This is a genomic window from Thermoanaerobacter sp. YS13 (genome assembly GCF_000806225.2).
Taxonomy (GTDB): Bacteria; Bacillota; Thermoanaerobacteria; order Thermoanaerobacterales; family Thermoanaerobacteraceae; genus Thermoanaerobacter; species Thermoanaerobacter uzonensis.
This window is the reverse complement of sequence record NZ_JOOI01000001.1, coordinates 1,349,559-1,407,229: the sequence shown is the minus strand read 5'-3', so window position 1 is coordinate 1,407,229 and position 57,671 is coordinate 1,349,559. Positions and strand designations below refer to the sequence as shown.

Below are 57,671 nucleotides of genomic sequence, written 5' to 3'. Positions count from 1 at the left end.
GAAGATAGGGATAGACTCGTTTTATCAAAAGGTCATGCAGCTCCTGCCTTGTATGCTGTATTAGCTGAAAAAGGGTTTTTCCCAAAAGAAGAGTTAAAAACTTTAAGAAAGCTTGGCTCAATACTTCAAGGGCATCCCGATATGAAATCCACACCGGGACTTGATATGACCACAGGGTCATTAGGGCAAGGGCTCTCTGCTGCGAATGGTATGGCATTAGCAGGGAAGCTAGATAAAAAGGATTATAGAGTTTATGTAATATTAGGAGATGGAGAATTGCAGGAAGGGCAAATATGGGAAGCAGCTATGACAGCAGCCCATTACAAATTAGACAACTTAACAGCAATACTTGACTTTAACGGCTTACAAATAGATGGTCCAAACAGAGAAGTAAAAAACATAGAACCAGTAAATGAAAAATTTAAAGCTTTTGGATGGCACGTAATAGAAATAGACGGCCACGACTTTGACCAAATAGACAGGGCCATAGAAGAAGCAAAAGCTACAAAAAGAAGACCTACATTGATAATAGCTCATACAATAAAAGGGAAAGGTGTATCCTTCATGGAAAATCAAGTAGGATGGCATGGCAATGCGCCTAACGAAGAACAAAGACAAAAAGCTATACAAGAACTTGAAGGGAGTGAAGTATAAATGGCGATGGCGACAAGAGAAGCCTATGGGAAAGCCTTAGTAGAATTAGGCGCAAAAAACAAAAATATAGTAGTATTAGATGCAGACTTATCAAAATCTACAAAAACAGCAGATTTTCAAAAAGTATATCCAGATAGATTCTTTAACATGGGAATATCAGAGCAAGACATGATGGTAACAGCAGCAGGACTTGCTACCTGTGGGAAAATTCCTTTTGCCAGCACCTTTGCCATATTTGCAACAGGAAGAGCATACGAACAAGTAAGAAACTCCATAGGTTATCCGCACTTGAATGTAAAAATAGCAGCTACCCATGCTGGGATAACAGTAGGAGAAGACGGAGCGACCCACCAATCAATAGAGGATATATCCCTTATGAGAGGAATACCTGGGATGGTGGTAATAAACCCGGCGGATGCGGAAGAGACGAGACAGGCCATATTTGCGGCGGCATATTACTATGGGCCAGTATACATAAGGCTAGGGAGGATGGCAGTACCAGATATACACGATCAAAACTACAAATTTGAATTAGGGAAAGGTGAAGTAATAAGAGAAGGGAAAGACGTAGCGATAATAGCGACAGGGATAATGGTAGCCATAGCGATTGAAGCAGCAGATAAACTAAAGGAAGAGGGAATAGATGCGACAGTGGTGAACATCCACACCATAAAGCCGATAGACAAAGATTTAATAGTAGAAGTAGCTAAAAAGACGGGCAAAGTTATAACAGCAGAAGAGCACAGCATAATAGGCGGGCTTGGTTCGGCAGTAGCAGAGGTTCTTTCAGAGGAATATCCAGTGAAAATAAAGAGAATTGGGATAAGAGATGAGTTTGGACAATCCGGTTCACCTAAAGAGCTTTTAAGACATTATGGTTTGACAGCGGAGGACATTGTAAAAACGGCTAAGTCATTTTAAAAAACGCCAGGTTAGTCCTGGCATTTTTATCTGTCAAAGTATATGTTTTTACCTGTCGCAGAAAGAGGAATGCCTATAACAATTTCTCCTTCAATTAATTTTAGCCTTCTTGCACTTACACCTATTCTATACATAACTCGGTTATCCACATTCAAAAGACTGGCGGTTTTAACTGCAGATCCCACTGCTATTCCTAAATCGATGAGTCTCCATGCACATATAGGACCTGCGAATTCTGTACCTTCTCTAAAATCCCTTAGACTAGTGCAAAGATTATAACCGCAGGCGCCACAATTTAGTCCAACTTTTTCTGGTTTATTTAATGAAATTAAAAGTACTGCACTGGAGTTAGCGACGTTTTTAGCATCCCTGTCAAAATTTTTCTTTCCGGATTCTTCACCATATTTTATCATATCCTCTTTTAACCTTATGAGGTCTTCACCTGTAATTACTTTTGTTTCTATAAAGTCTTTTCCAGTTGCTTTAGGTGCTGTTCTCGCTGATAATGCCATCAAATGAGCAGCTAATTCAATTACATCCATAATGTCTCCCTCCGCGTTTTTAAGATGAATGCGTTATCTATTATAATATTGATATATTTTTTTACTTTTTGCAATAAGAATTGATAAAGTTTTGTCATATTGCTTCTTTTAACATAAAAAGCAGGATTTTATTCCTTTTTTTACAAATAGAATCGGAATGAAAAAGTCTTAGCTTTAACACTCTTCAAAATTCTTCTGTTGTAGCATTGCTATATTGCTTATTACTTTCTATTAACACGGTAAGTATTGATAATATAGGGAATAATAGATTTAAATAAGCATAGGGAAGGTAATCAATTACTTTTACTCCTAAAACTGCAGAAGGAAGCATTGCTGCTAAGTTCCAAGGTATTATTCCGGCAAGTATCATGCCTGAATCTGCTATTGCTCTTACCATCATATCATTTTTTACGTTAAGACTTTTAAAGACTTCCAGCATTATGCGAGAAGGTAAAATTACAGAAAGAGCTTGATTACAAGTTATTACTGCCATTAAAGTGCTTAATAACATTGTGACCAAATAGGCAATTTTAGGGTTTTTTATTTTTTGGGCTTTTCTAAAAACTGCTTTTATAATTCCTGTTCCTTCTAATATTCCAGAAAGAGCGGTAGCAAAGGTTACTACTCCTATCATTGGGAAGATGGAAATCATACCTCCTCCTGAAAAGATTGATTTAAATTCTGGAATATTAGATATATTTCCGAACATAATGACTTTTAAAGAATCTATAGGGTTATAACCATTTAGTAAAGAGACAAAGTAGGAGAGAAGGACAGCAATTGAAAGATTTATCTTTGTAGAAATCCTGAAAAAAGCCAAAGTTATAATCATTATAGGAGCTAAAAACAAGAAAAAGTTTATTTTATAATTTTTCAAAATTATAGCTGCAAGATTGCCAAAAGTGTACGGCGAAGAAATATTAATGTGAAGACTTAAAAGATAGTATAATAAACTAGTTAATACAAAAGTAGGAATCGCAGTTTTAAAGAGAGATTTAAGTACATTGTATTGTTCAATTTCTGCCATATCTGACAGAAGAATAACATTTCCTGCAAGGGGAGAAGTCCTATCTCCTATAAAAGAACCGGATATTACTGCACCAGCAACTATTGGAAGAGAATAGCCAAAGCCATGGGCTAGTCCCATTATTACTATTCCAATAGTACTAGCGGTTCCTACAGCTGTACCTAAAATCATTGAGATAATAGAGGTTGTGATAAAAGAGACCAACAAAAAAGCTTGTGGTTTTAAAAAGTGGGAGGCGTAGTAAATAAGAGCAGGAAGGGTTCCATTTTGTTTCCACAAGGCAACGAGGGCTCCTATCAAAAGGAGTATAATCATCACATTTATACCTTTTTTAATTCCTTTAATTGACATATTGATAAGTTCTTGAGGCAAAAAACCGTTTATCAAAACAATAGCAAAGGTTATTATATAGCTTATAAAAAGCGGTATATAGGGAGGTTGGTTAAACACTAATACCATTGTCATAGTTATGGCTAAAATTAACAAAAAAGTTATGAGTGAGATTCTAAATTTGTTTTCCATTTTTCATTGCTCCTTTTAGTAATGAAGAAGTTATTTATAAGGTATTACGTGAATTTCTATATTTTTTGCTTTTTTAATTAACTTTATAACCGTAGAACCTCTAAAAAAGGTTTGTAGTCTTGACCTTTGAGAATGCCCTATTATTATTTGTGTAATGTGCATTTGCTTTGCAAATTTTAAAAGTTCATCAGACACGCTTTTTCCTGTCAATGTGTAGACTTCTGCCCCTAATTGTTTTGCTAACATGAAATGGCTTTCTAAAACTTCTTTATCTTTTTCAGTAAGTTTAGGTGCAAGAAAATGTGTACAGTTTACATATACTACTACCCAATCACATTTGAATCTTCTTGCTCTCCTTGCACCCCTTCTTATAAGCTTTTTAGATAGTGGGTTTGGTGTTATGCACACCATTATTTTTTCATTTGTTTCCCATGTATCAGTTATTCCATGCTCTTTCATATATTCTTCTAATTCTATATCTACTTCTTCGGCGGTAAGTCTTAGCATTAACTCCCTTAAAGCATTTAAATTTCCTTTTCTAAAAAAGTTAGAGAGACATTCATCGACTTTACTTACTGGATAAATATCTCCTCTTTTTAATCGATTAAGCAAAGCATCAGGAGTCAAATCTACAGCAACAATTTCATCTGCGTTATCGACTATGCTGTCAGGGATTGTTTCTCTTACAGCAACACCTGTGATTTGTTGAATAACGTCATTTAAACTTTCTAAATGTTGGATGTTAAGTGTTGTAATTACATTTATCCCATGACTTAAAATTTCTTCTACATCTTCATATCTTTTTTTGTGTTTAGAGCCAGGTGCATTTGTATGTGCTAATTCATCTATCAAAACTACTTCTGGTTTACGAGCAATTATGGCGTCGGTATCCATTTCTTCTAATATCATGCCGTGGTATTCAATTTTTTTCCGAGGGATTATTTCTAAATTTCCTATTTGGGCTTCTGTCTCTTTTCTTCCATGAGTTTCCACATAACCTATTACTACATCTTGACCTCTTTTAAGACGCCTGTTGCCTTCATTGAGCATTGCATAAGTTTTTCCAACACCAGGAGCATATCCTAAAAATATTTTTAATTTTCCTCGCTGTTGTTTTTTTATAATTTCTAAAGCTTCTTCAGGAGTTAACCTCCTAAAACCTTCACTCATTAAATTTACGCGCCCTCCACAGTTTAATTATATTTTTGTTTGAGTATAGTGATTTCATACAACTATAATAATATGAATCTTATTAAAAATCAATAAAAAAGAGAGCAATCGCTCTCTCATATTTTTTCAAACATATCTTTTCCTACCCCGCAGTCAGGACAAACCCAATCGTCAGGCAATTCTTCAAAAGGAGTTCCTGGTTCAATTCCTTGTGATGGGTCTCCTTCTTCTGGATCATAGATGTACCCACATACTGTGCATTGCCACTTTTCCATAAAAAATACCCCCTTGATATTTTCCTTTATTATAACAGAAATTAGTAAAGAAAATCAAGGGGAAGGCAAAAGGATATTAACAGGTCATAGCCGAAGTTCCAAGATACTCACTGACAATTTTCATAGCGCAGAATTTTCCACACATACTGCAAGTTTTGACTGTAGATATGTTTTTATTGACGCGATATTTAAAAGCTTTATCAGGGTCTATAGAAAGCTTTATTTGCTCATCCCAGTTTAAGGCTTTTCTGGCTTTAGCCATAGTTAAATCTTTTTCTTTAGCACCTTTTACGCCTTTTGCGATATCTGCGGCATGGGCAGCTATTTTTGCTGCAATAACGCCTTCTTTGACATCTTCTTTGTCTGGAAGTCCGAGATGTTCAGCGGGTGTAACATAGCAAAGGAAATCAGCACCAGAAGCTGCTGCAATTGCTCCTCCGATTGCAGAAGTTATGTGGTCATAGCCAGGAGCTATATCAGTCACAATAGGGCCAAGCACATAAAAAGGAGCGTTGTGACAAAGTTGTTTTTGAAGTTTTACATTTGCTTCAATTTGGTCAATTGGCACATGCCCGGGTCCTTCTACCATAACTTGAACTCCTGCCTCTCGAGATTTCTTTACCAATTCGCCAAGGATTATAAGTTCTTGAATTTGTGCTGCGTCTGTAGCATCTTCCAGACAACCTGGACGCAGTCCATCTCCTAAGCTTAGAGTTATGTCATATCTTTTAGCAATATCAAGGAGCCTATCAAAATGTTTATACAAAGGATTTTCTTTGTCGTTATGGAGCATCCAAGCAATTGTAAAGGAGCCACCGCGGCTTACTATATCCATTACTCGGCCGTTGTCTTTAAGCTTTTTCAATGATTCAGATGTTAGACCACAGTGGACTGTAATAAAATCAACTCCGTCTTTTGCTTGTTCTTCTATAACTTCAAAAATGAATTCTTCAGGCATAGCTACGATGCTACCGTATTTGGATATAGATTCTACAGCTGCTTGATACATGGGGACAGTGCCTACAGGGACAGAGGAATTTTCAAGTATTTTTCTACGAGATTGCTTAATGTCGCCCCCTGTGCTTAAATCCATTACCGCATCTGCTCCAGCTTTTACAGCAACATTTAATTTTTCAATTTCTTTGTCAACTTCAGGGTATGCATCAGATGTTCCAATGTTAGCATTTACTTTTGTCATTAAACCCCTTCCTATGCCTTTGGGAATGAGGTTTTTGTGGTTGATGTTTGATGGTATTACTATTTCTCCTTTTTTAACTCCTTCTAAAATAAATTCTTCGTCTACTCCTTCATACTCTGCGACTATTTTCATTTCTTTTGTAACAATGCCTGAAAGGGCGTATTCCAATTGTGTCATAATAAAAACCTCCTTAAAAAATAAATAAACCATGGGGATTATAGCCATGGTGGATGACCACATCCCTACGCAGGTACTAACCTAACAGGTTCAATGGGTTAAAAGGCAACACCTTTTTCTCAGCCGGTTACGCCGGCACCCCATGTGGCAAATATTAAATTTTTATAATCGATAATGTATAATATTTTACAATATTATTATACCACTAAAAAAATTTGGTGTATATTAAAATTTAGAAAAAATTTAAGAAAGAGTACAAAAAAAGTTCTTGACTTTACAGTTTCAAAGTGATAACATAGATTACAACATGTAAAATTGAATATAAATATTACACACAAACCTCTTATCAAGAGTGGTGGAGGGACTGGCCCGATGAAACCCGGCAACCGGCATTTATATGCGTCTGGTGCCAAATCCTGCAGGTTAGGGTGTCTAACCTGAGAGATGAGAGGAGTGGCGGATTATTAGGCCCTCTTCTCATTGAGAAGAGGGCCTAAAAATTTATTTGGAGGTGTGACATGAAAATAAAAATCGGATTATTAGGACTTGGTACAGTAGGAACAGGAGTATATAAATTGATAACTTCAAGAGGAGGTCATATAAGGGAGAGCACAGGGGTTTATCCTGAGATAAAGAAGATACTGGTGAAAAATCTCAATAAGCCAAGGAAAGTGAAAGTAGAGGGACTACTTACCCAAAATGCTGAAGAAATTTTGAAAGATAAAGAGATAAAAATAATCATTGAAGCAATAGGAGGCATTTCTCCAGCTTACGAATATGTGAAGGAAGCTTTGTCTTCAGGGAAGCATGTAATCACTGCAAATAAAGAATTGATAGCTAAGCATGGAGAAGAATTAAATGAAATAGCAGAAAAGAATAAAGTATTTCTAAAATGTGAGGCAAGTGTAGGTGGAGCTATACCTATACTGCATCAAATTGATAGATTAAAAATCACAGATGAAATAGATTTTGTAGGCGGTATAATAAATGGCACTACTAATTATATTCTCACCAAAATGACTACTGAAGGCAGAAGTTATAAAGAAGCACTTAAAGAAGCCCAGCAATTAGGATATGCAGAAGCAAATCCCGATTATGACGTAAAAGGCTTTGATGCCCTTTATAAACTTGCTATATTAATGAGGAAAGTGTTCAATATAAACGTGCCAGTAAATTCTATAACCAGAAAAGGAATAGACGAAATCACGACTCAAGATTTAAATTACATCAATAAGTGGGGATATAAAATAAAATTATTTGCCTGGGGCAAAAAAGTCAAAGATGGCATCTTTGCAGGAGTGGAACCAGTTTTAGTCGAAGAAAATAATATTTTGTCAAGGATAAACGACGTAAATAATGCTATCATACTTAGAGGGGATAGTTTTGGTGAATATGTTTTTGTAGGAAAAGGTGCTGGAGAACTTCCTACAGGGGATGCTGTAGTGGCAGATTTAATTGATATATTGTTAAACTATAATATCAAAGATAATAAGAGGATAAACTTTCTTCCAATTCGTCAGGGAAGTTTTACAGATACTTTTTATATAAGGCTTGAAACTCATAAAGAAAATATTTTAGGTTTGAAAAAAGTTTTAAAGTTTTTAAAAGAACAAAAAGTATCAATTGTGGAATCTTCCTATGAAAACGGCACATTTACAGCTATTGTTAAAATGAAGAAAAGTGTTGAGACATTTACAGAAAAATTAGAAAAAATAACCGAGATAAAAGCTATTTTTAAAGTTTTGCAAGAGGATATAACAGAAGAAGTAAGTAAATTTGAGGATTTTGTAGAAGTGATTTAAAAAAATTTTGTGAAAGGAGTTAAAAGTATGTCTAAAAAATATGGTTTTTCAACTTTGGCAATTCATGAAGGGTGGGAGCCTGACCCAACTACGGGAGCTGTAGCCATTCCTATATATCAAACCTCTTCCTTTGCTTTTAAAAGTACTGAGCACGCTGCAGACCTCTTTGCCTTAAAAGAAGAAGGGTATATATATACTCGAATGATGAACCCCACAGTTGACGTTTTTGAAAAGAGAATAGCTGCATTAGAAGGTGGGGTAGGTGCCCTTGCTGTATCTTCAGGTCAAGCAGCTATAACGCTGGCAGTTACTAATATCGCAGGAGTAGGAGACGAGATTGTATCTTCTACCAATCTTTATGGAGGGACTTATAATCTTTTTGCGACTACTTTGAAAAAGTTTGGTATAAATTTCAAGTTTGTGGACCCCAGCAATCCTGAAAACTTTAAAAGTCAAATAACAGATAAGACAAAAGCTTTGTACATTGAGACTATTGGCAATCCAAAGATTGACGTGGCTGACATTGAAAAAATAGCAGAAATTGCCCACACTGCAGGAATTCCTCTCATTGTAGATAATACTTTTGCAACTCCTTACCTTGCACAGCCTATCGAGTTTGGGGCTGATATAGTGGTACATTCGGCGACTAAATTTATAGGGGGTCATGGGACTTCTATAGGCGGAGTTATAGTAGATTCTGGAAAATTTAATTGGGACAATGGAAAGTTTCCAGAACTTACAGAACCAGATCCAAGTTATCATGGTATAAGGTATGTAAAAGATGTAGGCGAAGCAGCTTATATTGTAAAAGCGAGGGTGCAACTTTTAAGGGATTTGGGTACTGCTTTGAGTCCATTTAATGCATTTTTATTCGCACAAGGATTAGAGACTCTATCTCTTAGGATGGGAAGGCACAGTCAAAATGCTTTAAAAGTTGCAGAGTTTTTAGCTTCTCATCCCTACGTTTCGTGGGTGAATTATCCAGGACTTAAATCAAGTCCCTATTATGCTTTGGCACAAAAGTATTTGCCAAGAGGGCAAGGAGGAGTTTTGACTTTTGGCATAAAAGGTGGATTAAAAGCAGGCATTAAGTTTATAGAGAGTTTAAAATTATTTACTCATCTTGCTAATATAGGGGATGCAAAGTCTTTGGTTATACATCCAGCCAGCACGACTCATCAGCAGTTATCAAAAGAAGAACAGTTAGCTTCTGGTGTTACGGAGGATATGATAAGACTTTCTGTAGGGCTGGAAGACATAGAAGATATATTAGAAGACCTTGATAATGCCCTTTATGTATCGCAAGAATAGATAAGGAAAGGTTGATGTAAATGATAGTTGAGGAAAAAAAGGTTACACTAAAAGGGAAAAATATATTCACTACAGAAAGTGGATATAGCTTTGATGAACTTACTATTGTTTATGAAACTTATGGAAAATTAAATAAAGAAAAAAATAATGTGATACTTGTGGAACACGCTTTAAGTGGCAGTGCACATGCAGCAGGTGTACATCCTGGGAAAAGTAACATTGGCTGGTGGGACCCTTTAATTGGTCCGGGCAAGTATATTGATACGGATAAGTATTTTGTCATATGCTCTAACTTTCTTGGCAGTTGTTACGGAACGACAGGTCCTTCTTCTATAAACCCTAAAACAGGAAAACCTTACGGTTTAAGGTTTCCAAAAATTAATATAAGAGACATGGTGAGAGTGCAGAAACTTCTTCTAGATTATCTTGGCATAGACCGGATAAAAGTTGCTATTGGAGGGTCTATGGGAGGAATGCAGGCTTTAGAATGGGCAGTGACATATCCAGATTTAGTGGATAAATCTATTGTCATAGCTGCTGATTATAAGCTTACTCCTCTTAATATTGCGTATAATCATGTAGGAATACAATGCATATTAAATGACCCACATTTTTACGGCGGTGATTACTATGATAAGCCCCATAAACCTGATAAAGGATTGAGTACTGCCAGAATGCTGGGAATGATAACCTACAAAAGTGGTGATTTATTTGACTATAGATTTGACAGGTTAAGAGATGAAAACAATTTTGAAGTGGAAAATTACCTCAACTATCATGGTTTGTCTTTTATAAACAGGTTTGATGCAAATTCATATTTATATATTTTATGGGCTATGAATGAACATGACATTACGAAGCCTTATGGTTCTTTGAAGATGGCACTTAAAAGGATTAAAGCGGAAATACTCATGATAGGGATAGATACAGATATGATTTTTCCTTCTAAGTACATGAGGGATTTCATTAAAAAACTTAATGCTTCAGGAGGGTGTGGCAAATTTGAAGAAATATCTTCAATGCAAGGTCATGACTCGTTTTTGGTAGATATAGCTAAGATTGGACCTATTATTTCGGATTTTATAGAAGAAACATACAATAAAGAAATGGTTTGTGTATAATTGTAAAAGAACAGTCCCTTTTAAAAGGGGGGTTGTTCTTTTTTATGCTTTATTAATGTTATAATTAATATATCGGAATTTTAAAAAGAGGTGATTTTGATGTCAAAAAAAGAAATAAAACTTGGTTTTGTAGGGCTTGGCTTTATTGGGACAATCCATTCTATAGCTTGTTTTTCAATGCCTTTAATATTTAAAAACCTTCCTTTTGAAGTGAAACTTGGACCTGTGTACAAGAATAACATAGAAGATATACCCCACTTTTTTGAAAAAGGTGTAAAAAGTATTGAAGAAATGCTGGAAGAGGGTGACCTTGATGCTGTCGACATATGTACCCCTAATTACCTTCATTATGAACAGGCGATGAAAGTGATAGAAAAAGGCATTCCATTATATCTTGAGAAGCCAATAGGAATTAACAGCAAAGAAGCCTATGAAATAATGGAAAAGGCAAAAGAAAAAAGGATAATACATCAAACAGCTTTAATGTATAGGTTTATGCCTGCTGTGAACCAGGCAAGAGACATGATAAAAAATGGAGAAATAGGTGAAATTTTAAATTTTAAGGCGTTGATGCTTCATTCAGGATATATGGACCCTAAAAGGCCTATGTCCTGGAAAATGAAAAAAGCTACTTCTGGCGGTGGAGCAATAGTTGACATGGGGATACACCTTGTGGATGCAGTAAGATTTATGATGGGAGAAATAAAGTCTTTAAGAGCAAATTCTAAGACATATTTTATAAAAAGGCCTGTATCCAAAAATTCTGAAATTTATGAGGAAGTAGATGTAGATGACTGGACAAATGTAGAAGTGGAAATGCAAAATGGCGGATGGGGAAGCATTGAAGCCTCAAGGATATCTCCTGACCTTGAGGAGGAGACTCGATTTGAAATATACGGTACAAAGGGCTCAATAAAAATATCTACAAAACATCCTCGTTATGTTGTATTATATAAAAAGCAAGATAATATCCAAATGATTGGCGGTTACGATAAAAAAAGCAAATTTAGCGAGTATGTGGAGTCAATATATCCTACAGAAAAGTATTCTCTTGGATGGATGGTAGATTTACACATGGCAAGCCTTATAAATTTTTTTACAAATATAGTAGAGGATAAAATTGTATTTAGTGAGACACCCACTTTTGAGGAAGCCTACAAAGACCAGGTTACTTTGGATAAAATATTATTATCAGCTGAAAATAATGGGAAAGTTATTAGTAATTTAAAAGATTAGTTGTCAATATATTATTCAATCAATAAGATAGGGGTAATAGTAAGATGAAAATTACAGTAAAGAAAGAGTTTTTGAAGAGAATGGAGCAATTACTTAAAGAAGAGTATGAAGATTTTTTAAAGGAATACGGCAAAAAGCCTCAAAAAGGCTTAAGAGTGAATACATTAAAAATCGATGTAGAAGAGTTTAAAAAAATTGTTCCTTTTGAGATAACCCCAATTCCTTGGTGCCCAACTGGGTTTTATTATGATAAAGAAGAAAAGGCGGGCAACCATCTGTACCATATTTTAGGACTTTACTATATTCAAGAGCCTACAGCGATGGCAGTTGTGGAGGTGTTAGACCTTAAACCAGGGGAAAAGATTCTCGATGTAAGTGCAGCGCCTGGTGGTAAGACTACACACATAGCTACAAAAATTGGCGATGAAGGAATAATTGTTGCTAATGAAGTAGACAAAAAAAGAATAAAAGCATTGGTAGAAAATGTAGAGAGAATGGGGATAAGAAATATTGTCATAACAAATGAAACTCCTGAAAGGTTGGTTACCGCATTTGAAGGATATTTTGACAAAATTTTGGTAGATGCTCCTTGTTCGGGAGAGGGAATGTTTAGAAAAGACCCTACAGCAAGGAAAATTTGGTCTTTAAATAATGTCATAAGTTGTTCTATTACACAGAGAAATATTTTGCGAAGTGTAGCTCCTTTATTAAAAAAGGGAGGCATTTTGGTTTATTCTACCTGTACTTTTGCTCCTGAGGAGGATGAAGGAGTTATAAAAAAATTTTTAAAAGAACATCCTGAATTTGAAATTGAAGAAAGTGAGATTAACAAATTCTTTGACATAGGGCATCCCGAATGGGTTGAAGGTCCTGAAGATTTAAAAAAATGCATGAGATTATGGCCACATAAGGTGAGAGGAGAAGGACATTTTATTGCGAAATTGAGAAAAAAAGAGGAAGAAGAGCCAGGCTCTAGATTTAAAAAAGCAAAAGGCAGAAGAAAGCAAAAAGAATTACAACTATTTTACGATTTTGCTGATAAATATCTTAATTTAGACCTAGATAATCTAAATATTGAAGTGCATAATGATTTTGTTTACCATGTACCAGAGGGTTTACCGGATTTGAATAATATAAAGGTATACAGATATGGTTGGCAGTTAGGAGAGATTAAGAAAAACAGGTTTGAGCCTTCTCACTGGTTGGCAATGGGGATTAAAACTTTCCAAGCTAAAAGACTTTTGGAACTTGAAAGAAAACAAAAGGAAAAATATTTAAAAGGTGAAACTTTTGAATTGGACTTAGAAGACGGCTGGATTTTTTTTACTATAGAAGGGTTTCCTGCGGGATGGGGCAGAATTGCAAAAGGGGTAGTTAAAAATTATTATCCTAAGTGGCTTAGAGATATAGAGGCATTGGGTGAATAAATTGGTTAGGTGTTTGTTATATTCGCAACAAGAAATTTCAAGCATTACCTCTAATACTATTATGGTTGTAATAAAAGCCTAAATATTATGGGCTTTTATTTTTTATGCTTTAAAATTTCAAACTTGAGGGAATAATATTTTTAGCACTAAATTGCAGTGAGGGAGTTGACATACTATGGAGTATGTGTTGATAGGAGCTATCTTGCTTTTAGTAGCCGCGTTTGTTGTACATATTTCAAAAAAGCCTACATGGGGTAAGGAAGATTCTATAGGGGATTTTGACGATATTATTTTAAGTTCGGAGGAAATGGAAAAGCATGCAGCAGAAATAGCGCAGAATCACAACATAATGAAGAGAACTAAATTATCATATTTGCTAATTCCGCGGATGAATAAAAACTACAACTACGTAAAGAATGTTTACAGAAATTTGAACAGCATTTTAAAAGAAGAGGATGTCTATATTTTTCAAGAAGAGGAGTGGTTGTTAGATAACTTTTACATAATCGAAGAGCAAGTTAAGGAAATAAGAAGAAGTTTGTCAAAAAGTTATTATTCAGGACTTCCAGGGATTAAAAATGGCTTATTCAAAGGTTACCCAAGAATATATGCTATAGCCTTTGAGCTAGTTCTTCACACTGATGGGAAAATTGATGAAAAAGCCATAATTAATTTTATAAAGGCTTATCAGACAAAGGCTTTGCTTTCCAGCTCTGAGCTGTGGGCTTTAAGCCTTATGATACGTATTGCTTTGCTGGAAAAAATAAAAAAGATTTGCGAGAAAATTGTAGAAACCCGTCACCAGAGAGAAAAAGCAGAAAAGATACTCACATTGCTTTTGGAAAAAGAAATGAAGTATGAAGAAGTAAAAAAGCTTATAAGGGAAAACATCAATGTTGCGGATAGATTTCCTCTTCAATTTATTGAGCATTTGGTAAGTAGACTTAGAAAAGAAGGGAGTAATTCTGCTCACATTATACAATCTATAGAAAAGATTTTGATGGAATATGACACTAGCATTAACGATGTAGCTGAAAAAGCTCATCAAATACAGGCAAAAAGGCAAATTTCTATAGGCAATGCTATTACCAGTTTAAAAACTGTTTCCTCTCTCGATTGGGCACAAATTTTTGAAAGTTTGAGTTCCGTAGAGCAAGTTTTGAGGCAAGACCCGGATGGTACATATTCTAAGATGGATTTTGAATCAAGAGATTATTACAGACATGAAATAGAAAAAATAGCTAAATATTATAATACTTCAGAAACTTATGTTGCCAAAAAGGCAATTGAATGTGCAAAAGAAGTGACAGAACAAGATGGAGAACTAGGGTATATAAACCATGTAGGATTTTACCTTGTAGGCAAAGGAAGAAGTATTCTTGAAAACAAGCTGAGTAACAAATCAAAAAGGACAATAAGCTGGACTAAAATTGCTAAAAAATCTCCAGAGACTTTGTATATAGGTTTAATTTTAATCTTCCTATTGGCGGAAGAGTTTTTTGCATTAAAATACATAGCAAATTTTTCTAATAAATGGGGGCTATTATTTACCTCTGGTGTAATTCTTCTAATACCTTTTAGTGAAATGTCAGTTCAATTAGTAAATTGGATTTTACTGCATATTTTTAAGCCAGTGGTATTGCCAAAGATTGAGTTAAGAGAAGGTATTCCTGAAGATGCTAAGACAATGGTAGTTATTTCTTCTCTTTTGACAGATGAAAAAAGGACAAAAGAGCTGATTGAAAATCTTGAGGTGTATTATCACGCCAATAGAGAAAAAAATTTGTATTTTGGATTATTAGGGGATTTTAAAGACGCTCCTTTTGAGGTTATGCCGGAGGATGAGAAAATTGTAAAGTGTGCTTTAGAACAAATTGAAGACTTAAATGACAAATATTCTAAAAACGGCGATAAGATATTTTACTATTTTCATAGAAAAAGAAAATACAATCAAATGCAAAAAAGCTGGATGGGCTGGGAAAGAAAAAGAGGTGCTCTTATCGAATTTAATGAACTTTTAAGAGGGAAGGAGGATACGAGTTTCTATGTAGTTAGTGGAGATGTGGCCAAACTAAATATAAAATACGTAATAACTTTGGATGCAGATACGAATTTGCCTATTGATACTGCTAAAAAACTTGTAGGTACTATGTTGCATCCCTTAAACAAAGCAGTGATTGACAGAGATTATGGTGTAGTAGTAGAGGGATATGGACTATTGCAACCTAAAATAGGCATTGATATAGAAAGTGTAAATGCAACTTTATTTTCTCGCATTTTTGGAGGAGAAGGAGGTATAGATCCATATACTACAGCAGTATCAGATGTTTATCAGGATTTGTTTGGAGAAGGCATATATACAGGTAAAGGAATATACGATGTAGATGTATTTAGAGAACTTTTAAGAGATACTATACCGGATAATTCTATTTTAAGTCATGACCTTTTAGAAGGGTCCTTTGTGCGAACGGGCCTTGTTAGTGATATAGAATTAATTGATGGCTATCCTGCTAAATACAATTCCTATATCATGAGACTACACAGATGGGTAAGAGGGGATTGGCAGTTATTGCCTTACTTGAAATCCAAAATAAAAAATAGAAGAGGAGAAATTATAAAAAACCCTCTTTCTTTAATTACTAAATGGAAAATTATGGATAACATGAGAAGAAGTGTTGTTTCAGTTGCATTAATGTTGATGATATTTTTGGGATTTAGCATTTTACCTGGAAGCAGTTTTTTATGGTTAGGGGTTGCAGTTTTAACTATTTTCTTCCCACTTCTGCCTGCTTTAGTTGACACTATTTTTAAAGGCCAGTTTAGACACTATTGGGGAAAAAGACATAAAGCTGTGATAACAGGAATAGAAGCCGCTTTTTATCAATCATTACTTAATTTTATATTTTTACCCTATCAAGCTTATATGATGGTAGATGCAATAGTTAGAACACTGACGAGACTGTATATAACTCGAAAGAATTTATTGGAATGGGTTACGGCTGCTGACATGGAGAAGCGACTTAAAAATGACTTTGCAAGTTTTTTTAAAAGAATGTGGATAGTTTTAGTAGAGGGCTTAGCATTAGTTGCATTAGTTATATATTTTAAACCCCAAGATTTAATTGGGGCAATAGTGTTTTTTCCCCTTTGGGCAATTTCTCCCTACATTGCTTTTTATATAAGCCAGCCAATAATTTCAAAAGAAAAAACTGTGTCACAAGATGAAATAGAGGAATTGCGACTAATTGCGAGAAAAACCTGGAGATTTTTTGAAGACTTTGTGACAGAAAGTCAGAACTATCTACCACCAGATAATTTTCAAGAAGATCCGCCTAATGGGATTGCGGAGAGAACATCACCTACAAACATAGGACTTTACTTGGTTTCAGTAATTGGAGCAAGAGATTTAGGTTATATAACCACAACTGAGATGGTAGAAAGAATCAAAAAAACCCTTACTACAATTGAAAAAATGGAGAAATGGAATGGACATTTGTACAATTGGTACAATACAAGGACTTTAGAACCTTTAAAGCCTTATTATGTGTCTACGGTCGATAGCGGAAATTTAGTAGGTTATTTGATTACAGTAAAGGAAGCAATAGGTGAATTTTTAAATAAACCTCTTATAGATATTGAATTGGTGAAAGGCTTAAAAGATACTATCAAAATGTTGAATGTAGAAGGAATTACGGAAGATATTTTTAGAAACATTTTAAATAAAACAACTTTAGTGACTTCTGATTGTGAACTACTCTTGGACAAAATTAGTGAGAAACTTTTAAGTACACAAGATGAGTTAGGAAATATTGAAAGATTAAAGAACATAATTGTGGTTTTAAAAAGGGAGATAAAAGAATTCTTAGTATGGACAGAATTTGATGAAAAACAAAAAGAGCAAGAGATTTTTAAAAGATATAAGGAGGTTTTTGAAGAACATTCATCTCCAAAAGAATTGGAAAAAGTCTATAAAAACTATTTATTAGAAATAGAAGAAGCTTTTAAAAAGGCTGCAGAAGAGGAGAAAGCTTTGTTAAAAAGTCAAAAAGATAAAGTTGCCCAGGCTCTGGAGAAAATTAAAAACTTGGAGGCAGAGATTGAAAATATAAAGAGTACAATTGAAAATTTGGTAGAAAAAACAGAGTTCAGACATTTGTATGATGAAAAAAGAAAGTTATTCTCAATAGGATACAATGTTGAAGAGGAAAAACTTACAAAGTCTTATTATGACTTGTTGGCTTCGGAAGCAAGGCAAGCAAGTTTTATTGCTATTGCAAAAAGAGAAATTGATAAAAAGCACTGGTTTAAATTGGGCCGGATGCTTGCCATTGAAAATCATTATAAAGGCTTGGTATCTTGGTCTGGAACGATGTTTGAGTACTTTATGCCCCTTTTAATAATGAAAAATTACCAAAATACTTTGTTGGATGAAACATATGCCTTTGCTGTAAGAGTGCAAAAAAATTATGCTAAAGAATTAGGAATTCCATGGGGTATATCGGAGTCCGGATTTTACGCTTTTGACATAAATTTGAATTATCAATACAAAGCTTTTGGAGTCCCAAGTCTAGGCCTTAAAAGGGGATTATCCCACGACAAAGTAATAGCTCCTTATGGGGCTTTACTGGCCATTGGAGTAGATATAGAAGGGGTGCTGCAAAACATAAGGTTCCTAAAAAAAGAAGGAGTTGAAGGGAAATACGGTTTTTATGAAGCAATAGATTATACACCAGAAAGAGTTCCTTTTGGAAAGAAAAGCGCGATAGTCAAAAGCTTTATGGCTCATCACCAAGGTATGGCTTTTGTGGCTTTAGATAATTTTATAAATAACAATATAATGCAAAAAAGATTTCATAAAGACCCAAGTATAAAAGCTGCTCAAATATTATTACAAGAAAAAATGCCAATGTATTTGGATATAACGAGAGAAGAAAGAGAAGAAGCAAGAAAAATTCAAAAAATTCGCAAAGAAGATGGAGACTTTGTAAGAGTTTTAGGAGAATCAAAAACTTGGTTGCCAGAAGTCCATATTTTGTCAAGTGGAAGATACTTCGTAATGCTTACAGAAAAGGGGACAGGATACAGTAAAAATAACAGAGGTATTTTCTTGACAAGATGGAGGAAAGACTTGGCACAAGATTTTGGCACTTTCATATTTGTTCAAAATATAAACTCTAATACTGTATGGTCTGCCACTTATGCTCCTTTTTATGAAAAAGGTCAGAATTACAGGGTTGTTTTTTCTGCTGATAAAGCAGAGTACTTTAAAAGAGTTGGAAATATAGATACCCACTTAGAAATAGTCGTTTCACCAGAAGATGATGTGGAGATAAGGCGATTGACTTTAAAAAATCATAGTAAATATCCGAGAATATTAGAAATTACAAGTTTTGGAGAAATAAGCTTAGTAGATTTGCCAACAGATGTGGCACATCCTGCTTTTAATAAACTTTTTGTAAAAACAGAATTTTTAAAGGAAGAAGATGCAATTTTAGTCTGCAGAAGACCTAGAGAACAAGGGGGAAATAAATTATGGGCTGTGCACAAGGTAGCAGTTTTAAGTGGGGAAATTGTGGGAGACACTCAATTTGAAACTGATAGAGCAAAATTTATAGGGAGAGGGAGAAATTTAAAAAAACCAATTGCTTTAGAAGCTGATCAGCCACTTTCCAATACGGAAGGAGCAGTTCTTGATCCTATTGTAAGTTTAAGAAAAAGAGTAAAAGTAATGCCAGGGGAAGTAGCAAAAGTAGTATATGTTTCTGCAATAACTGAAACTAAGGAAGAAGCCATAAAAATTGCTGCAAAATACAAAGAGGAAAATGTAGTAGAAAGAGCTTTTGAAATGTCGTGGACAAGAAGTAGGGTAGAATTAGATTATCTTAATTTAAAACCCAGGGAATTAGGCCTTTTGCAAAGAATGCTGGCTCACATTTTATTTGTGAGTCCTCAGCGTAAGCTTAGAGAAGAGATGATTTTGAAAAATGTAAAAGGTCAATCTGGTCTGTGGGCATATGGGATTTCAGGAGATTTGCCAATTGTGTTAGTAGAGATAGAAAAGATGGAAGAAATAGAAATGGTAAAGTGGTTTTTAAAAGCTTATGAATATTGGAAAATGAAAGGGATAAATATTGACCTTGTGATATTAAATAAAGATAAAAGCGGTTATCTACAGCCCTTACGTGATAAGATAAAAGAATTAATTAATACTACCTTTTCTTATGACATTTTTGGCAAATATGGAGGTGTATATTTGTTACAGCAAAATAATTTAAAAGAGGAAGATGTATATCTTTTGAACACTGTTGTTACCCTTAAGTTTGAAGGAGGAAATGAATCTATTTACGACCAGATAATGATTAAAGAAACAAAAAACGATCCAAAACTTAAAAATTGTGTCAAAAAAGTGCAAAATTTTGAAGAAATCAAATTAGAGAAATTACCATTAGATTATTACAATGGTTTTGGAGGATTTAGCTATGATGGCAAAGAGTATATTATAAAGTGGGAAGGCAAAAGTACTCCTGCTCCTTGGATAAATGTGATTTCCAACCCTTCTTTTGGTTTTCAGGTGTCAGAAACAGGAGCAGGGTATACTTGGGCAGAAAATAGCCGTGAGTATAAATTGACTCCATGGTACAATGACCCTGTTTTAGACCCCCATGGTGAGGTAATTTATTTGATAGATGAAGAAACAGGGGACAAATGGTCAATAACTCCTTTACCTGCTGGTAAAGCAAAAGTTCATTATATAAAACATGGTTTTGGGTATACTTCATTTGAAACAGTATCTTGTGGTTTAAGCCAACAGTTAAATATGTTTGTAGCAAAGGAAGATTCGATAAAAATAAATTTGGTTACCATCAAAAATTTGGGAGATGAAGACAGGAAATTGACAATATCTTATTACATAAGGCCGGTTTTAGGAGTGACAGATGAAGTTACTTCACCGTATCTATTTACAAAGTACGATGAAAAAATAGGAGCATTAATGATTAAAAATGTGTACAATGAAGATTTTGCTAACAGATTAGCATTTTTGTCAGCTTCAGAAAAGATAAATTCATTTACAGGCGACAGAGCAGAGTTTATAGGAGTTGCTTCAAGTTTAACTTCACCCCAAGCATTGGAATATGAGACTCTCTCAAATTCTACAGGAATATCATTAGACCCCTGTGCTGCAATACAATTTCATGTAGAAGTAAAAGCTAATGAGGAAAAACAATTTGCAATCTTGTTAGGGCATGGAAAAAACGAAGAAGAAGTAGCGAGATTGACTTCAAAATATACAAATGTTGAAAATTGTAAAAATGAATTGCAAAGAGTGAAAGAATTTTGGCAAGACCTTTTAAGAAGGATACAGATTAAAACTCCTGACAAGTCAATGGATTTACTTGTAAACGGATGGTTGCCTTATCAGACAATTGCATGCAGATTGTGGGCAAGGTCGGCTTTTTATCAATCGGGAGGAGCTTATGGTTTTAGAGACCAATTGCAGGACGCTATGAATATGGTATATCTAGAGCCAGAATTTACGAAAAATCAAATAGTCAACGCTTGCCAGCATCAGTTTGTTGAAGGAGATGTGCAACATTGGTGGCATCCTGTACTAAACAAAGGCATAAGGACAAAGTTTTCTGATGACTTGTTATGGCTTCCTTACGTAACAGCTGACTATATAGAAAAGACAGGAGATTGGTCTATATTGGACATAGAAGTAAACTATTTAGAAGATGTACCTTTAAAAGATGAAGAGGAAGAAAGATATTCAATACCTCGCATATCTGAAACAAAAGGCACAGTATATGAACATTGCATAAAAGCTATAGACTATTCATTAAAATTTGGAGAACATGGTTTGCCTTTGATGGGGTCTGGCGACTGGAATGACGGAATGAATAAGGTAGGAAACAAAGGAAAGGGAGAAAGTGTATGGTTAGGATGGTTTTTGTACACTATTCTTCAGAAGTTTTCGCCCATATGTCAAACTAAAAAGGATGAAGAACATTCAAAAAAGTATCAAGAAGTAGCTGACAAATTAATAAAAGCTATAGAAGAAAATGCATGGGACGGAAGTTGGTACAGAAGGGCTTACTTTGACGATGGGACACCTTTAGGCTCTGTAGACAATTTAGAATGCAAAATTGACTCTATATCACAGTCTTGGTCTGTGCTTTCTAAAGCCGCAAAAGATATTAGAGCAAAAGAGGCAATGAAGGCAGTTGTAAATTATTTGGTCAACGAAGAAGAAGGGATAATAAAGCTTTTAACCCCTCCCTTTGACAGTGGCGAATTAAATCCAGGTTATATAAAAGGATATGTTCCAGGAGTTAGAGAAAATGGGGGTCAATATACTCATGCGGCAGCATGGGTAATACTCGCCTTTGCAGAGCTAGGAGAAGGAGATAGGGCATGGCAACTTTACAACATGATAAATCCTATAAATCACACCAGGACCCCTATTGAGTGTATGAAGTACAAAGTAGAGCCCTATGTCATGGCTGCAGATGTGTATGCAGTAGAACCTCATGTAGGAAGAGGAGGTTGGACGTGGTATACTGGCGCAGCAGGTTGGATGTACAGAATAGCAATTGAGAATCTCTTGGGTTTGAAAAAATACGGAGAAAAACTTATAATAGACCCTTGTATACCAAAAAATTGGGATAAATATGTGATAGAATATAAATATAAGGATACGAAATATCTAATAGATGTGAGAAATCCCAATGGTGTTAACAAAGGTATAAAAGAAGTATATATAGATGGAAAGCTTGTCACAAATAAGACTGTTGATTTAACAAAGAAGGGAAATAGTCATCAGGTTTTAGTGGTAATGGGATAATAAGAAGCTATGACGACTTTGTCATAGTTTCTTATTATCATTTTGCTTTAAGTTACAATCTTAACTAATGTTTAACAATTTGTACACAAATTTTTAATAATTTTATGATACAATTTCCACACTATGTAAAATGGAGGGTTGAGACAACCATGATGATAGAGCTAAAAAACGTCACAAAAGTTTATGGTACTCGTAAAGCAGTAGATAACATAAGCTTTTCTGTCGATAAAGGAGAAATAGTTGGTTTTTTAGGGCCCAATGGTGCGGGTAAAACTACCACTATGAAAATGATAACAGGATATATGCCCCCTACCAGCGGTACTATAAAAATTGCAGGATATGATATTGTTGAACAGCCCATAGAGGCAAAGAAACATATTGGTTATTTACCAGAGGTACCTCCTTTGTATTTAGATATGACCGTAGAGGCATATCTCCATTTTGTGGGAGGTATAAAAGGTGTTCCTCCAAAAAAGAGAAGAGAAGATGTTGAACGAATTATACATGAAGTTGGTTTGACTGATGTGAGAAAAAGGCTTATAAAAAACTTGTCCAAAGGTTATAAACAAAGGGTTGGACTTGCACAAGCAATCATAGGAGACCCTGATGTTTTGGTATTAGATGAGCCGACAGTAGGTCTTGATCCTAAGCAAATTAAAGAAATAAGAGATATTATAAAAGAGTTAGGGAAAAAGCATACAATAATTTTAAGCACTCATATATTGCCAGAAGTTAGTATGGTATGTGACAGAGTTATTATAATAAATAGAGGGAAAATTGTTGCAATAGATAAGACAGAGAATTTATCAACTGCATTGCAAAATTCAAGGAGATATTTTATAAAAGTGGAAGGGCCTTATGAAGAAGTAGTAAACAGTGTAAAAGAGATTGAAGGAGTAACTAATGTAGAAGCAGAAGTTGATTCAGATAATACGATAAAGTTGACAGTGGAATCTTCTGCTGATAAAGATATTCGGAAAGATATGTTTTTTGCTTTTGCCAAAAAAGCCTTCCCAATATTAGAACTTAAAATGCTAAGTTACAGTCTTGAAGAAGTATTTTTAGAACTTACAACAGAGGAGGAAAGCTACAATGAAAATGTGGGAAATATTAAAGAGGGAGCTTAAAGGTTATTTCTTTTCGCCCCTTGCCTATGTGCTGTTAGGGTTTTATCTTTTGATATCTGGATACTTTTTTTCAACATTTGTGTTATCTACCCATTATGCTGTATTGAGTCCAATATTAAGCAGTATGGTCACTGTTTTTATGTTTATAAGTCCTCTTTTGACAATGAGGATTATCTCAGAGGACATGAAGACAGGTACAGATCAACTTTTACTTACGTCACCTGTTACAGTTACTGATATTGTTATTGGCAAATTTTTTTCCGCAATGTTTGTATATTTAGTAGCACTTGTAATAACTTTTTTATACCCCATTTATCTTAAATTGTATTCTTCACCAGATATGGGTTCTATCATATCAGGTTATATTGGAGTGTTTCTAATAGGGGCGACTTTTATATCAATAGGCCTTTTTGCCTCTTCCCTTACAGAAAACCAAATGATAGCTGGAATAATTGGATTTGCTTTAATTCTTGTGCTTTGGTTGATTAGTTGGCTAGGAGACGTGTTTAGTGGAAAAGTAAAAACTATTTTTCAGAATCTGTCTTTCTTTGACAGGCTAAATAATTTTCTAAATGGATTAGTGAATTTAAGTGATGTAGTCTTTTTCATAAGTGTAATTATATTCTTTATTTTCTTGACAATTCGTGTTGTAGACAAAAGACGTTGGAGTTAGGAGGAGAAAAGATGAATAATATAAGGCTAAAGTACGGGACTAATGCTTTTATAATGACAGCTCTTTTACTAGCTATTTTAATATTGGCAAATGTCATAGTCACGCAAAAACCTGTAAAGTGGGACTTGACTAAAAACAAGCAATATACTCTTTCTGACCAAACAAAACAAGTTTTGAAAAGTCTAAAAACAGATGTAACTGTCTATGCCTTTTTCAAAGAGGGTACTACTTCAAGAGACATGGTAAAAAGTTTGTTAGATCAATACAGAAATGTTTCAAAGAGAATAATTGTTCATTTTGTAGACCCAGATAAGGAGCCGGCAATTGCTCAAAGATATGGAATTACGGACTATGACACAGTGCTTTTTATTGCAGGAAGTGGTGCTAATGAAAAAAGACAGATAGTAAATTCTTATGATATTTTTGGCATGGGTAGCCAGCCTAATACTGCTACTTTTAATGGAGAAGAACAATTTACACAGGCTATAATTGATGTTACACAGCCTAAAAAATTAAATGCGTATATTCTTCAAGGACATAATGAATTAAACAGCATTGACTATTTGGTGACTTTTAAAAACGCTTTAAGAGGAGAAGGATATAATGTAGAAGATTTAAATATAGGACAGGCAGGAGGAATACCAAAAAATACAGATTTATTAGTTATCGTTAACCCAAGAAGAAACTTTACTGACAAGGAAATGGTTGCTTTAAAAGAATACTTTGACAAAGGCGGAAAAGCAATCATTGCAATGGGGGCAGAATATGGACCTTTGACTCAAAAATCTGTAAATGAGCTTTTGTCTACTTGGGGTGTAAAGTTTGACAATGACGTTGTAGTAGATCCAGGAAGAAATTATTTTATGGACCCACTTTCTCCAGTTCCTCAGTACAAATTTCATACTATAACTAATAAATTGGATTTATCAAACTTGTACGTTGTAATGCCAATGTCAAGAAGTATTTCTTATCCTGATAAACCAGCAGAAAATATAACTATAGAGCAATTGCTTTCAACCAGTGATAAAGCTTGGGGTAAAACCGATTTTAACTCAAAAAATGCTAATTTTCAAAAAGGTGATATCAAAGGTCCTTTAAGCTTAGGCTTAGCTATATCCGATTCAAAGACAGGGATGAAGATTGTAGCTATTGGAAGTAGCATGATGTTTACAGATAAAATAATTACATTGGAAGCTAATAGAGACTTTTTAATGAACAGTGCTAACTGGTTAGCGGATAAGACAACACAGATTTCTATACGTCCCAAATCCCTTGAGTTTAATCAGATTTTCCTAACCGGAAAAGAAGCTGCTATACTCTTTTATACCACAGTTGTAATTATTCCACTGGTGATGTGGATAATTGGAGGATACATGTGGTATAGGAGGAAGACATTATGAAGATTTTTAAAACCACTATTGTTTTGTTGGTAGTATTCGCTGTTCTTTTTGGCTATTATTTTTATGAAAGTAAAACCAATAAACCTGTTAAAGAGGATAACAAAATTTTTACATTCAAAAATAACGATGTAAATTCTTTAAAAATAGAAAAAGAAGGGAAAACTTTAATTGATTTTAAAAAAGAAGGCGATACATGGTTTATAAAAGAACCTATTGACTACAAAGCAGACAGCATTTATGTTGATGAATTATTAGACAGATTGACATCTCTCACTTTTGATAGAACGTTAGAAGGTGATTTATCCACTTATGGTCTTGACAAACCTTCTTATGCTATAAAAGTATCTTTGAAAAATGGAAAAAACTATTCACTTTTTATAGGAAATAAATCTCCTGTAAAAGAAAATTACCAAGAGGGTTATTATGTAAAAACTGATGGAGGTAAAATTTACAGAGTCAATGCTTCTTCTTTAGAGAATTTCTTTTTGACAGATGATTACTTATATAAATATATGGAAAAATTTGTAGTGTCTATTCCAAAGAATGAAATAACTAAATTAGTTTTCTACCAAGATGGAAAAGAGTATCAAATACAAAAAGGTGAAAAAGACAACTGGCAAATTGATGGAAAAGCTATTAAAGCTGATGATGTGGGCAATCTCTTAGACGGAATAGTGTTACTTCAAATTAGTGGATTAGATGAGGGAAAAAATATTTCACAGGGAGAAACACCTTTTGCTATTGATGTGTATGGCAAGAGCAAAGTAGAAAAAATAAGCTTTGCTAAAAGAGATGCAGAAAATAAATATGTGCTTATTAATGGACATTGCATAGGACAATATGTAACTTTGAAAGACATAAAAAATCTGCAAGATACTTTTGATAAACTTATTAAGTAAAATCATAGAAAGGCAGAAACTGTATGTTTCTGCCTTAGATTATACTAAGCTTTTAAATGTAAAATCCATTGTAGAAGTATTTAATATAATTTTTAAAATTACAAATTATACGCTATGCGAAAACCTTCGTGAATGGCATCTATAAATTTTCTAGGCTTGACACAATCTCCAATAGCATAAACGGGTATATTTTCTTCTTCAATGGACTTCAATAAATCATTTTTAGGTTTGGAGCCAACTGCCATTACGACTGTATCTATACCAGTTATTTCTTGAGTTCCACTTTTACTTTCCATAATAACTTTATCTCCTGATATTTCTCGAACTTTGCTCTTCGTCAATACGGTTATTTTTTTCTCAGCCATTCTATTTAGTAAGAGAACTCTAGTCAATGCTCCAACATCCATTGCTATATCATCCAACATTTCCACTACAGTTACTTCTTTATCTTGATCAGCTAAAAATTCTGCAGTTTCACAACCCACCAGTCCACCACCAATGATAACTACTTTTTTACCGACAATAACCGCATTTTTAAGGATATCATGCGCTGTAACAACGTTTTTCTGATTAACTCCAGGAATTTCAGGAATTATTGGTTCAGATCCTGTTGCTAAGATTACCACATCTGGTTTAACCTCTTGAATTGTTTTTATATCTGCTTCCTTGCCTTTTACAATCGCAATTCCAGATTTTTCTACTTGATTAATAAGATAATTAGCTAAATCATTTATTTCTCCTTTATAAGGCGGTACAGCAGCAATTCGCATTTGCCCACCCAGATCTGTTTGCTTTTCGTAAAGAACTACTTCATGTCCTCGCAAAGCGGCTACCCTGGCTGCTTCTAGACCACCAGGTCCACCACCAACTATTAATACCTTCTTCTTTTCCTCTGCCGGGTTTTCTATATCAAATTCTGTCTCATGTCCAGTTAATGCATTAGCTATGCAAGTAATATCAAGGTCTTGGAATAAACGATCAATACAACCTTGATTACAACCAATGCATTTTCTTATTTCTTGAATCTTACCTTCAGAAACTTTTCGGGGCAAATCTGGATCTGCTAGTAGAGCTCTTCCTATAGATACTAGATCAGCTTTGCCTTCACGGATGATTTGTTCTGCCATAAGAGGATCTTTGATTCGACCAACAACAATTACAGGTACTTTGCTATTAATTGCTTTCTTTATAGCAGCTGCGTTTTCTACAAAACAACCATGAGGAATGGCTGCGGGCTGGATAATCATTGCCGAAGATTCATATACTCCACCTGAAATATGCAGGGCATCGATTCCTGCTTCTACTAACTTTTGAGCAAATATCTTAGTATCTTCAATCGTAAGTCCTCCAGGAACATATTCTTCAGCACTCATGCGATATATAATAGGGAAATCTCTACCAACTTCTTCTCTTACTCTTCTGACAACTTCCAATGGAAATCTAATTCTATTCTCAAAACTTCCACCGTATTCATCGGTTCGTTTATTGCTATACGGCGATAAGAATTGATTAAGTAGGTAACCATGGGCGCCATGGATTTCAATGGCGTCAAACCCTGCTTCTTTAGCACGTCTTGCAGCTTGTCCAAATGCTTCTACCAATTCTTTTATTTCGTCTACTGATAATTCTTTGGGCATTTCTTGCTTAACTGGGCAAGGAATAGGTGAAGGGGCAACCACTTTCATTCCAGTAACTTTCGAAGTTGTTTGCCTACCAGCATGATAAAGTTGCACGGCAATTTTTGCTCCATACTTATGCACCGTCTCAGTCAATTCTCTCAAGCCAGATATTAATTCATCTTTGTAAATACCAACTTGATTTTGAAAACCTTTACCACTTGGATGAACATATGTTGCTTCTACAATAATTAAGCCTACTCCACCTTTTGCTCTGGCTTGGTGATAAGCTTTAAAACGTTCGGTAACTGCACCATCAGCAGCTGCATAATTTGTAACCATTGGAGGCATGACAATTCTGTTTCTCAGTTTCATCGGTCCAATTTGAATTGGCTCTAAAAGCTTTTCGAACTCTAATGATGAGTTCATTTTAAACCCTCCTCCATTTTTGATTTTTGGGGTTATTGTTAAAAATATAACTATACCTACTTTAAATATAATGATACTCCAATTATTAGTAATGTCAAGAGCTTTGTGTAACTTTTTTCTCGAATAGGTATAGACCACTGTTGACAAAAACAAAAGAAGAACAAAAAAGGGAGAAAGAAGTCTGTATGATTATGAGCCATTGATGCCTTTTAGTGAATTTCAGCTTGATACAAAACATTTGATAGACAAAGAAGGCAACTGTATAATTAATTTACCAAATTTAAGTTAAATTTTTACGAAAGGATTATTAAAAAAATTAAAGGTAAGTAGAGACTAAACAATAACTTTCTATCTTACCAATCAATTTGTTCTAATACAAAATCTCTAATTTTTTGAGCTATTTCAAAGGCTTTTTGTGCATCATTTTTACTAGGTATTCCATCAGGTAAGCCCCCCAACGGTGTATTGGGATATCTTGACGGTATGTAAAACATATCAATTATTTTGGCGTCATTTTTGAATTTTGAAAAATTTTCTGAAAATTTCATACATAGATTAACTAGAAGAATAATGCTATTGATTTTAGGAGGATTTATTCCGTTAAGTACTAGATAAGCTTTTAAAAATTTTTCAATTGTTTGTTGTGCATGAAAACAGACAATGTTATGTAAATCTGTTTTTAACAATTCTGCTGCAGCTTTATAATCACTATCTGCGTATTCTAACCACTGTTTATACTCTGCTTGTCCCTTTGTTATATAATACAACTCCTTTCTTCAACACTTCTTCCGTATAAAAAAAATGTCCACTTTCAATAAATTTTTTTCTTCTTCAGGAGTATAAGCTAAAAAATCTACTGGTACCTCTGGATTGGTAATCTGAGCTAGGTACAATAATCTATCTATAAATCTTAAATCTGTATCCATTATCACGACTAAGTCAATATCGCTCCATTCCTTAGCAGTACCATTAGCCATTGACCCGAAAAGTATTATCCTCTCTGGATTGCACTTTTCAATAATAATATTCATTATTCTCTTTAGCTCATCTTCTAAGGAATACTTTAATAATTCAGTAGCTTCTATCATAAAAAACACCTCTTTATTAAACTTTCCCTTTTATCCATCAACGTTTGCAGGAGTTATTAGTACTGTTTTTAAATCAATCACAAGATCTTCAAAAATAGAAACTTTAACTTTATCATCTTGTGTATATATGTCGGGTCGTCCATATCTTTCATTATCCTGTAAAATAAACACACTTAGGATTTTGTTTTCGGGTTCTACTATCCAATATTCTTTCACACCATACTTTTCATACAAGTTAAACTTGTGGAGTTTATCTTTCTGTGCTGTTGAAGGCGAAATAATTTCGATTATCAAATCAGGAGCTCCCGTACATCCCTTCTCATCAAGCTTGGATTCATCACACACAACAACTATATCAGGATGAACTACAGTCTTTATATCTTTCTCGTCCTTCTCATTTCCATCAAGAAACCTTACATCAAAAGGTGCCATATATACTTCACACGATTTATCTTTGAGATAATCAAAGAATTGGTAGAAAAGCTGTCCCATATATTTAATTATACCACAACAACCTTAAGTCTTCTTCAAATAATGTAAAATTTCACTTTTTTTATTTTGCGCGTGGATTTACAATGCAAGCAGGATAATATTCAGTACGTTTCTGCCTATTTGTCTATGCTTGACATACATTGAAAATTAGGATACAATAAAAGAAGTACAGTTTATTACTTTATCACGTTACAAAGACAGAGTAAATTGTGGGGTGTTTTAATGATATATTTGCCTGATGGTGTACAAGATTTTTTGCCGGAAGAATATAGAGTTAAGCGCAAAATAGAAGAAAAGTTTAGAGAGGTTTTTATAAAATTTGGCTATCAAGAGATAATGCCTCCTACTTTTGAATATAGCGATAATTTTTCTGTTTTGTTTGATGAAAACAATTTGTACAGATTTTTCGATAAAAAGGGAAATATATTAGCTTTAAGGCCAGATGTGACTACTCAAATAGCGAGAATTGTCTCTACGAAATTAAAAGGTAGTTTCCCACTTAAGTTATGCTATGTCGCTAATGTCTATCGCTATGATGATCCACAGGTAGGAAAAATGAGAGAGTTTACTCAGGCAGGGATTGAACTTATAGGTACAAATCATGAAGAATCTGATGCAGAGATAATAACAGTTGCGATAGAGGCTTTAAAGAGTATTGGAATAGAGGACTTTAAAGTGGACGTGGGACAGGTGGAATTTTTTAAAAGAGCAGTAGAAGATTTAGAGTTACAAAATGAAGAAATAAACCTTTTAAGAGAGTTTTTGCAACAGAAAAATCAATCTGCGATAGAAGAATTCATAAATGATAAAGGAATTAGGGGCAAAAAAGCAAAGTTTTTAAGTGAACTTCCTCTTTTATTTGGTGGCGAAGAAGTGCTTAAAAGAGCAAAAGAGCTTTACGATACTCCTAAACTGGGTGAAACGATAGATTACCTTGAAAGAGTATATAGAATATTAAAAGATTTTGGTATGGAAGAGTATATAAGTTTTGACTTAGGAATGGTGCAAAATCTTAATTATTATACTGGTATCATATTCAGGTGTTTTGTTAAAGGAATTGGTTATGCTATATGTACCGGAGGAAGGTATGATGGCCTTTTGGGGATTTTTGGAGAGCACATTCCAGCGACAGGTTTTGCTATAAGTGTGGAAAGGTCAATGTTAGCACTTCAAAAACAGAAAAAAGATATTATCGATAAATCCTGGAGAGTCTTAATAAAATACAAGGAAAACTTAAGAAGTAATGCTTACAAGAAAGCCACTTTGTTAAGAGGTGAGGGAAAAATTGTAGAGATGTATAGCTATGAAAAAGCGAAGCATGTTGATGAAAATAGCTTTGACGAAATTATAGATATGGAGGAATAATATGGAAAATATTTCTATTGCACTGCCAAAAGGTAGAATGGCGGATAGTGCTATAACTTTGTTTGAAAAGGCAGGAATTGCTGAGAATATTTTAAAAGATATTTCTCGAAAGCTGGTGGTTAATGACTATAAAAATTTAATGAAGTTTATGCTGGTAAAGCCAATAGATGTGCCCACATATGTAGAGCACGGGGCAGCTGATTTAGGGATTTGTGGAAAAGACATTCTCTTAGAACAAAAAAAAGATTGCTATGAAATTTTAGATTTAAAGTTTGGTTTTTGTAAAATGGTGGTTGCGGGGCCTAAAGAGGCAAATGGCAGTTTTCTTACTAATAAAAGAGTTGCAACAAAGTTTCCCAATATTGCAGAAGAATTTTTCAGGCAAAAGGGGGAAAATGTAGAAATAATTAAGCTGAATGGTTCTGTGGAGCTTGCTCCTATTGTGGGGCTGTCAGAGGTAATTGTAGACATTGTAGAGACAGGTAATACTTTAAGAGAAAATGGTCTTATAGTCATTGAAGAAATTTTTCCTTCCAGTGCGAGATTGATAGTGAATAAAGCCAGTCTTAAAACTAAAAGCCAGAGAATAAAAGAGATAATTATAAAATTAAAAGAGGTTGTGGAAACTTTTAAGGAGGTCAAAAATGATTGAGATATTTGATTTTCGAAAGGGAATTGACGATGGTATTTTACAAAAGCTTCACAACAGAAGTAAATTAGAGAATAGAGAAATAGCAAAAAAAGTGGAAGAAATAATTTCAAACGTAAGAGAGAGAAAAGATAAAGCTTTGTTTGAGTATACTTACATGTTTGACGGAATAAATCTTGACAAAAGTACTGTAAAAGTTACGAAAGAGGAAATAAAAAATGCTTATAAAGAAGTAGGAGAGGAATTTTTAAAAGCGATTGACAAAGCTATCAAAAACATAACAGAATTTCATGAAAAGCAAAAACAGTCTACATGGATGGATTTTAAAGAGGGAATAATTTATGGACAAATAATAAGGCCCCTTTCTCAAGTTGGCATTTATGTTCCAGGGGGAACTGCTGCATATCCTTCTTCAGTTTTGATGAATGGAATACCTGCTAAAGTTGCAGGGGTTGAAAGGATAGTGATGGTTTCACCAGCTAGCAAAAAGGGTATAAACCCTTACGTATTGGTGGCTGCAGACAGGATAGGTATAAATGAAATATATAGAGTTGGAGGCGCACAGGCTGTTGCAGCCTTGGCCTTTGGTACAGAGTCAATACCTAAGGTGGATAAAATAGTTGGCCCGGGAAATATTTTTGTCGCAATGGCTAAAAGAGCCCTTTACGGACATGTGGATATTGATATGGTGGCAGGCCCCAGTGAAGTTTTGGTAATAGCTGACGAAGCTGCTAATCCTAAATATGTGGCGGCGGACCTGTTGTCACAGGCAGAACACGATGCAATGGCATCTTCAATACTTGTAACCACATCTTTGGAGGTTGCGCAACAAGTAAAAGCAGAAATTGAAAGGCAAATGGAATATCTTGAAAGGAAAGAAATAATTGAAAAGTCTTTAAAAAATTTTGGTGCGATAATTGTTGTAAATGATTTACAAGAAGCAATTGGTATTGCAAACGACATAGCTCCAGAGCATTTAGAACTTAACATTTCCAATGCCTTTGAAATAATTGGTGAAATCAAGAATGCAGGAGCAGTCTTTGTGGGAGAATATTCTCCAGAACCCTTAGGGGATTACCTTGCTGGCCCTAACCATGTGCTTCCTACTAGTGGAACAGCAAGGTTTTTCTCGCCTCTTTCTGTGACGGACTTTATCAAAAAGATGAATATTCTCTATTATTCTAAAGATTCTTTGAGAGAGGTAAAAGAGGATGTAAGTACTTTAGCAAATTCAGAAGGGCTTACCGCTCATGCTAATTCTATAAAAGTGAGGTTTTAAAATGATTGAGAATTTGGTGAGAAAAGAAATTAAAGGATTTAAAAATTATGAAGTGCACAGTATTCCCTACAGATATAAGATGGATGCAAATGAAACGCCTTTTGAACTTCCTGAAGAAGTGATAAAAAATATTCAAGAGATTGTAAAATATTCCCAAGTAAATGTATATCCAGACCCTACTGCAGAAAAGTTAAAAGAAGAATTGGCACGATATTGTGGAGTAGTACCTACAAACATATTTGTGGGAAATGGCTCGGATGAGATAATCCACCTTATTATGCTGGCTTTCATAAACAAAGGTGATGTGGTAGCATATCCTCATCCTTCTTTTGCTATGTACAGTGTATACAGCAAAATCGCAGGAGCCGTTGAAATACCTGTAAAATTAGAAGAAGATTATACTTATGATGTGGGGAGTTTCACGGAAGTTATAGAAAAATATCGGCCTAAATTAGTGTTTTTGTGCAACCCTAATAATCCAACAGGAAGTGTCATAGAAAGAGAAAATATAATGAAAATAATACAAAAAAGCCATGGAATTGTAGTTGTTGACGAAGCTTATTTTGAGTTTTATGGTAATACAATTGTAGATGCTATAAATAAATTTGAAAACTTGATTGTTTTAAGAACCTTATCTAAGGCTTTTGGACTTGCCGGTTTGAGAGTGGGATATGCTGTAGCTAACGAGAATATTTTAAAGTATTTAAGCCTTGTGAAATCACCTTATAATATTAATTCTTTATCTCAAGTAATAGCTTTGAAGGTTTTAAGGACAGATGTTTTAAAAGAAAGAATTAACTATATTTTAGAAGAAAGAGAGCGTCTTATAAAAGAGCTAGGTAAAATTCCTGGCGTTAAAGTTTATCCCTCAAAAACGAATTTTATATTGGTAAAATTTAAAGATGCAGATTATGTGTACAAGGGACTTTTAGAAAGAGGAATTTTGGTGAGGGATTTTTCAAAGGTAGAAGGGCTTGAAGGAGCTTTAAGGATAACAGTAAGTAGCCGAGAAGCTAATGATTATTTAATAAATGGGTTAAAGGAGTTATTGCTATGAGGAAGGCGGAAGTTAAAAGAAAAACTAGAGAGACGGATATATACGTTGAACTTAATATTGACGGAAAAGGAAATTATGACATAGCTACAGGAATAGGTTTTTTTGACCACATGCTTTCTTTATTTGCCAGGCATGGACTTTTTGATTTAAAAGTGGTGGCAAAAGGAGATTTAGAGGTAGACACTCATCACACTGTTGAAGACGTAGGTATTGTATTGGGCAATGCTTTTTTAAAGGCTGCCGGCGATAAAAAATCTATTAAGAGGTTTAGTACTTTTTATGTACCCATGGACGAAGCCTTAGTGAGAGTTTCTGTAGACATAAGTGGAAGGCCTTTTTTATACTGTGATTTGCCCTTAAAAGCTGAAAGAGTTGGAAATTTTGAAACGGAAAATGTGGAGGAATTTTTGAGAGCCTTTGCTTACAACTTTGGCATTACACTGCATGTGGAACTCTTGCATGGCAGTAATAGTCATCACATTATAGAGGCAACTTTTAAAGCACTAGGGAGGGCTCTTGAGAAAGCGCTAAAGATAGATGATAGGGTAGAAGGGATACCTTCTACTAAAGGGATTTTATAAAGATACAGTTTAAGCGAGACTGCATATACTTTACACGTAATTAAGTGAGGCGGTGAAAAATTGATAGGGATTATTGACTATGGAATGGGAAATTTAAGAAGTGTAGAAAAAGCATTTAAATACGTAGGCTATGAGGCAAAAATTATAAAAGATGTAGCTTCGGTAAAAGAGGCTCATGCATTAGTTCTTCCTGGAGTGGGAGCTTTTCCTGATGCGATGGATACTCTCATTAAAACAGGCATGTTTGAAGAGATAAAAAGACAAATCGACAAAGGCAAGTTGTTTCTGGGGATATGTTTAGGGATGCAGCTTTTATTTGAAAAGGGTTTTGAGATAGAAGAAACTGAGGGTTTTAAGATTTTTAAAGGGCAAGTAATAGAACTTCCAAAGCATAATAAAATTCCTCACATGGGATGGAATAGTCTTGAAATAAAAAGAAAAACTCCACTTCTTAAAGGAGTAGAGAATGGAGATTATGCGTATTTTGTCCATTCTTATTATATAGCCAACAATGAAGAGAAATATGTGTATGCAGTGACTGATTATGGTGTTCAGATTCCTGCAGTTATAATTAAAGACAATGTTTTTTCTTGTCAATTCCATCCTGAGAAGAGCGGAAAAGTGGGCCTTAAAATTTTAAAAAATTTTGGAGAGATGGCAAAATGGTTTTAATACCTGCAATTGATATTATGGAAGGAAAATGTGTAAGGCTTACAAAAGGAGATTTTAATACCAAAGAGGTTTATTATGAAAATCCCGTTGATGTAGCTAAAATGTGGGAGGAATTAGGAGCAAAGAGAATTCATGTGGTAGATTTAGATGGTGCAAAACAAGGTCATTTGGTAAATGGTAATGTCATTGAACAAATTACAAAAAACTGTAAAGCCGAGATAGAAGTAGGGGGAGGAATAAGGAATAGAGAAACTATCGATTATCTTTTTTCTGTGGGTGTTACGTATGTAATTTTAGGTTCGGCGGCAATATATGACAAAGACCTTCTTCTTTATTCCCTTTACAATTACGGAGAAAGAATGATAGTAGGTATAGATTCAAAGAATGGAGAAGTTGCCGTAAGTGGATGGCTTGAAAAGACTAAAATAAAAGATATTGAGTTAGCTAAAAAAATGAAAGAAATAGGAGTAAAGACGATAATTTTCACTGATATTTCTAAAGATGGAACTCTTAATGGACCAAATTTTAAAGCTTTAGAAAATATTTTAAAAACAGCTGTTCAAGTGATAGCATCAGGGGGAATATCCTCGATGGAGGATTTAAAAAAGCTTAAAGAGATGGGAGCATATGGTGCGATAATTGGAAAAGCCTTATATATTGGAAAAATAAACTTTAAAAGTGCTTTGGAGGTAATATAAATGCTTGCAAAAAGAATAATTCCTTGTTTAGATGTGAAAGACGGAAGGGTAGTAAAAGGAGTTAACTTTTTAAATTTAAAAGATGCGGGAGACCCTGTCCAGATAGCATCAGAGTACAATGAATTAGGAGCAGATGAGCTTGTATTTTTGGATATTACTGCTTCTTATGAAAAACGAAAAATAATGATAGAAGTTGTAAAAAGGACTTCTGAAAAAGTATTTATTCCTTTAACTGTTGGTGGTGGAATTTCAGACCTTGACGATATAAAAGGTATTCTAAGAGCAGGGGCTGATAAGGTTTCAATAAATACCCAAGCTGTGAAACAACCAACCCTTATTCGTCAGGCCGCTGTGCGTTTTGGAAGCCAATGTGTGGTCGTAGCAATTGATGCCAAGAGGCGAAGTGATGGCTCGGGCTTTGATGTGTATATAAATGGCGGAAGGGTAAACACAGGACTTGATGCTGTTGAGTGGGCTAAAAAAGTAGAGTCTTTAGGAGCAGGAGAAATACTTCTTACAAGTATGGACAAAGACGGTACTAAAGATGGGTATGATATAGAACTTACAAGGAGGATAAGCGAAGCTGTAAATATTCCTGTTATAGCTTCTGGAGGTGCAGGAAAGAAAGAGCATTTTAAAGAGGTTTTTACTGAAGGCAAAGCTGATGCTGCGTTAGCGGCTTCTGTGTTTCATTACAGGGAGTTGGAAATAAAAGAAGTTAAAAAATATTTAAAAGAAGAGGGCATACCAGTGAGAATTTAAATTTATCGAAAGGATGTAGAGAATGATTGATATAGAGAAATTAAAGTTTGATGAAAAAGGACTTATTCCTGCGATTGTGCAAGACTACAACACAAAACAAGTATTAATGTTGGCTTATATGAATGAGGAAAGTTTAAAATTAAGCTTGGAAAAGGGAGAAACTTATTTTTTTAGCAGAAGTAGAAAGGAAATTTGGCATAAAGGGGAAACTTCAGGTAATACCCAAAAGATAAAAAACATATTTTATGACTGCGATGAAGACGCTTTGCTAATTGAGGTGGAACCAAAAGGGCCGGCATGCCATACAGGGAATGTAAGCTGTTTTTATAGAAGCTTTTTAGGTGAAATTAAAAATTATGACATGGAAATACTTAAAAAGCTATATGAACGGGTAAAAGATAGAAAGACAAACCCGGTAGAAGGGTCTTATACAAACTATTTATTTGAAAAAGGCTTAGATAAGATTTTAAAGAAAATTGGCGAAGAAACCACGGAGGTAGTGATAGCTTCCAAAAATGACTCCAAAGAAGAGATAGTGTATGAGGTTTCAGATTTACTTTATCATCTAATAGTTTTGTTAGTTGACAAAGGGATAAAACTTGAGGATGTATACAGTGAGCTTGGCAGAAGGTATTATAAGCCAAAGGAATTTAAAGAAGAACATAAAGAGAGAAAGAAATAGGGAAAGTTAGTAAAAGACTTTCCCTATCTTCTTTATATGAGGTCCTCATAAAGAGGGTATTTTTTGAGCAGATTTGCTACTCTTTCTTTCGCTTTTTCTTTATAGTTTTCATCCCTTATTACATTGACTATAATGTCCGCTATTTCCACCATGTCTTCAGGTTTCATACCTCTTGTAGTAACAGCTGGAGTTCCCAGTCTCACACCAGAAGTTATATTTGGCCCTAATGGGTCAAAGGGTATAGCATTTTTGTTGCAAGTTATGTTTACTTCATCTAATCTTGTTTCTAACTCTTTGCCTGTTATTCCTGTATTTCTTAAATCCAACAACATCAAGTGGTTATCAGTTCCACCTGACACTAAATTTATTCCTCTTTCCATTAATGCATTTGCTAAAGCTTTTGCATTTTCGATAATTCTTTTTTGATATTCTTTGAATTCATCGGTAAGAGCTTCTTTAAAACAAACCGCTTTTGCTGCTATTATATGCATTAAAGGGCCACCTTGCGTTCCCGGGAAAAGTGCTTTGTCTATTGCTTTAGCGTATTTTTCTTTGCAAAGAATAGCTCCTCCTCTTGGGCCTCTTAAAGTCTTATGGGTGGTAGTCGTAACGACATCTGCATAAGGAACAGGATTAGGATGAAGACCTGCTGCTACAAGACCAGCTATATGAGCCATGTCTACCATGAGGTAAGCTCCAACCTTGTCTGCAATTTCTCTAAATTTCTTAAAATCAATTATCCTTGGGTAAGCGCTAGCACCTGCAACAATCAATTTGGGTTTATGCTTTTTCGCAAGTTTTTCTACTTCATCGTAATCTATATATCCTGTATCTTCTCTTATTCCGTAAGATACGAAATTATAGAGTTGGCCTGAAAAATTGACTTTGCTTCCATGAGTGAGGTGCCCTCCATGGGCTAAATCCATTCCTAGCACAGTATCTCCTGGATTTATAAGGGCAAAGTAAGCTGCCATGTTTGCTTGTGCTCCAGAATGAGGCTGTACATTTGCGTGTTCTGCACCAAAAAGTTTTTTGAGTCTTTCTCTTGCTAACTCTTCAGTTATATCCACATATTCGCAACCGCCGTAATACCTTTTATTTGGATACCCTTCTGCGTATTTATTAGTAAGAGGGGACCCCATTGCTTCCATTACAGCTCTACTTACAAAATTTTCAGAAGCTATGAGCTCTATTTTATTTCTCTGCCTTATAAGCTCCTTTTCAATTGCGTCTGCAATTTCTGGATCAGTTTTTCTTATTATTTCAATATCCATGACTTTACCCCCTATGTTTCATTTCTACTTCTATTATAAATTTTTTGTATACTATATTCAATAACAAATCTCTCATCGCAGTGTCATAATTAACAAAAATTTAATATAAATTTAACAAAATTAACGAGATTTTAATTTTAAAATTCACAAATTTGGTTATAATATAAGATGAGCTCCCTTAAAAATACCCCATATCCCTCAAAAAATTTTTATTGAGGTCTTGATTTTTTTGAAAAAGGACTGTATAATGTATACTTGGTCAAAACAATGACTCCCCCTTTAACATATGCAAGCCCTTGGAATATTCCAGGGCTCTTTTTGTTTTTATATCAAAATTTTCTTTATGAGATTTTCAAAATTTTTGTGAGTAATTTTAGCAATTTGTTCTTCAGTATATCCTCTTTTTATTAGGCCTTCTACAATTTTAGGAAAGTGTGATATATCTTCTAAACCTTCTGGTGTACTGCTAATCCCATCAAAGTCAGAACCAAAACCTACATAATCTTCTCCTACTAATTCGCATATATAATCTATATGATTTAAAACATCTTCTAATGCAGCTTGACCTTCATCTCTTAAAAATTGTGGAGCAAAATTTATTCCAACTACACCGCCTTTTTGAGCTATCGCTTTTACTTGCTCATCTGTCAAATTTCTTCTGTGAGAGCATAGGGTTTTAGCATTAGAATGAGAAGCTATAATTGGTTTCTCACTAAGTTCTAGTACATCCCAAAATCCTTTTTCATTAAGATGAGATACATCTACAATCATTCCTAGGCGATTCATTTCTTTTACAACTTCTCTGCCAAAAGAAGTAAGCCCCGCTTCTTTAACACCGTCTACTCCGTCTCCTAAATCGTTTCTCAAACTCCAAGTTAAAGTGAGAGCTCTTACCCCTAATTTGTAAAACATCCTAAGAAGAGAAGTTTCACCTTCTAAAACTTCACCGCCTTCTATAGAAAGCAATGCTCCAATTTTTCCTTCTTGTTTTGCTTTGTCTATATCCTCTCCTTTTAAAATTAATCTAAATTCCTTTGTTTTTTCGATTACTTCATGCATTTTATCAATCATTTTTAAAGCCATTGTGGCAGCATTTTTCCTCATTTGTTTTGGATCTACAAATACAGCAAAAACCTGTAAGTGAACTTTGCCTTCTTTCATCCTTTGTAAATCCACATGACCTTCTTTTGACCTTTCAGTGAAATCTATTTTTTTGTCCATTAAACGATAAAGAGTATCACAGTGAAAATCAACAAACATATTCATCCTTCCCCCTTTTTATTTTTTCTTCATAGTATGATTGTATCATAACAAAATATTTTTCAAAATTTGATATTATTAATTAAAAATTAATTATCATGTAATAATTTGTTCATAAATGTATAGTACAATAATAGCAGGAATGGAGGCAGATGAAAATGATAAATAGACGGACTGTTTATTTTTCTTTGTTTATTGCTTTATTAATAGGAATATCTTATATAATGAATTGGGAAATGGCTATTGCAAACTTCGCAGAAAAAGGTACACTACCAACTTTTGATGACCCTGGGCAAAGAATTCTCATTATAGTTCCTCATCCTGATGATGAAACTTTAGGAATGGCAGGAATTATTCAAAGAGCTATAGAACTTAAAAGACCTATTAAAGTAGTAATTGTAACAAGTGGAGAGAGTTACAAAAAAGCTGCAATGGCATTTTCAGGTAAAGCAAACCCTACTCCTAAAGATTTTTATCGTTTTGGACTTGCAAGACAACAAGAAAGTATTGCAGCTATGAGAGTTTTGGGATTACCGCGGCAAGATTTAATTTTTTTAGGGTTTGCTGATGGGAGTACCAGGTTTTTGTGGAGTCAGTATTGGGATAATAACCATCCAAGAGTGAGTGGTGGAACTAATGTAGCCTACGCCCCTTATGACACAGTTTATAAGCCGGGTATTCCATATACAGGACAAAATTTAGTTAATGAACTTACGGAAATAATTAAAGATTTTAAACCTACTGATATATATTATCCTTTAGCAGATGATATACATCCTGACCATTGGGCAGTAAGCAATTTTGTGAGATATACTATTACCGCTATGAATATAAATGTGCGTGAGCATATGTTTTTAGTCCATCATCCACAATGGCCAGTGCCATGGATGGCGGAGAAAAATAGACCTATGTTACCTCCTGTAGATATGAAGGATAGCAATACAGAATGGCAATCTTTTGACTTAACTCCAAAAGAAATAGATTTGAAACAAGTGGCTATAAAACAATATAGAACCCAAATAGATGTTATGGAACCATTTTTAATGGCTTTTGTAAGAAAAACCGAATTATTTGCTACAAAACCGGTCATCATTATTCCTGTAGTTGATTCAAAGCCAGATTTACAAAGCAGAACTTTGCAGCATACACTTTTAAAAGTTTATACGGGGGGCATGTTAAATGAAGAAATATACAGAAGTGCAGCTTTAGCGCGACTAGGAGCTTTTTATTACGACAATAAATTGTACATCGGCTTAGAATCGGCAAGGCCAATATCTAAAAAAGTAATTTACCATGTTGAAATGAGGCTATTTTATAAAGATCAAAATGATATAAAACGTATTGATTTAGGAATTGTAAATGGAAAATTATATCAGTATAAAAGGGCAGAAAATTCTTTGACAGATGTCATAGCAGCAAAACCTACAATTAATGGAAATAAAATTTGGGTTGAAATAAAAATACCACAGGTGCACAATTTAAGATATATATTTATGGGAGCAGATTCTATTTATAGGAATCGTCTTATAGATAAAATACCTTGGAATATGTATGTCATTTCCAAGTAGTTTATAATTTCCTATAGTGCCCTAAAACCCGCATGAACACTAACTTTTTGTACTTTAACGTACTAAAACAAACTATATCTATATAAAACTTTTGTGGGAAAAGTGTGGGAATAAAATAAAGCCTTAAAACAACTATTTTCTATATAAAAAGGTCATTTAATGTTTCTACTGCGTTAATTTTTTCTTTGGGTATTACATGAGTATAAATATTTGCTGTAGTAGAAATATCAGAATGTCCTAACAGTTCCGATACTGTTTTGAGAGGTACACCTCTTTCGAATAATTTTGTAGCAAATGTGTGACGTATAGCATGAAATTTTTTATATTTTACTCCTGCTTTATCTAAAATTCTTTTATATGTCTTTAAAAGGTTACTTGCATCTATAGTATTGCCTAATTCTGTTGTAAACACATAACCTTTTTCAATATCGTTGAGGTAGGCTGAGCCTGCCTTTAATTTTTCTTCTCTTTGCATAGCTTTATGCTCTTTTAGTACTGGTATAAGCGATGATGGAATTGGGACAGTTCTTATACTGTTTTTTGTTTTTGGTATTTGTTCAATAGTTTTATATTTTCTATTTCCTTTTGCATCGATAATAGTAACTTGTTTAATTGTACGCTGGACTTTTAATTCTTTTTTTTCAAGGTCAATGTCCGTCCATTTCAATCCCAGCAGCTCACCCTGTCTTAAGCCTGTTCCAAAAGCTAATAAAAATAATGCTTTTAAGCGATGACCTTTTAACGTTTCAGTGATTTTCTTTATTTCTTCATCAGTAAAAGTCTCAATTTTTGCCTCAATTTTTTCTTCTGGAGTGCCGGGTATAACTATCTTTTTCCCTGTGCATGGATTTTTAACTAAATATCCTTCATCTACTGCGTAATTAAAAAACGTCTTCAAAAAGTTATTCAAAGTTCTTATTGTTTTACTACTTTTCCCTTCCTGGTATAGTTTATTGTAATACCTTTGTATTTGTATCGATTTTATGAGGCTAATTTTTAGTCCATATAGTTCACTATCTTTTATGTAATTTCTATAATGCCCTTCATATTTCACAAATGTAGCAGGCTTTCTTGAGACTCTCACCACTTCAAAAAGCCATGTATACATTAAATCTCCCAAAGTAACATCTTGAAAATCAACATTCAATCCATTTTTTATTCCATTTAAATATTCATCTCTTTTTGCTTCAGCCTCTTTTTTTGTTTTTCCATAAAATTCTTTACGTATTAGCTTTCCGTTTGCATCCCTTCCAACAGTAACCGTTACACGGTAATACTCCTTTCCGTTTTTAACATAATTTGTTTTCACGGACATAGAACATCCTCCTCCACAAAATTTTCATAAAAACTTTAAAAGTTTATATCTTACAAGTCCTTCATTAACACCCAAGACAGCAGCAATATGAGGTACTGAAAAGTATTTTAGTTCTTCTATATCACTATCATCAATTAATAATTCTGCAGCGAATATGTTTGCTTCTTCCTCATACGCTCCAACCGGGAAAAGAGTGTATTCTCTGATGAAGGAGATAGGTTTACCAGAATGGAGTACAGCATGTCCAAGCTCGTGCGCTAACACAATTTTCTTCTCATTTTCATCCAGCTCATCATTAACAATGATAAATTTGTTGCGCAGGGTTTTAATAAAATAACCTTTTGTGTATAAAGAGTAACTTTCATATACTACATGGATTCCTAAATATTCTGCAAGTTTCTGAGGATCTCTTGTTTCATGTTCTTTTACAAGGTGCTTCACTTTTTTGGAAATCTTTTTAATGTACCTTCCTTCATACATGTGAAGCACCTCTCTAATCAGTTTTCTCTTTTTTCTTTTTTCTTCCATATTTTTCTTTGTTCATTTCTTTGGCTTTCCAGAAGAGTTCAGATATGTCTTTAAAAAGCTTTTCCTTATCTTCGTCTGCAACTTTGTCATCCATAAAAAAAGCGTTAACATGCTTTACAAAGTCTTCATATTGAAGCATATCTCTTTTTGTAATTTTATATTTTTCTTTGTAGTTTTCAGGGATGAATGGCCTGCGTATATCAGTTCTACCTAATAGATAATCTATGCTGACCTCAAAAAAATCAGCTATTTTTTGAAGCGTTTCTTTGTCAGGAAACCTTACTCCTGATTCATATTTAGCTATTGCAGAATAAGACATATTTAAATATTTTGCCAAATCTTGACGTTCAATTCCCTTTTCTTCTCTTAATTGACGTAACCTTTGATTGAATTCCATATTGTCCACCTCCTACATGAATTTTAACACACATAGTCCAAAAATAAAATATTTTTAGACAAAACGGATAAAAAATATTGACATTGGACGAAACGTCTATTATAATATAAATTAAGAACTGGACAAAACGTCAAAGATAAGGGTGAAAAAATGAGAAGAAAAAAATTGAAGGAATTACGAAAAAAATATGATTTATCAGTAAAAGATATAGCAAATACAGTAGGTATATCCACTTCTCACTATTATAAAATAGAAGAAGGTATTAGAAATCCTACATTAAAAATTGCAAAAAAGATAGCAGAAATCTTAGGAGAAAATGTAGATGAAGTTTTTTTTGAAAAAGAATTAGACGTTTCGTCTCACGAGACAAAAATAGATAAAAATTAGTGCTAATATATTAACTTCCATATGCTAAAGGGGGATATCACAATATGCTTTCAAAGGTGACAGAAGGAAACATCCTTGAACAATTGCAAGAAACTATAAAAGAAGCAGTTAAGGAAGCCATGAATCCTAAACTAACTCTAACAATAGACGAAGCAGCAAAATACACCGGAATTGGCCGAGACAAATTACTCGAATTATCACATAACCCGGAATCGGACTTTCCAGCCTTTCGGGTGGGCACAAAATTTTTAATAAACAGAGAACTGCTTAAAGAATGGCTCAAAAAAGTTGCAGAAGAAAGAAAAGTTTTATAACAAAATTTTTACAAAAGGCACATAGCCTTATATAGGCTTTTTATGCCCAAAAACCTGTACCCAAAAAGTCAACCAAGTACATAGCACATAGTACATAACAAGACAAACGGTAAAATGTCAAGGGGGTAATTAAAAATTTTTTGAGACATTTAAAGGGCAAAAAGACAAAAAGATACCCTTCTTCCAATATACCAATAAATGGTATTGGAAGTTCCAGAACTAAATTCCTTATTAATTTTTAACAAAAAAGTATTTAAATACTAGCAACACCTCTTTCTTGATATATTTGACCTTTGCTGAGCATTGCAAAGATCAGAGGGATTAATCTTCTAGCAGTTAAGACGAGGGCACGTTTATGTTGGTGTTTAGGTACCTCGCGATACTTCTTGTTGTAGTAGTCTTTAAACCTCACTGTGTGCACCCTAACACAGTTAGCGGCTTCAACAAGATAGTATCGCAGGTACTGATCACCACACTTAACCAAAGAAGTATCCTGGGCATTGAAATTACCTGATTGGTATTTATTCCAGATGAGGCCAGCATATTTGGCAACAGCAGCCTCGTTATTAAACCTTTTAATATCACCAATTTCGGCGATGATACCAGCAGCAAGGACGTCTCCAATACCGGGGATAGTAGTTAGAGTTTGAGAAAAAGCTTTAAGCTGTCTTGATATCTCGCCGTCGAGCTTTTTAAGTTGAGATTCGAGGAAGCGAATATTTTCGAGTGTCATAGAAAGAGCTAAGTCGTTTGCTTCAGCAAGATCAGGGTGAAGCCTGTAAGCTCTGTTAGCAGCAGCTTTTAAAGTTTTGGCGATTTGAGTAGGGTCTGAGAGTCTGTTATTGCCGTTTTTCACAATAAAGTCGATCAGGTCATCAAGAGGCATGGAAGCAATATCATCAGGAGTAAAATTTTCAATGATAGCTAAGGAAGCCTTACCAAATATGTTGCTAAAAGGGCACTCTGAAGGATAGGTTGAGAACTTGAAAGAAATAAGGCTTAGGGCTCGATTTTTTTCACGGACCAAGCTGCGGACGATATGATAACGCATGCGAGTAAGTCTTTGCAGTGCAGCGTATCTCAAGTCTGGGAGAGGAGTTGGTTTGACCTGTCCAAATCTTACACATTCAGCAATAACAGCTGCATCAATGGAGTCTGTTTTAGGAAGATGTATATAAGCGCCTTTAAAAGATTTAATGATAGAAGGATTGATGACGTAAAATAGAGGATTAAAGGGAGCAAGTTCAGGAGAAGAAGCTAGGAAAGTATGCAAATGCCAGGCATAGTGTGAAGTAGCTTCCATGCCAAATTTAATGGATGAAATATTGTATTGTTGAGCAAGAGAGATAGTAAAGTTTAGAAGCTGCTGAGCGCCATCCAAATTATTAGGGAAGAAGAAAGTTTTTTTCACTAAGCGGTTGCCGGTCTCATCAATAAAAGAAGCAGCATTTAATTCACTTGAAATATCAATGCCAACGATAAGTGTAGAGCTCATGGTAGATTCACGCTCCTTTTTGTAAAAAGTTTTTTGAAGGTCCTTTGTCTCTGAGAGTTATTTGTAATACACCCTCGCCGTGATTAGTGCTCAGATTTAGCTTATAGGGTGCCTGACCATCGATGCTCAAGCGATGGACAGATAAGCTAAAGAGGCACAACAAACGAGTATGTATTACTCAAATAACTCCAGAGGTTCAGTCTTATTCGAGTGGTGATGCTGATTTACCAGCATGCCACAGGAGTGAGCCAAAAATACCTCAGTAAACATAAAAGGGACCTTCTACTTTTAAGTTTATCAGAGACAAAGGACCATTTAAATAAAAAATGAGAGATTTAATTATGAGATTGTTTTACCAGGGTAAAAATGGTTTTTAAGGATTTAATTTATGTGTTTATTATTAAATTTTTGATGTGAATTACAATCATATTATACGAGGGGGAGTGTACAAAATGTGTGATAAAAATAAAATTTATCGTATGTACATAATTGAAAAAATGACTATCACAGAAATAGCAAAAGAAGAAAATATAAGCAAACAAATGGTCTCAAAAATTTTAAAAGAATTTCCGGAATATGAAGCGGAAAAAAAGAAACGCAAAGCGGAAAATGACTTAAAACGTAAAGAAAAGAAACGTGAATATGTCAAACACAAAAGAGAAATAGAAAAACAAAAAAAAGAGGAAGAAGAAAGAGATTGGTGGGCGATGGTAGAAAAGCAAGAAATACATGCATTTATGATTTCAAAGAAAAGAAAAATCTCCAGAGCTCAATTGATAAAACTTTCATTAAGTCAGTATGTTGAAGTAGGAGACAAACTAAAGTACATAGATCCACACCATAAACCTGCTGACCTTCCAAGAACTTATGATGTACATAATACTATTCTTCCTCAATTTAAAGATTACGCAAACGAAATAGAAGCTGAAAAATGGACATCAAAAGTAGAAAAAGAAGCACTGAAATAAGCAGTGCAATTTTTTTGTCGGGCAGCGGTGTGGTGGGAACACACTGGATACTGCGTGTCGAATAGAGGCGTTACCTCGCGGCTGCCGAGGGTGAACCCAGTGCACAGGCACACAGTTGCGCAGCACAGCAGGTTCAAATCCTGCCTGCCCGTATAAAGAATTAAGCTCATCTGCCAGCAGAAGAAGCAGAGAGATTGTCTTTTAAGGCAATCCCGGTTTAATACAGGCGTCACTAGCGGCCGAACCCCTTTTTTGTGTAAAAAAATATAAATAAAAATAAAAGAGTACATTGATTTTTTATTAATTGGTTTTTATTATATAATAAAGATAAGGAGTGACAAATATGCTTTTGGAAATAACATTTTTGATTATCGGTTCTATAATGGCTTATATACTTATAAAGTTTAATTATAATGATTTATTATCAATAATGTTGGCTTTTTTACCAGTCTTATTAAATGTTATATACGATAATTCGGAAAAAATAAAACTTTTTTTAACAAAATTTAAATTAAGAAATCGGCAAGTTTCTGTTGTAATAAGAGTTAAAAATATTTATGAGTTTAAGACGCAAAATGTAGTAGGGTCTAATGATATAGAACAAAAATTAATTGATTCTATGGTTGCAGATGGTATAATAATTGGAAAAGAAAATAATAAAATAAGAATTGAAAGACAAAAGTTGAGAAATGGAAAAGACAACAACATAAATGTTAGAATACCAATAGTAATTTATTTACAAGTAGATGAGGATAATTTATGTTCTTATATGGAAAATACTATGGATCCTATTATTTATAAGAACTTATATAGGTGGATTAGTGAGGTAGAACATATATGGAATTATGTGATAGATTATATTAAAGATATAAATGATGTTAGACTAGTGACAACAGTTTATGAAGCGCAAATAACAATAAAAGATGATGTATTTAAAAATGTATATCTAGCGAAATATGCACCAAAGTATATTAATAAGCTAGAATTAAATAAATCCAATACTACAATACAATTGACAAATGATATTTTGAAAATAAGGAGTAAAAGTCAGAAAGATTTTAAAGAAGAAATAAAATTATATTGTGGTATAGCAAAAGATTTTTTTGAATAAAAAATTGAGGAGTGTTTTTATGCCTATAGGATTGAGATTTTGTAAAATTTCACAAAATAATCTTCCTAAAAGATTGGGTGAAAAATTTGAAATAATGCAGCAAATCACCATATGGGAAGAAGAAAATAATAAAACAAGTTCTATTGAATATATTGGCAAAAGTGAATATGGAAATTATGATAAATATAAAATTACATATTTTGTTGAACAAACAATAAATGGATATTATAAAGATATAAAAATTGAAAATATATTAGTAAAAGAAGAAAGGGTATTTTTTGTTAATACCGAAGAAAATTACATCTTGATAAAAGCACCAAAAAATGACGCATATAAAATAATTAATATATTAAAGCAAAGTAATAAAATAAAAGTAGATGAGCCTACTCTTGACTTAAAAGAATTGAGAAATAAATTATCACAAGATAAAAGCAGAATTAAATCAATTATTGGAGCATGGATAACGAATATAGAAAATACAAATTTAAATACAATTGCAATATTTGGTGATGAAGTTGATTTATCAGATGAGTTTGATGAATATGTCTCGCAAGGAGAATCTAAAATTGCTATTTTAGTAATAGATTTTGATACAGAGACAATTGCAATAAATAAAAATTATAGTGCTATATTTTATAATAGACGAAGTGAAAGTAAACTTTTAGAAGGATATGAAATAGTAAAAGGACTATTAAAAAATTATGATATGTTTGTTCATTGATTAATAACAGAGCCTACTATAAAATAAGCTAAATTTAGGCTTTATTTTTTGTCTAAAATGAGTCAAGAGGAGGTGAAGAATCATGGAAATAGTCATAGACGGCGTAGTAGATACGAGAGAAAATCCTGTAAGTGCCGATGATTTTCTTGATAAGTTCATCGACTGGATAGAAGAAAATCATTGGTATTTTGGCGGTACTGTTAGAGAATATAACGAAACCGAAGAAGATTAGAAAAATGTAGAAAACAAATTAACGGAAGAGAGACTGTAAAAAAACAGTCTTTTTTTGTTCCTAAAAATCAAGAAAAATATTTAATTTTTAGAAAAAGAAAGGACTGAAAAACATAGAAACGAAAGAAAAACCAAAATGGTATGCAATACAAACTCTTATTAATTATGAGAATAAAGTAAAACAAAAGATAGATATGATAATCCAAAATGGTACTTATAGAAATTTAATATTGCGTGCAGAAGTTCCTACACAGAAAGAAACAGTCAGGCAAAACGGAAAAATAAAAGAAGTTGAGAAAAAACTTTTGCCTAGTTACGTGTTCGTAAAAATGGTTATGACACGTGATACATGGTACGTAATAAGGAACATTAAAGGTGTTGTAGGTTATGTAGGACCAGACAGACAGCCTGTTCCGCTTTCAAAAGCAGATATAAATTTACATCAAGAACGAAATGGAGAATGTTCAAATGTCCTTCCTGTGGGAGTATAAGACACATAGATGCTAATGCAGCGAGAAATATAGCGAAAGCGATAAGCGGAATAGCTTCTTGACTGCATGGTAACAGTGCAGTTGCTCTCATGGGTGGGAAACGAACCATGAGAGGCGGGCTGGATTGACGCAGCCTTACGTGTGAGCAGATGATAAGTAGCAGAAATGTATGCTCTGATGCAGAACACAACCGCTCTGTATATATCATATACAGGGAATTCTCTATTTCTATAAGTGGAGGAGGACGTCAAAATGACAAATAATATCTCTACAACAACAGTAGGCATATTTAACAATCTGATACATACCATAACACATTTTTTAATTCTTTTTGCTGAGTTTATTATAATAGCAGGAAGTTTTGTTATAGTTATAATTATTACTTCAGGTTATCCGTCGATAACAGACAAAGAAAAAGAACTTAATTTATCTGAAGGAGAAAAAGAAATTGTAGTTAAAAAAGTTAAAACCAGATTGGCCCTTTCAATTTTCTTTGGACCAATACTGTCTAGTCCATTATTCTTATACTTATTCTTATACACAAAAAACCTGAGTACCCTGCTGCATTCTATACCGGCTAGTATAATAATAAGTATTTTAGCTTTTTTGTACTGGTTATACGTGAACTTTAAAGATTATAAAAAAATACATTTTTTATTAAATTGTAAATAAATACTATCGAATGGAGTTGGTTAAAATGTTAGGGCGCACACATATGGCATTAGCACTGACAGCAACAGCTTTCCTTACAAAAGATCCTTCCCAGTTACCAATTAGTTTAACTGTTGCTGCTGCAAGCTCACTTCTGCCTGATATAGATACACCTGACAGTACATTGAGGCACCAACTAAACAAATATACCGGAATACTAACTTTTCCTGCATTAATAGTGGCAGGATATTTTTATTTAAATACAAATACTTTTCGCTGCCAAGCCTAATATTATACCTGTCCTACATAATACTTGCCTTTATAGGCCCTCACAGAGGCTTTACACATTCTCTAGCAGGCCTTGTATTTTTTACACTTATTTTATTTATGTCAAACAAAGCAATTGTACTGCCTGCCATAACAGGTTATACTACACACCTAGCAGCAGATTTGCTTACTCCATCAGGTATTCCTCTTTTTTATCCCTATAACAAGAGTTTTAAAATCCCTCTAATACGTACAGGTTCACTGTTAGACATTTTAATCGGCCTTATATTTGGCTTTATATTTGCAGCAGTACTTTTTCAAAAATTCATATAAAATTTTTAGGGACGTTTCGCTACGTCCCTTTTTTATTGAGGGAGAGTGCACTGCACGGGCTGTTCGTTCCCCCTTGGGCCTGTGTATCACTCTCCTGCGGGTCAAAAATATCCCTCCTGATTTCCCCTTTTTTGCAGCCAATTGGCTGCTTTTTTTATCTTTTTTTGCAGCACTGCATAAAGAGAGCTTTGAGCTGTCCTACACATTGAATACGCAGCGGAGGGATTTATTATGGATATAAAAAAAAGAGAAGAAACTTATAAAGAATTAGATAACCTACTTGTAGAAATACAAAAAAGTAATAAACAACAAAGAGATGTATTAAACACTTTATTTCTAGAAAAATTTGAGAACCTGTATAAGGAATTTGACATATGGCAGGAAGAAGAAATAAAAAAAATTGATAAAAAGGTTGAGGAGGGTTTAGAGATGGAGAATAAAATCGAAAAATTTTTAGAATGGGAACAAATGTCAAGAGATACGATTGATGTAAAAAGAATTTACGTAGACATTGCGGGTGATCTTGTTACAGGAATATTACTATCTCAAATTATATACTATTTCTTACCAAACAGAAATGGAGAATCAAAACTAAGAATAATATACGAAGGAAAAGAATGGCTTGCAAAAAGAAGAGAAGATTGGTGGGAAGAGTGCAGGATAACTCCCAAACAATTCGACAGAAGCATAAAAATTTTAGAAGAAAAAGGTATTGTAGAAACAAAAATAATGAAGTTTAAAGGTAATCCGACAAAACACATCCATTTAAACATAGAAACACTCTTAAACGAAATAGAGAAGATGTTTAATAAAAATAGTCAGAATATTCTTAATAGTGAAACTGATCTAGTTGACACAGACGAAACCGAAGAAGAACAGGAAAATTCGTTTTTACCCAAAGGTAAAAAACTAGAAGAATCAAAGGTTTTAGAGGACAGCAATCTAGAATTTGAAGAAACAATCCCTGCAACCATTGACAATACTGGTTTTTCCCCAAAGGTAAAAAACGAAATTCCCCAAAAGGGAAAAAACGTTTTTGCCCTTTGGGGAAGAACCATAACAAAGAACTATACTGCAGAGAGTGAAAATAATAACCTGCAAGAGATAACTGCAGGAGTAACTCTCTCTAGAGAAAGTAAACCTTCTAGAGAGAGTATATATCTCTGCAGTAAGAAAGTAAACAATAAACTAGCAAAATTAATAAAAATTAATAATTTTAAGCTTTTTTTAATTTATAATTTTCTAGAAAATAACATTACTATAAAACCATGTAAATACAAAATACTAAGATATAGGGATGATAACGTTTACTCTAAAATAAAAAATAATAAAAATCTTAGTTTAGAGACGTACACTAACTCTAAAGATCTACGCTCTATATCAAAGTTGCACCCTAACAGAGATATTGTTACCTGCAGCAGTAATAAAAATATTTCTTCCGGTAGAGATAATATCTCTCATGTAAGAGAGTTAACTGACAGGAAAGATCCCAACATAAATATTGACTGGGACAGTAATAATAAAAAATTAACTCACGTTCAAGATAATATCTTTCATGTAAAAGATTACTCTAACAGGAAAGATACAGAACCAGTTAAGGACAGTTATAGAGAAAGCAATATATACGCACTTACTAGAATTAATGCTGAGATTAATAATTTAAATTTAGGCACCAGCGAAAAAGTTTCTGAGTGCAGCAGTCTCCAGAAAACTAGAAATGACATAACTACAGCACAACAGGCAGAAAAAGAGCCTGACAGCTGGGAGAAGGTCAAAAGCGATGAAGAAATCAGATATAGCTACGGAGACTGGGATGATTACAGCATTGAGAAATTTGATGATGGCATAATACACACTTCACCAAGAGCTCCGCATGAAATTTTTGTCGATCCAGCTGCTGCCTGCAGTGATAATAAAGCCGGCAGCAGTGAAAAAACTGTTTCTGCACAGTCAAAAATAAACTGTCCTGCAGTTAGAGTTCAGCAGATTTTAGAGACAGCAGAAGAACAGAGCAGCAAAGCTCAGGAAAGAAACCTTATGCTGAACCAGCAGCGGAAGAATTTGCAGGAAGTTCTTAATGCTGGTACAGCTGAAGAGGTCAGTACAGGTTTTGAAATCACAAAACTGAAGATTCCGGGCGAGACAATAAAACTCTCCAACAAAGTTTTTCTGCCAAACCCGGACGAAAACATATTAGCCCCTGAAGTAAGTGCTGAGCGTGTTTTCTGCGGAGATGACAGCAAGGATGAACGTACAGCCAGCAGCAGTATAAAAAACACTGCCGGCAGCAGGAATAAAAATACAGAACCAGCAGCAAGAACCGGTTTTGAAGTAATAAACTGGCAGGTTTCAAAATCAGTTAAAGCCGTAATTGGAACAGTAGTGCATGGAAGCAAAATCCGGCACCTGACTTCCCTGCCTGACCGGTGGTCGGAAGTTTTGCAGGGAATTCTTAACACTACTCCGGATGCTGTTCGCAGTGGTAAGAGTACAGTAAGTCACTTTGCAGTAGTAAAGCATCGGGTTTCAGGAATGAAAATTGCCGGAGCAGAAGCAGCTAAGCATAAAACAGTTGATAAGCACGTTTTTCCCAGAGACGGGCCTCTTTGAGGGTTTAAAATAAAATTCAAAAAGCTTGTCAAATTCGTGTGAGAAAGGAGTGCTGCTGAAATGCATGAGGTACACAGAATTGCTCTTTCCAGATCTCCAAAAGATTGGCAAAAACTTGCAAAAAGTACATCAGACTTAGACAGAGCTTTTTATTACAACGCTTTAAGAAGACTTGCCGAAGCCATGCAGAAAGGGAATGAAAGCGAAATAGAAACGTGGACTTTTAGTGCGGAGCAGTTGAAGAAGCACCTTGAAACAAAAGAGCTTTTCAAAATTTAAGTGCCTTAAAAAAAGCACACTTAAATATTGACAAAATTAATTAATGAGTGTATAATTAAAAACAGGAGGATAATAAAAATGCCTGAAAAATCTGATATACACGAAAAGGCATTGTGGTATGTAATTTTTACACACTACAATGCTGAAAAAAGGGTTAAAGAGCATATCAACAGTCTGGCTAAAACGGAAAAATACGACGGGCTGATTATAAAAGCAGAGGTGCCGGTACAGAAGAAAACCGTATCCGTAAAGGGAAAAATAAAGCAGATTAAGGAAAAAATGTTTCCCGGATATGTGTTTGTTAAAGCCGTTATGATTCCTGAAGTCATATCAGCAATTAGACGAGTTAACGGAGTAACACATTTCGTAGGAGGAGGAAATATGCCTGAGCCGATTACTCCGGCAGAAATAAAAAGGGCGGGAATAACAGACACTGTAGACGAAGAATTTAAGGCAGGAGATGCTGTCATGATAATTGACGGGCCTTTTGAAAACTTTATTGGAAAAATCACAAAAATTAACGGCAGTAGCATAAAAGTCTGTCTCAGCATGTTTGGCAGAGAGGTGGAAATAGACTTTTCTCCTGAACAGCTTGCGAAAATGCAGTAGTTTGAGGAAGGTGAACAAACTATGACAGAAAACCTGCAGGAAATTAAAAACTGCATAGTCGAAAAAATTATTTTTTCCTCTCCAGACGGCTATACGGTTGCAGCTGTTCGGACAGAAAATAATATCTTCACTGCAACCTTCCAGGGTAGTTACAAGCAGGGACAGAAGCTCGACCTGATAGGAGAATGGTACGTCCATGCAAAGTATGGCAGGCAGTTCAGAGTCGTGTTTGAAAAAGTGTCCAGAGAGGCAGAGGAAAGCGATATAGAAATTTTCCTGCAGAACATAAAAGGGATAGGTCCGGTAAGGGCAAGAAAAATAGTCGCAGCATTTGGGAAGGATGCTTTGCAGGTTATTGAAGAAAGCCCTGAAAAACTTAGAGAAATTGGGATACCGCAAAAGGTAGTTGATTCAGTAAATGCTGAAATCACACAGAACAAAGAATTCAACGAAATAAAGCTTGAGCTTCTGCCTCTGGGCTTTTCACTTAGCATGATAAAAAAGCTTTACGACCGTTACGGCAGTAATACACTGATTCAGGTAAAAGCAAACCCTTACAAAATCGCAGAAGAAGTCGATGGAATAGGCTTTATCAAAGCCGATGAAATAGCAGCAAAATTTGGAATAGAGAAAGATAACACGTACAGGATTCAGTCAGGCTTAAAATACACATTGTACCTCGCAGAAACAGAAGGGCACTTATACCTTCCGGTAACAACACTGTGCAAAGCAGCCTCTGAGAAAATTTTAAAAGTAGGATACACGAAAGTTTTAAATCAGGCTCTGTATTTAACAGCCACACAGGAGCTTTATGACGACGAAGGAAAAGTGTACCTGCCCAAAAACTTTTACAGTGAAAAGTACATTGCTGAGAAAATTGCTAAAATGCTCAATGAAAAGCCATGGAAAATAAACAACATTGATGAGTTTATCAAGGAGGCAGAGAATGTAAAAAACATCGAATACGGTTCAAAACAAAAAGAGGCGATAAAAAAAGCTGTTGAAAACAACATATCAATCATAACGGGAGGCCCAGGCACAGGCAAAACAACAATTGTCAGTGCCCTTTTATATATCTTCCAGAAACAAAATAGGTCTGTAGCTTTAGCATCTCCTACAGGCAAGGCAGCAAAAAGACTTGAAGAAGTAACAGGATACCCGGCAAAGACAGTTCACAGGCTGCTGGAGGCAAAATTTGATAAAGAATTCAGAAGTGTAAGGTTTTTCAGGAATGAACTCAATCCGCTTGATGAGGATGTGGTTATTGTTGATGAATTCTCAATGGTTGATAATGAGCTTGCTGCAAGCCTTTTTAAAGCCATGAGAAACGATACAAAGCTTGTCATAATAGGAGACATGGATCAGCTTCCATCAGTAGGCGCAGGAAACGTCTTAAGAGACTTAATTGAGTCGGGCATAATACCTGTAACAAGACTGGATGTTATTTTTAGACAGGGAGAAACCTCAGGGATAATCCTCAACTCGAAACTCATAAGAGAAGGCAAAATGGTGTGCTTCAACAACAAAGATTTTATCTTTCATGAACTTGTAAGTACGGAGCAGGTTGTAGATGAGTTTATGAAAGAGCTTCAAAGTGGCAAAACATTAGATGATGTGCAGATTTTAACACCAATGAAAAAGACAGACATAGGAACGCTGGAATTAAACAGGCTGATACAGGAACGAATAAATCCACCACATCCCCAGAAAGAAGAAATAGCGTACGGCAGCAAAATATTTAGAGTTGGAGATAAAGTTATGCAGACGCAGAATAACTACGAAAAAGAAATTTTCAACGGCGACACGGGATACGTGAAAAGAGCTTACAGAGATGAAGAAGGCTTAAGGCATGTTGTAATAGACTTTGATGGACGCTTAATTGATTTGATAGAAGAAGAACTAAAAGAAATAATTCCTGCTTACGCAATAACAATACACAAGTCACAGGGCAGTGAGTACGATACCGTAATCGTGGTGCTTGCAATGAATCACTACATCATGCTGAAGAGAAACCTTCTGTACACTGCTGTTACAAGAGCAAGAAACACAGTAAAAATCTTTGGAGACATGCAGGCAATAAAAATAGCAGTAAATACAATCGACAGCTCAAAAAGGTACACAGCCTTGAAAGAAAGACTTAAAACACAGAAAGAGCAGATGGAAAGGGGGATTTTATATGCTCTGGAGATATAATCCAAATACAAAAATTGAACTGCAGAGGAAGTATCCTGTAACTCCCAGCGACTTCCCCCTTTCTGACATTGTTAAAGCCATTTTAACCAGTGAAAAAATTGCTGTATTTGGAGATTATGACGTTGATGGAATTGCTTCTTCACTTATACTCAAGAATGCTTTAGACGTTTTAGGGATACGGAATGAAATATTTTTACCGGAGAGAAAAGAAGGTTACGGAATTAAGCCTGAGCATGTATGGCAGATAAAGGAAGAAGGTTTTAAGACAATTATCACTGTAGATAACGGCATAACTGCTGTTGATGCAGCAAAAGCAGCTAAAGAGCTGAGTGTTAAACTAATCATAACAGACCACCACGAACCGCAGTATCCTCTTCCCGATGCGTACAGAATTTTTAATCCCAAGCTTTACAAGGACAAATATCAGGACTATGCAGGAGCAGGTGTGGCATATCTGCTTGCAAGAGAGCTTTTAAGGCAGAAAAATCTTTCAGTAACTCCTGCAATGATACAGCTTGCAGGACTTGCCACTGTTGCTGACGTTGTTCCTTTAGACGGGAACAACTGGTACATTGCCAGAAAAGGCCTTGAGCTTATGAGATAGCTCCTAGAATTAATGCTACAGGGCGTTTAAAAAGTCCACAAATGGGTTTGGAGCTTTTACTTTACGGTACAAATGCTGAAGAAGTTGAAGAATTGAACAGAAAGCGCTTAGAGCTTGTAAATCAATATTTAAGCCATATACAGGATAAAGAAGATAAGTTTTTAATATATGTTTTTAGAAACTGTCCAAGAGGTATAACAGGACTCATTGCGAGTCGTGCTGCCGAAAAATTTCAAAAACCTGTAATGGTAAGTAGTGTAGACAACAGCGGTAGGGCAGTATCTTCAGTAAGAACTTACGGAGAATTTGATTTAATGGAAGCCTTCAAATATGTGTCTGAGCGTACAGATATAACCTTTGGAGGGCATAAA

General features: G+C 34.5%; 53 protein-coding genes, 1 pseudogene and 2 riboswitches (2 of these 56 cut by a window edge). Of the genes and pseudogenes, 39 read left to right on the top strand and 15 right to left on the bottom strand.

The window, feature by feature from the left end; translation table 11 throughout:
- Both THYS13_RS07115 and THYS13_RS07110 read left to right on the top strand, forming a co-directional pair.
- Nucleotides 1–654, top strand: the 3' portion of a protein-coding gene (locus tag THYS13_RS07115) for a transketolase (protein WP_042833778.1). The gene continues 168 nt to the left of window position 1, outside the view; 654 of the gene's 822 nt are visible here — the last part of the coding sequence; its start codon lies off the left edge, out of view; its stop codon occupies nt 652–654.
- Nucleotides 655–1,575 (top strand): transketolase family protein, encoded by a 921-nt coding sequence (locus tag THYS13_RS07110; RefSeq protein WP_042833777.1) that lies wholly within the window; start codon nt 655–657, stop codon nt 1,573–1,575.
- Between the two features lie 26 nt (nt 1,576–1,601).
- Here the strand turns inward: THYS13_RS07110 and THYS13_RS07105 are convergent, their stop codons facing one another.
- From THYS13_RS07105 to thiC, 5 genes are all read right to left on the bottom strand, one after another.
- Nucleotides 1,602–2,117, bottom strand: a complete 516-nt coding sequence (locus THYS13_RS07105) for a ferredoxin domain-containing protein (protein WP_042833776.1) — start codon at nt 2,115–2,117, stop codon at nt 1,602–1,604.
- A gap of 184 nt (nt 2,118–2,301) precedes the next feature.
- A complete protein-coding gene (locus THYS13_RS07100) occupies nt 2,302–3,666 on the bottom strand; it encodes a Na+/H+ antiporter NhaC family protein (RefSeq protein WP_042833775.1) in 1,365 nt (454 codons plus the stop codon).
- Between the two features lie 30 nt (nt 3,667–3,696).
- The gene (locus tag THYS13_RS07095) at nt 3,697–4,836 is read right to left on the bottom strand and encodes a universal stress protein (RefSeq protein WP_042833774.1); all 1,140 of its coding nucleotides are present in this window, start codon (nt 4,834–4,836) and stop codon (nt 3,697–3,699) included.
- A gap of 116 nt (nt 4,837–4,952) precedes the next feature.
- Complete coding sequence (gene rd / locus THYS13_RS07090) at nt 4,953–5,111, bottom strand: rubredoxin (RefSeq protein WP_042833773.1); 159 nt, start codon at nt 5,109–5,111, stop codon at nt 4,953–4,955.
- 76 nt (nt 5,112–5,187) lie between these two features.
- On the bottom strand, nt 5,188–6,486 hold the full coding sequence (gene thiC, locus THYS13_RS07085; RefSeq protein ID WP_042833772.1) for a phosphomethylpyrimidine synthase ThiC: 1,299 nt from the start codon (nt 6,484–6,486) through the stop codon (nt 5,188–5,190).
- A gap of 45 nt (nt 6,487–6,531) precedes the next feature.
- A riboswitch (TPP riboswitch) is annotated at nt 6,532–6,639 on the bottom strand.
- Between the two features lie 187 nt (nt 6,640–6,826).
- Nucleotides 6,827–6,937: riboswitch (SAM riboswitch) on the top strand.
- A 67-nt stretch (nt 6,938–7,004) separates the two neighbouring features.
- Between thiC and THYS13_RS07080 the strand changes: the two genes are divergently transcribed.
- The 10 genes from THYS13_RS07080 to THYS13_RS07035 all read left to right on the top strand — a co-directional run bounded on the left by THYS13_RS07080 (nt 7,005) and on the right by THYS13_RS07035 (nt 26,324).
- The gene (locus tag THYS13_RS07080; protein WP_042833771.1) at nt 7,005–8,288 is read left to right on the top strand and encodes a homoserine dehydrogenase; all 1,284 of its coding nucleotides are present in this window, start codon (nt 7,005–7,007) and stop codon (nt 8,286–8,288) included.
- Between the two features lie 27 nt (nt 8,289–8,315).
- On the top strand, nt 8,316–9,599 hold the full coding sequence (locus THYS13_RS07075; RefSeq protein ID WP_042833770.1) for a homocysteine synthase: 1,284 nt from the start codon (nt 8,316–8,318) through the stop codon (nt 9,597–9,599).
- A gap of 20 nt (nt 9,600–9,619) precedes the next feature.
- On the top strand, nt 9,620–10,720 hold the full coding sequence (locus tag THYS13_RS07070; protein ID WP_042833769.1) for a homoserine O-acetyltransferase: 1,101 nt from the start codon (nt 9,620–9,622) through the stop codon (nt 10,718–10,720).
- Nucleotides 10,721–10,819: 99 nt separating this feature from the next.
- A complete protein-coding gene (locus THYS13_RS07065; RefSeq protein WP_042833768.1) occupies nt 10,820–11,956 on the top strand; it encodes a Gfo/Idh/MocA family protein in 1,137 nt (378 codons plus the stop codon).
- 44 nt (nt 11,957–12,000) lie between these two features.
- Nucleotides 12,001–13,383 carry an RsmB/NOP family class I SAM-dependent RNA methyltransferase gene (locus THYS13_RS07060; protein ID WP_042833767.1) on the top strand — a complete coding sequence of 461 codons (1,383 nt, stop codon included), beginning with the start codon at nt 12,001–12,003 and terminating at the stop codon, nt 13,381–13,383.
- 175 nt (nt 13,384–13,558) lie between these two features.
- Nucleotides 13,559–22,225, top strand: coding sequence for a GH36-type glycosyl hydrolase domain-containing protein (locus THYS13_RS07055; RefSeq protein WP_042833766.1), 8,667 nt, complete (start codon nt 13,559–13,561; stop codon nt 22,223–22,225).
- Nucleotides 22,226–22,374: 149 nt separating this feature from the next.
- Complete coding sequence (locus THYS13_RS07050) at nt 22,375–23,352, top strand: ABC transporter ATP-binding protein (RefSeq protein WP_042833764.1); 978 nt, start codon at nt 22,375–22,377, stop codon at nt 23,350–23,352.
- On the top strand, nt 23,318–24,025 hold the full coding sequence (locus THYS13_RS07045) for an ABC transporter permease (RefSeq protein WP_042833763.1): 708 nt from the start codon (nt 23,318–23,320) through the stop codon (nt 24,023–24,025). The genes THYS13_RS07050 and THYS13_RS07045 overlap by 35 nt, the downstream gene beginning before the upstream one ends.
- Nucleotides 24,026–24,036: 11 nt before the next feature.
- On the top strand, nt 24,037–25,425 hold the full coding sequence (locus THYS13_RS07040; protein ID WP_042833762.1) for a GldG family protein: 1,389 nt from the start codon (nt 24,037–24,039) through the stop codon (nt 25,423–25,425).
- Entirely contained in the window at nt 25,422–26,324 is a 903-nt protein-coding gene (locus THYS13_RS07035) for a DUF4340 domain-containing protein (RefSeq protein ID WP_042833761.1), read from the top strand. Before THYS13_RS07040 ends, THYS13_RS07035 begins: the two co-directional genes overlap by 4 nt.
- Before the next feature lie 98 nt (nt 26,325–26,422).
- On the opposite strand, the gene THYS13_RS07030 is transcribed toward THYS13_RS07035, so the two are convergent.
- From THYS13_RS07030 to THYS13_RS07015, 4 genes and pseudogenes are all read right to left on the bottom strand, one after another.
- The gene (locus THYS13_RS07030) at nt 26,423–28,369 is read right to left on the bottom strand and encodes an FAD-dependent oxidoreductase (RefSeq protein WP_042833760.1); all 1,947 of its coding nucleotides are present in this window, start codon (nt 28,367–28,369) and stop codon (nt 26,423–26,425) included.
- Nucleotides 28,370–28,722: 353 nt separating this feature from the next.
- On the bottom strand, nt 28,723–29,136 hold the full coding sequence (locus THYS13_RS07025; protein WP_369819208.1) for a HEPN domain-containing protein: 414 nt from the start codon (nt 29,134–29,136) through the stop codon (nt 28,723–28,725).
- Nucleotides 29,102–29,457: pseudogene (locus THYS13_RS07020) on the bottom strand (nucleotidyltransferase domain-containing protein). The gene THYS13_RS07025 and the pseudogene THYS13_RS07020 overlap by 35 nt, the downstream one beginning before the upstream one ends.
- A 30-nt stretch (nt 29,458–29,487) precedes the next feature.
- On the bottom strand, nt 29,488–29,949 hold the full coding sequence (locus THYS13_RS07015; RefSeq protein WP_042833759.1) for a Uma2 family endonuclease: 462 nt from the start codon (nt 29,947–29,949) through the stop codon (nt 29,488–29,490).
- Nucleotides 29,950–30,171: 222 nt separating this feature from the next.
- On the opposite strand from THYS13_RS07015, the gene hisZ reads away from it, so the two are divergent.
- The 9 genes from hisZ to hisIE are packed head-to-tail and all read left to right on the top strand — an operon-like array spanning nt 30,172 to nt 37,694.
- Nucleotides 30,172–31,314 (top strand): ATP phosphoribosyltransferase regulatory subunit, encoded by a 1,143-nt coding sequence (hisZ, locus tag THYS13_RS07010; RefSeq protein ID WP_042833758.1) that lies wholly within the window; start codon nt 30,172–30,174, stop codon nt 31,312–31,314.
- Nucleotide 31,315: 1 nt separating this feature from the next.
- Nucleotides 31,316–31,966 carry an ATP phosphoribosyltransferase gene (hisG, locus tag THYS13_RS07005; RefSeq protein WP_042833757.1) on the top strand — a complete coding sequence of 217 codons (651 nt, stop codon included), beginning with the start codon at nt 31,316–31,318 and terminating at the stop codon, nt 31,964–31,966.
- Nucleotides 31,959–33,242 (top strand): histidinol dehydrogenase, encoded by a 1,284-nt coding sequence (gene hisD / locus THYS13_RS07000; protein WP_042833756.1) that lies wholly within the window; start codon nt 31,959–31,961, stop codon nt 33,240–33,242. The genes hisG and hisD overlap by 8 nt, the downstream gene beginning before the upstream one ends.
- A gap of 1 nt (nt 33,243) precedes the next feature.
- Nucleotides 33,244–34,299, top strand: coding sequence for a histidinol-phosphate transaminase (hisC, locus tag THYS13_RS06995; RefSeq protein WP_042833755.1), 1,056 nt, complete (start codon nt 33,244–33,246; stop codon nt 34,297–34,299).
- Complete coding sequence (gene hisB / locus THYS13_RS06990) at nt 34,296–34,880, top strand: imidazoleglycerol-phosphate dehydratase HisB (protein WP_042833754.1); 585 nt, start codon at nt 34,296–34,298, stop codon at nt 34,878–34,880. The genes hisC and hisB overlap by 4 nt, the downstream gene beginning before the upstream one ends.
- A gap of 60 nt (nt 34,881–34,940) precedes the next feature.
- Nucleotides 34,941–35,552 (top strand): imidazole glycerol phosphate synthase subunit HisH, encoded by a 612-nt coding sequence (gene hisH, locus THYS13_RS06985; RefSeq protein WP_042833753.1) that lies wholly within the window; start codon nt 34,941–34,943, stop codon nt 35,550–35,552.
- Nucleotides 35,543–36,250 carry a 1-(5-phosphoribosyl)-5-[(5-phosphoribosylamino)methylideneamino]imidazole-4-carboxamide isomerase gene (hisA, locus tag THYS13_RS06980; protein ID WP_042833752.1) on the top strand — a complete coding sequence of 236 codons (708 nt, stop codon included), beginning with the start codon at nt 35,543–35,545 and terminating at the stop codon, nt 36,248–36,250. Before hisH ends, hisA begins: the two co-directional genes overlap by 10 nt.
- On the top strand, nt 36,251–37,012 hold the full coding sequence (gene hisF / locus THYS13_RS06975; RefSeq protein ID WP_042833751.1) for an imidazole glycerol phosphate synthase subunit HisF: 762 nt from the start codon (nt 36,251–36,253) through the stop codon (nt 37,010–37,012).
- A gap of 22 nt (nt 37,013–37,034) precedes the next feature.
- Nucleotides 37,035–37,694, top strand: a complete 660-nt coding sequence (gene hisIE / locus THYS13_RS06970) for a bifunctional phosphoribosyl-AMP cyclohydrolase/phosphoribosyl-ATP diphosphatase HisIE (protein ID WP_042833750.1) — start codon at nt 37,035–37,037, stop codon at nt 37,692–37,694.
- A gap of 32 nt (nt 37,695–37,726) precedes the next feature.
- Here hisIE and glyA read toward each other — a convergent pair whose 3' ends face one another.
- Both glyA and THYS13_RS06960 read right to left on the bottom strand, forming a co-directional pair.
- On the bottom strand, nt 37,727–38,968 hold the full coding sequence (gene glyA, locus THYS13_RS06965; protein ID WP_042833749.1) for a serine hydroxymethyltransferase: 1,242 nt from the start codon (nt 38,966–38,968) through the stop codon (nt 37,727–37,729).
- 324 nt (nt 38,969–39,292) lie between these two features.
- Nucleotides 39,293–40,228, bottom strand: coding sequence for a dipeptidase (locus THYS13_RS06960; RefSeq protein WP_042833748.1), 936 nt, complete (start codon nt 40,226–40,228; stop codon nt 39,293–39,295).
- A 158-nt stretch (nt 40,229–40,386) separates the two neighbouring features.
- Between THYS13_RS06960 and THYS13_RS06955 the strand changes: the two genes are divergently transcribed.
- Nucleotides 40,387–41,796 (top strand): PIG-L deacetylase family protein, encoded by a 1,410-nt coding sequence (locus THYS13_RS06955; protein WP_042833747.1) that lies wholly within the window; start codon nt 40,387–40,389, stop codon nt 41,794–41,796.
- Between the two features lie 139 nt (nt 41,797–41,935).
- Here THYS13_RS06955 and THYS13_RS06950 read toward each other — a convergent pair whose 3' ends face one another.
- The 3 genes from THYS13_RS06950 to THYS13_RS06940 are packed head-to-tail and all read right to left on the bottom strand — an operon-like array spanning nt 41,936 to nt 44,036.
- Nucleotides 41,936–43,111, bottom strand: coding sequence for a site-specific integrase (locus THYS13_RS06950; RefSeq protein ID WP_042833746.1), 1,176 nt, complete (start codon nt 43,109–43,111; stop codon nt 41,936–41,938).
- Nucleotides 43,112–43,135: 24 nt separating this feature from the next.
- Nucleotides 43,136–43,591, bottom strand: a complete 456-nt coding sequence (locus tag THYS13_RS06945) for an ImmA/IrrE family metallo-endopeptidase (RefSeq protein WP_052210493.1) — start codon at nt 43,589–43,591, stop codon at nt 43,136–43,138.
- A gap of 13 nt (nt 43,592–43,604) precedes the next feature.
- Entirely contained in the window at nt 43,605–44,036 is a 432-nt protein-coding gene (locus THYS13_RS06940) for a helix-turn-helix domain-containing protein (RefSeq protein WP_042833745.1), read from the bottom strand.
- A 150-nt stretch (nt 44,037–44,186) separates the two neighbouring features.
- On the opposite strand from THYS13_RS06940, the gene THYS13_RS06935 reads away from it, so the two are divergent.
- Nucleotides 44,187–44,423, top strand: a complete 237-nt coding sequence (locus tag THYS13_RS06935) for a helix-turn-helix transcriptional regulator (RefSeq protein ID WP_042833744.1) — start codon at nt 44,187–44,189, stop codon at nt 44,421–44,423.
- A gap of 44 nt (nt 44,424–44,467) precedes the next feature.
- Nucleotides 44,468–44,737, top strand: a complete 270-nt coding sequence (locus tag THYS13_RS06930) for an excisionase (RefSeq protein ID WP_042833743.1) — start codon at nt 44,468–44,470, stop codon at nt 44,735–44,737.
- 253 nt (nt 44,738–44,990) lie between these two features.
- Here the strand turns inward: THYS13_RS06930 and THYS13_RS06925 are convergent, their stop codons facing one another.
- Nucleotides 44,991–46,232, bottom strand: a complete 1,242-nt coding sequence (locus THYS13_RS06925) for an IS110 family transposase (protein WP_042833067.1) — start codon at nt 46,230–46,232, stop codon at nt 44,991–44,993.
- A 452-nt stretch (nt 46,233–46,684) separates the two neighbouring features.
- On the opposite strand from THYS13_RS06925, the gene THYS13_RS06920 reads away from it, so the two are divergent.
- The 15 genes from THYS13_RS06920 to THYS13_RS06860 all read left to right on the top strand — a co-directional run.
- Nucleotides 46,685–47,200 carry a hypothetical protein gene (locus THYS13_RS06920; protein WP_042833742.1) on the top strand — a complete coding sequence of 172 codons (516 nt, stop codon included), beginning with the start codon at nt 46,685–46,687 and terminating at the stop codon, nt 47,198–47,200.
- A gap of 343 nt (nt 47,201–47,543) precedes the next feature.
- Nucleotides 47,544–48,311 (top strand): hypothetical protein, encoded by a 768-nt coding sequence (locus tag THYS13_RS06915; protein ID WP_042833741.1) that lies wholly within the window; start codon nt 47,544–47,546, stop codon nt 48,309–48,311.
- A gap of 19 nt (nt 48,312–48,330) precedes the next feature.
- Nucleotides 48,331–49,032: a hypothetical protein gene (locus THYS13_RS06910; RefSeq protein WP_042833740.1), complete on the top strand. Its 702-nt coding sequence runs from the start codon at nt 48,331–48,333 to the stop codon at nt 49,030–49,032.
- A gap of 82 nt (nt 49,033–49,114) precedes the next feature.
- Nucleotides 49,115–49,264: a hypothetical protein gene (locus THYS13_RS14285; protein ID WP_161485930.1), complete on the top strand. Its 150-nt coding sequence runs from the start codon at nt 49,115–49,117 to the stop codon at nt 49,262–49,264.
- A gap of 103 nt (nt 49,265–49,367) precedes the next feature.
- Nucleotides 49,368–49,754 carry a transcription termination/antitermination NusG family protein gene (locus THYS13_RS06905; RefSeq protein ID WP_082990388.1) on the top strand — a complete coding sequence of 129 codons (387 nt, stop codon included), beginning with the start codon at nt 49,368–49,370 and terminating at the stop codon, nt 49,752–49,754.
- Entirely contained in the window at nt 49,724–49,816 is a 93-nt protein-coding gene (locus THYS13_RS14925) for a hypothetical protein (RefSeq protein WP_369819206.1), read from the top strand. Before THYS13_RS06905 ends, THYS13_RS14925 begins: the two co-directional genes overlap by 31 nt.
- Before the next feature lie 190 nt (nt 49,817–50,006).
- Complete coding sequence (locus THYS13_RS06900) at nt 50,007–50,426, top strand: hypothetical protein (RefSeq protein ID WP_042833738.1); 420 nt, start codon at nt 50,007–50,009, stop codon at nt 50,424–50,426.
- A 25-nt stretch (nt 50,427–50,451) separates the two neighbouring features.
- Nucleotides 50,452–50,694 carry a metal-dependent hydrolase gene (locus THYS13_RS06895; protein WP_042833737.1) on the top strand — a complete coding sequence of 81 codons (243 nt, stop codon included), beginning with the start codon at nt 50,452–50,454 and terminating at the stop codon, nt 50,692–50,694.
- Nucleotides 50,589–51,005: a metal-dependent hydrolase gene (locus THYS13_RS14920; protein ID WP_082990386.1), complete on the top strand. Its 417-nt coding sequence runs from the start codon at nt 50,589–50,591 to the stop codon at nt 51,003–51,005. The genes THYS13_RS06895 and THYS13_RS14920 overlap by 106 nt, the downstream gene beginning before the upstream one ends.
- A gap of 231 nt (nt 51,006–51,236) precedes the next feature.
- Entirely contained in the window at nt 51,237–53,615 is a 2,379-nt protein-coding gene (locus THYS13_RS06885) for a hypothetical protein (RefSeq protein WP_052210490.1), read from the top strand.
- Nucleotides 53,616–53,675: 60 nt separating this feature from the next.
- Complete coding sequence (locus THYS13_RS06880) at nt 53,676–53,894, top strand: hypothetical protein (protein WP_042833736.1); 219 nt, start codon at nt 53,676–53,678, stop codon at nt 53,892–53,894.
- 78 nt (nt 53,895–53,972) lie between these two features.
- Nucleotides 53,973–54,503 (top strand): transcription termination/antitermination protein NusG, encoded by a 531-nt coding sequence (locus THYS13_RS06875; RefSeq protein ID WP_042833735.1) that lies wholly within the window; start codon nt 53,973–53,975, stop codon nt 54,501–54,503.
- Between the two features lie 21 nt (nt 54,504–54,524).
- Nucleotides 54,525–56,696: an ATP-dependent RecD-like DNA helicase gene (locus tag THYS13_RS06870; protein ID WP_052210489.1), complete on the top strand. Its 2,172-nt coding sequence runs from the start codon at nt 54,525–54,527 to the stop codon at nt 56,694–56,696.
- Nucleotides 56,680–57,300 carry a DHH family phosphoesterase gene (locus THYS13_RS06865; protein ID WP_042833733.1) on the top strand — a complete coding sequence of 207 codons (621 nt, stop codon included), beginning with the start codon at nt 56,680–56,682 and terminating at the stop codon, nt 57,298–57,300. The genes THYS13_RS06870 and THYS13_RS06865 overlap by 17 nt, the downstream gene beginning before the upstream one ends.
- Before the next feature lie 41 nt (nt 57,301–57,341).
- On the top strand, nt 57,342–57,671 hold the beginning of the coding sequence (locus tag THYS13_RS06860; protein ID WP_042833732.1) for a DHHA1 domain-containing protein. 396 nt of this gene lie beyond the right edge of the window; the window shows 330 of its 726 coding nt (coding positions 1–330); its start codon is at nt 57,342–57,344; its stop codon lies beyond the right edge, outside the window.

Bases quoted from the DNA above. Each gene is read 5' to 3' on its own strand.
- THYS13_RS07110 (WP_042833777.1), top strand. From the start codon at position 655: ATGGCGATGGCGACAAGAGAAGCCTATGGGAAAGCCTTAGTAGAATTA.
- THYS13_RS07105 (WP_042833776.1), bottom strand. From the start codon at position 2,117: ATGGATGTAATTGAATTAGCTGCTCATTTGATGGCATTATCAGCGAGA.
- THYS13_RS07100 (WP_042833775.1), bottom strand. From the start codon at position 3,666: ATGGAAAACAAATTTAGAATCTCACTCATAACTTTTTTGTTAATTTTA.
- THYS13_RS07095 (WP_042833774.1), bottom strand. From the start codon at position 4,836: ATGAGTGAAGGTTTTAGGAGGTTAACTCCTGAAGAAGCTTTAGAAATT.
- rd (WP_042833773.1), bottom strand. From the start codon at position 5,111: ATGGAAAAGTGGCAATGCACAGTATGTGGGTACATCTATGATCCAGAA.
- thiC (WP_042833772.1), bottom strand. From the start codon at position 6,486: ATGACACAATTGGAATACGCCCTTTCAGGCATTGTTACAAAAGAAATG.
- THYS13_RS07080 (WP_042833771.1), top strand. From the start codon at position 7,005: ATGAAAATAAAAATCGGATTATTAGGACTTGGTACAGTAGGAACAGGA.
- THYS13_RS07075 (WP_042833770.1), top strand. From the start codon at position 8,316: ATGTCTAAAAAATATGGTTTTTCAACTTTGGCAATTCATGAAGGGTGG.
- THYS13_RS07070 (WP_042833769.1), top strand. From the start codon at position 9,620: ATGATAGTTGAGGAAAAAAAGGTTACACTAAAAGGGAAAAATATATTC.
- THYS13_RS07065 (WP_042833768.1), top strand. From the start codon at position 10,820: ATGTCAAAAAAAGAAATAAAACTTGGTTTTGTAGGGCTTGGCTTTATT.
- THYS13_RS07060 (WP_042833767.1), top strand. From the start codon at position 12,001: ATGAAAATTACAGTAAAGAAAGAGTTTTTGAAGAGAATGGAGCAATTA.
- THYS13_RS07055 (WP_042833766.1), top strand. From the start codon at position 13,559: ATGGAGTATGTGTTGATAGGAGCTATCTTGCTTTTAGTAGCCGCGTTT.
- THYS13_RS07050 (WP_042833764.1), top strand. From the start codon at position 22,375: ATGATGATAGAGCTAAAAAACGTCACAAAAGTTTATGGTACTCGTAAA.
- THYS13_RS07045 (WP_042833763.1), top strand. From the start codon at position 23,318: ATGAAAATGTGGGAAATATTAAAGAGGGAGCTTAAAGGTTATTTCTTT.
- THYS13_RS07040 (WP_042833762.1), top strand. From the start codon at position 24,037: ATGAATAATATAAGGCTAAAGTACGGGACTAATGCTTTTATAATGACA.
- THYS13_RS07035 (WP_042833761.1), top strand. From the start codon at position 25,422: ATGAAGATTTTTAAAACCACTATTGTTTTGTTGGTAGTATTCGCTGTT.
- THYS13_RS07030 (WP_042833760.1), bottom strand. From the start codon at position 28,369: ATGAACTCATCATTAGAGTTCGAAAAGCTTTTAGAGCCAATTCAAATT.
- THYS13_RS07015 (WP_042833759.1), bottom strand. From the start codon at position 29,949: ATGGGACAGCTTTTCTACCAATTCTTTGATTATCTCAAAGATAAATCG.
- hisZ (WP_042833758.1), top strand. From the start codon at position 30,172: ATGATATATTTGCCTGATGGTGTACAAGATTTTTTGCCGGAAGAATAT.
- hisG (WP_042833757.1), top strand. From the start codon at position 31,316: ATGGAAAATATTTCTATTGCACTGCCAAAAGGTAGAATGGCGGATAGT.
- hisD (WP_042833756.1), top strand. From the start codon at position 31,959: ATGATTGAGATATTTGATTTTCGAAAGGGAATTGACGATGGTATTTTA.
- hisC (WP_042833755.1), top strand. From the start codon at position 33,244: ATGATTGAGAATTTGGTGAGAAAAGAAATTAAAGGATTTAAAAATTAT.
- hisB (WP_042833754.1), top strand. From the start codon at position 34,296: ATGAGGAAGGCGGAAGTTAAAAGAAAAACTAGAGAGACGGATATATAC.
- hisA (WP_042833752.1), top strand. From the start codon at position 35,543: ATGGTTTTAATACCTGCAATTGATATTATGGAAGGAAAATGTGTAAGG.
- hisF (WP_042833751.1), top strand. From the start codon at position 36,251: ATGCTTGCAAAAAGAATAATTCCTTGTTTAGATGTGAAAGACGGAAGG.
- hisIE (WP_042833750.1), top strand. From the start codon at position 37,035: ATGATTGATATAGAGAAATTAAAGTTTGATGAAAAAGGACTTATTCCT.
- glyA (WP_042833749.1), bottom strand. From the start codon at position 38,968: ATGGATATTGAAATAATAAGAAAAACTGATCCAGAAATTGCAGACGCA.
- THYS13_RS06960 (WP_042833748.1), bottom strand. From the start codon at position 40,228: ATGTTTGTTGATTTTCACTGTGATACTCTTTATCGTTTAATGGACAAA.
- THYS13_RS06955 (WP_042833747.1), top strand. From the start codon at position 40,387: ATGATAAATAGACGGACTGTTTATTTTTCTTTGTTTATTGCTTTATTA.
- THYS13_RS06950 (WP_042833746.1), bottom strand. From the start codon at position 43,111: ATGTCCGTGAAAACAAATTATGTTAAAAACGGAAAGGAGTATTACCGT.
- THYS13_RS06945 (WP_052210493.1), bottom strand. From the start codon at position 43,591: ATGTATGAAGGAAGGTACATTAAAAAGATTTCCAAAAAAGTGAAGCAC.
- THYS13_RS06940 (WP_042833745.1), bottom strand. From the start codon at position 44,036: ATGGAATTCAATCAAAGGTTACGTCAATTAAGAGAAGAAAAGGGAATT.
- THYS13_RS06935 (WP_042833744.1), top strand. From the start codon at position 44,187: ATGAGAAGAAAAAAATTGAAGGAATTACGAAAAAAATATGATTTATCA.
- THYS13_RS06930 (WP_042833743.1), top strand. From the start codon at position 44,468: ATGCTTTCAAAGGTGACAGAAGGAAACATCCTTGAACAATTGCAAGAA.
- THYS13_RS06925 (WP_042833067.1), bottom strand. From the start codon at position 46,232: ATGAGCTCTACACTTATCGTTGGCATTGATATTTCAAGTGAATTAAAT.
- THYS13_RS06920 (WP_042833742.1), top strand. From the start codon at position 46,685: ATGTGTGATAAAAATAAAATTTATCGTATGTACATAATTGAAAAAATG.
- THYS13_RS06915 (WP_042833741.1), top strand. From the start codon at position 47,544: ATGCTTTTGGAAATAACATTTTTGATTATCGGTTCTATAATGGCTTAT.
- THYS13_RS06910 (WP_042833740.1), top strand. From the start codon at position 48,331: ATGCCTATAGGATTGAGATTTTGTAAAATTTCACAAAATAATCTTCCT.
- THYS13_RS14285 (WP_161485930.1), top strand. From the start codon at position 49,115: ATGGAAATAGTCATAGACGGCGTAGTAGATACGAGAGAAAATCCTGTA.
- THYS13_RS14925 (WP_369819206.1), top strand. From the start codon at position 49,724: ATGTTCAAATGTCCTTCCTGTGGGAGTATAAGACACATAGATGCTAAT.
- THYS13_RS06900 (WP_042833738.1), top strand. From the start codon at position 50,007: ATGACAAATAATATCTCTACAACAACAGTAGGCATATTTAACAATCTG.
- THYS13_RS06895 (WP_042833737.1), top strand. From the start codon at position 50,452: ATGTTAGGGCGCACACATATGGCATTAGCACTGACAGCAACAGCTTTC.
- THYS13_RS06885 (WP_052210490.1), top strand. From the start codon at position 51,237: ATGGATATAAAAAAAAGAGAAGAAACTTATAAAGAATTAGATAACCTA.
- THYS13_RS06880 (WP_042833736.1), top strand. From the start codon at position 53,676: ATGCATGAGGTACACAGAATTGCTCTTTCCAGATCTCCAAAAGATTGG.
- THYS13_RS06875 (WP_042833735.1), top strand. From the start codon at position 53,973: ATGCCTGAAAAATCTGATATACACGAAAAGGCATTGTGGTATGTAATT.
- THYS13_RS06870 (WP_052210489.1), top strand. From the start codon at position 54,525: ATGACAGAAAACCTGCAGGAAATTAAAAACTGCATAGTCGAAAAAATT.
- THYS13_RS06865 (WP_042833733.1), top strand. From the start codon at position 56,680: ATGCTCTGGAGATATAATCCAAATACAAAAATTGAACTGCAGAGGAAG.